This is a genomic window from Phenylobacterium sp. RIFCSPHIGHO2_01_FULL_69_31, from assembly GCF_001824475.1.
In the GTDB taxonomy this organism is placed as follows: Bacteria; Pseudomonadota; Alphaproteobacteria; order Caulobacterales; family Caulobacteraceae; genus Phenylobacterium.
This window is the reverse complement of the sequence record NZ_MHXN01000013.1, coordinates 1-53,716: the sequence shown is the minus strand read 5'-3', so window position 1 is coordinate 53,716 and position 53,716 is coordinate 1. Positions and strand designations below refer to the sequence as shown.

At 69.6% G+C, this 53,716-nt stretch carries 63 protein-coding genes and 1 tRNA gene (1 of these 64 cut by a window edge); 21 read left to right on the top strand and 43 right to left on the bottom strand.

Going from position 1 to position 53,716, the window contains the following annotated elements; genetic code table 11:
• The 3 genes from A2790_RS08765 to A2790_RS08755 all read right to left on the bottom strand — a co-directional run.
• Positions 1-221, bottom strand: partial view of a DUF2948 family protein gene (locus tag A2790_RS08765; RefSeq protein WP_363080642.1) — the 5' portion only. 151 nt of this gene lie to the left of the window's left edge; the window shows 221 of its 372 coding nt (coding positions 1-221); the start codon lies at positions 219-221; its stop codon lies off the left edge, out of view.
• Positions 222-279: 58 nt separating this feature from the next.
• Positions 280-1,572 (bottom strand): UDP-N-acetylglucosamine 1-carboxyvinyltransferase, encoded by a 1,293-nt coding sequence (murA, locus tag A2790_RS08760; protein ID WP_293390082.1) that lies wholly within the window; start codon positions 1,570-1,572, stop codon positions 280-282.
• 89 nt (positions 1,573-1,661) lie between these two features.
• Complete coding sequence (locus A2790_RS08755; RefSeq protein ID WP_293390079.1) at positions 1,662-1,871, bottom strand: hypothetical protein; 210 nt, start codon at positions 1,869-1,871, stop codon at positions 1,662-1,664.
• A 34-nt stretch (positions 1,872-1,905) separates the two neighbouring features.
• Here A2790_RS08755 and A2790_RS08750 point away from each other — a divergent pair.
• A tRNA-Thr gene (locus tag A2790_RS08750) sits at positions 1,906-1,980 on the top strand.
• Between the two features lie 163 nt (positions 1,981-2,143).
• Entirely contained in the window at positions 2,144-2,725 is a 582-nt protein-coding gene (locus A2790_RS08745; protein WP_293390076.1) for a DUF2239 family protein, read from the top strand.
• Here A2790_RS08745 and A2790_RS08740 read toward each other — a convergent pair.
• Genes A2790_RS08740 through A2790_RS08715 form a run of 6 tightly spaced genes read right to left on the bottom strand, consistent with a single transcriptional unit; the run spans position 2,722 to position 6,466 of the window.
• Positions 2,722-2,940, bottom strand: a complete 219-nt coding sequence (locus A2790_RS08740; RefSeq protein WP_293390073.1) for a hypothetical protein — start codon at positions 2,938-2,940, stop codon at positions 2,722-2,724. The two genes, A2790_RS08745 and A2790_RS08740, sit on opposite strands and share 4 nt — an antisense overlap.
• Positions 2,937-3,386 (bottom strand): D-Ala-D-Ala carboxypeptidase family metallohydrolase, encoded by a 450-nt coding sequence (locus A2790_RS08735; protein ID WP_293390070.1) that lies wholly within the window; start codon positions 3,384-3,386, stop codon positions 2,937-2,939. The genes A2790_RS08740 and A2790_RS08735 overlap by 4 nt, the downstream gene beginning before the upstream one ends.
• A 28-nt stretch (positions 3,387-3,414) precedes the next feature.
• Positions 3,415-3,690, bottom strand: coding sequence for a hypothetical protein (locus A2790_RS08730; RefSeq protein WP_293390067.1), 276 nt, complete (start codon positions 3,688-3,690; stop codon positions 3,415-3,417).
• Positions 3,690-4,571: a hypothetical protein gene (locus tag A2790_RS08725; RefSeq protein WP_293390065.1), complete on the bottom strand. Its 882-nt coding sequence runs from the start codon at positions 4,569-4,571 to the stop codon at positions 3,690-3,692. The genes A2790_RS08730 and A2790_RS08725 overlap by 1 nt, the downstream gene beginning before the upstream one ends.
• Complete coding sequence (locus A2790_RS08720) at positions 4,572-4,937, bottom strand: hypothetical protein (protein WP_293390063.1); 366 nt, start codon at positions 4,935-4,937, stop codon at positions 4,572-4,574.
• Positions 4,934-6,466 carry a hypothetical protein gene (locus A2790_RS08715; protein ID WP_293390060.1) on the bottom strand — a complete coding sequence of 511 codons (1,533 nt, stop codon included), beginning with the start codon at positions 6,464-6,466 and terminating at the stop codon, positions 4,934-4,936. Before A2790_RS08715 ends, A2790_RS08720 begins: the two co-directional genes overlap by 4 nt.
• Before the next feature lie 137 nt (positions 6,467-6,603).
• On the opposite strand from A2790_RS08715, the gene A2790_RS08710 reads away from it, so the two are divergent.
• Entirely contained in the window at positions 6,604-7,389 is a 786-nt protein-coding gene (locus tag A2790_RS08710) for an FkbM family methyltransferase (protein ID WP_293390057.1), read from the top strand.
• Positions 7,390-7,553: 164 nt separating this feature from the next.
• A complete protein-coding gene (locus tag A2790_RS08705; RefSeq protein ID WP_293390054.1) occupies positions 7,554-7,880 on the top strand; it encodes a hypothetical protein in 327 nt (108 codons plus the stop codon).
• Between the two features lie 233 nt (positions 7,881-8,113).
• Here A2790_RS08705 and A2790_RS08700 read toward each other — a convergent pair whose 3' ends face one another.
• The 7 genes from A2790_RS08700 to A2790_RS08670 form a co-directional block, all read right to left on the bottom strand.
• Positions 8,114-8,530: a hypothetical protein gene (locus A2790_RS08700; RefSeq protein WP_293390052.1), complete on the bottom strand. Its 417-nt coding sequence runs from the start codon at positions 8,528-8,530 to the stop codon at positions 8,114-8,116.
• 9 nt (positions 8,531-8,539) lie between these two features.
• On the bottom strand, positions 8,540-9,130 hold the full coding sequence (locus tag A2790_RS08695; RefSeq protein WP_293390049.1) for a hypothetical protein: 591 nt from the start codon (positions 9,128-9,130) through the stop codon (positions 8,540-8,542).
• Positions 9,130-9,378: a hypothetical protein gene (locus A2790_RS08690; protein WP_293390045.1), complete on the bottom strand. Its 249-nt coding sequence runs from the start codon at positions 9,376-9,378 to the stop codon at positions 9,130-9,132. The genes A2790_RS08695 and A2790_RS08690 overlap by 1 nt, the downstream gene beginning before the upstream one ends.
• Positions 9,375-10,001 carry a hypothetical protein gene (locus A2790_RS08685; protein WP_293390043.1) on the bottom strand — a complete coding sequence of 209 codons (627 nt, stop codon included), beginning with the start codon at positions 9,999-10,001 and terminating at the stop codon, positions 9,375-9,377. The genes A2790_RS08690 and A2790_RS08685 overlap by 4 nt, the downstream gene beginning before the upstream one ends.
• 263 nt (positions 10,002-10,264) lie before the next feature.
• The gene (locus A2790_RS08680; RefSeq protein WP_293390040.1) at positions 10,265-10,522 is read right to left on the bottom strand and encodes a hypothetical protein; all 258 of its coding nucleotides are present in this window, start codon (positions 10,520-10,522) and stop codon (positions 10,265-10,267) included.
• Complete coding sequence (locus A2790_RS08675) at positions 10,519-10,932, bottom strand: hypothetical protein (RefSeq protein WP_293390037.1); 414 nt, start codon at positions 10,930-10,932, stop codon at positions 10,519-10,521. The genes A2790_RS08680 and A2790_RS08675 overlap by 4 nt, the downstream gene beginning before the upstream one ends.
• Positions 10,933-11,371: 439 nt before the next feature.
• Complete coding sequence (locus A2790_RS08670) at positions 11,372-12,535, bottom strand: P22 phage major capsid protein family protein (protein WP_293390034.1); 1,164 nt, start codon at positions 12,533-12,535, stop codon at positions 11,372-11,374.
• Between the two features lie 259 nt (positions 12,536-12,794).
• On the opposite strand from A2790_RS08670, the gene A2790_RS08665 reads away from it, so the two are divergent.
• Positions 12,795-13,172 (top strand): hypothetical protein, encoded by a 378-nt coding sequence (locus A2790_RS08665; protein WP_293390032.1) that lies wholly within the window; start codon positions 12,795-12,797, stop codon positions 13,170-13,172.
• Here A2790_RS08665 and A2790_RS08660 read toward each other — a convergent pair.
• The 12 genes from A2790_RS08660 to A2790_RS08605 form a co-directional block, all read right to left on the bottom strand.
• Positions 13,169-13,837 (bottom strand): hypothetical protein, encoded by a 669-nt coding sequence (locus tag A2790_RS08660; protein WP_293390030.1) that lies wholly within the window; start codon positions 13,835-13,837, stop codon positions 13,169-13,171. The two genes, A2790_RS08665 and A2790_RS08660, sit on opposite strands and share 4 nt — an antisense overlap.
• Positions 13,837-14,649: a hypothetical protein gene (locus tag A2790_RS08655; protein WP_293390028.1), complete on the bottom strand. Its 813-nt coding sequence runs from the start codon at positions 14,647-14,649 to the stop codon at positions 13,837-13,839. The genes A2790_RS08660 and A2790_RS08655 overlap by 1 nt, the downstream gene beginning before the upstream one ends.
• 175 nt (positions 14,650-14,824) lie before the next feature.
• On the bottom strand, positions 14,825-15,118 hold the full coding sequence (locus A2790_RS08650) for a hypothetical protein (protein ID WP_293390025.1): 294 nt from the start codon (positions 15,116-15,118) through the stop codon (positions 14,825-14,827).
• 46 nt (positions 15,119-15,164) lie between these two features.
• Entirely contained in the window at positions 15,165-15,503 is a 339-nt protein-coding gene (locus tag A2790_RS08645; RefSeq protein ID WP_293390023.1) for a hypothetical protein, read from the bottom strand.
• An 82-nt stretch (positions 15,504-15,585) separates the two neighbouring features.
• On the bottom strand, positions 15,586-17,472 hold the full coding sequence (locus tag A2790_RS08640) for a portal protein (protein WP_293390020.1): 1,887 nt from the start codon (positions 17,470-17,472) through the stop codon (positions 15,586-15,588).
• Between the two features lie 208 nt (positions 17,473-17,680).
• Complete coding sequence (locus A2790_RS08635; RefSeq protein WP_293390017.1) at positions 17,681-18,106, bottom strand: OsmC family protein; 426 nt, start codon at positions 18,104-18,106, stop codon at positions 17,681-17,683.
• Positions 18,107-18,198: 92 nt separating this feature from the next.
• Positions 18,199-18,609 (bottom strand): BlaI/MecI/CopY family transcriptional regulator, encoded by a 411-nt coding sequence (locus A2790_RS08630; RefSeq protein WP_293390014.1) that lies wholly within the window; start codon positions 18,607-18,609, stop codon positions 18,199-18,201.
• Between the two features lie 7 nt (positions 18,610-18,616).
• Entirely contained in the window at positions 18,617-19,123 is a 507-nt protein-coding gene (locus A2790_RS08625; RefSeq protein ID WP_293390011.1) for a hypothetical protein, read from the bottom strand.
• 97 nt (positions 19,124-19,220) lie between these two features.
• A complete protein-coding gene (locus tag A2790_RS08620) occupies positions 19,221-19,478 on the bottom strand; it encodes a GlsB/YeaQ/YmgE family stress response membrane protein (RefSeq protein WP_293390009.1) in 258 nt (85 codons plus the stop codon).
• 59 nt (positions 19,479-19,537) lie between these two features.
• Entirely contained in the window at positions 19,538-19,660 is a 123-nt protein-coding gene (locus tag A2790_RS08615) for a hypothetical protein (protein ID WP_293390006.1), read from the bottom strand.
• An 87-nt stretch (positions 19,661-19,747) separates the two neighbouring features.
• Positions 19,748-21,139, bottom strand: a complete 1,392-nt coding sequence (locus A2790_RS08610; RefSeq protein WP_293390003.1) for a hypothetical protein — start codon at positions 21,137-21,139, stop codon at positions 19,748-19,750.
• Entirely contained in the window at positions 21,136-21,651 is a 516-nt protein-coding gene (locus tag A2790_RS08605; protein WP_293390000.1) for a hypothetical protein, read from the bottom strand. Before A2790_RS08605 ends, A2790_RS08610 begins: the two co-directional genes overlap by 4 nt.
• A gap of 163 nt (positions 21,652-21,814) precedes the next feature.
• On the opposite strand from A2790_RS08605, the gene A2790_RS08600 reads away from it, so the two are divergent.
• Positions 21,815-22,000 carry a hypothetical protein gene (locus A2790_RS08600; RefSeq protein ID WP_293389997.1) on the top strand — a complete coding sequence of 62 codons (186 nt, stop codon included), beginning with the start codon at positions 21,815-21,817 and terminating at the stop codon, positions 21,998-22,000.
• Here A2790_RS08600 and A2790_RS08595 read toward each other — a convergent pair.
• Positions 21,997-22,368, bottom strand: coding sequence for a response regulator (locus A2790_RS08595; RefSeq protein ID WP_293389995.1), 372 nt, complete (start codon positions 22,366-22,368; stop codon positions 21,997-21,999). The two genes, A2790_RS08600 and A2790_RS08595, sit on opposite strands and share 4 nt — an antisense overlap.
• A 176-nt stretch (positions 22,369-22,544) precedes the next feature.
• On the opposite strand from A2790_RS08595, the gene A2790_RS08590 reads away from it, so the two are divergent.
• Positions 22,545-23,117, top strand: a complete 573-nt coding sequence (locus A2790_RS08590) for a histidine phosphatase family protein (RefSeq protein WP_293389992.1) — start codon at positions 22,545-22,547, stop codon at positions 23,115-23,117.
• A 13-nt stretch (positions 23,118-23,130) separates the two neighbouring features.
• Here the strand turns inward: A2790_RS08590 and A2790_RS08585 are convergent, their stop codons facing one another.
• A complete protein-coding gene (locus A2790_RS08585; protein WP_293389989.1) occupies positions 23,131-25,092 on the bottom strand; it encodes an ATP-binding protein in 1,962 nt (653 codons plus the stop codon).
• A gap of 302 nt (positions 25,093-25,394) precedes the next feature.
• On the opposite strand from A2790_RS08585, the gene A2790_RS08580 reads away from it, so the two are divergent.
• A complete protein-coding gene (locus A2790_RS08580) occupies positions 25,395-27,524 on the top strand; it encodes an ATP-binding protein (protein ID WP_293389986.1) in 2,130 nt (709 codons plus the stop codon).
• Between the two features lie 33 nt (positions 27,525-27,557).
• On the opposite strand, the gene A2790_RS08575 is transcribed toward A2790_RS08580, so the two are convergent.
• The gene (locus tag A2790_RS08575; protein ID WP_293389983.1) at positions 27,558-28,985 is read right to left on the bottom strand and encodes a serine hydrolase; all 1,428 of its coding nucleotides are present in this window, start codon (positions 28,983-28,985) and stop codon (positions 27,558-27,560) included.
• 99 nt (positions 28,986-29,084) lie between these two features.
• The gene (locus A2790_RS08570) at positions 29,085-30,116 is read right to left on the bottom strand and encodes an alpha/beta hydrolase (protein WP_293389980.1); all 1,032 of its coding nucleotides are present in this window, start codon (positions 30,114-30,116) and stop codon (positions 29,085-29,087) included.
• A gap of 245 nt (positions 30,117-30,361) precedes the next feature.
• On the opposite strand from A2790_RS08570, the gene A2790_RS08565 reads away from it, so the two are divergent.
• The gene (locus A2790_RS08565; RefSeq protein ID WP_293389977.1) at positions 30,362-30,865 is read left to right on the top strand and encodes an N-acetyltransferase; all 504 of its coding nucleotides are present in this window, start codon (positions 30,362-30,364) and stop codon (positions 30,863-30,865) included.
• A gap of 189 nt (positions 30,866-31,054) precedes the next feature.
• Here the strand turns inward: A2790_RS08565 and A2790_RS08560 are convergent, their stop codons facing one another.
• The 4 genes from A2790_RS08560 to A2790_RS08545 form a co-directional block, all read right to left on the bottom strand.
• Positions 31,055-32,518: a tetratricopeptide repeat protein gene (locus tag A2790_RS08560; protein ID WP_293389974.1), complete on the bottom strand. Its 1,464-nt coding sequence runs from the start codon at positions 32,516-32,518 to the stop codon at positions 31,055-31,057.
• A gap of 126 nt (positions 32,519-32,644) precedes the next feature.
• Positions 32,645-33,244, bottom strand: coding sequence for a hypothetical protein (locus A2790_RS08555; RefSeq protein ID WP_293389971.1), 600 nt, complete (start codon positions 33,242-33,244; stop codon positions 32,645-32,647).
• Entirely contained in the window at positions 33,241-33,438 is a 198-nt protein-coding gene (locus A2790_RS08550) for a hypothetical protein (RefSeq protein WP_293389968.1), read from the bottom strand. The genes A2790_RS08555 and A2790_RS08550 overlap by 4 nt, the downstream gene beginning before the upstream one ends.
• Positions 33,435-33,689, bottom strand: a complete 255-nt coding sequence (locus A2790_RS08545; RefSeq protein WP_293389965.1) for a hypothetical protein — start codon at positions 33,687-33,689, stop codon at positions 33,435-33,437. The genes A2790_RS08550 and A2790_RS08545 overlap by 4 nt, the downstream gene beginning before the upstream one ends.
• Before the next feature lie 28 nt (positions 33,690-33,717).
• On the opposite strand from A2790_RS08545, the gene A2790_RS08540 reads away from it, so the two are divergent.
• Positions 33,718-34,401: a peptidase S24 gene (locus A2790_RS08540; RefSeq protein WP_293389962.1), complete on the top strand. Its 684-nt coding sequence runs from the start codon at positions 33,718-33,720 to the stop codon at positions 34,399-34,401.
• 47 nt (positions 34,402-34,448) lie between these two features.
• Complete coding sequence (locus A2790_RS08535; RefSeq protein WP_293389959.1) at positions 34,449-34,997, top strand: SOS response-associated peptidase family protein; 549 nt, start codon at positions 34,449-34,451, stop codon at positions 34,995-34,997.
• A 12-nt stretch (positions 34,998-35,009) separates the two neighbouring features.
• Here A2790_RS08535 and A2790_RS08530 read toward each other — a convergent pair whose 3' ends face one another.
• The 3 genes from A2790_RS08530 to A2790_RS08520 form a co-directional block, all read right to left on the bottom strand.
• Positions 35,010-35,216, bottom strand: a complete 207-nt coding sequence (locus A2790_RS08530) for a DUF3126 family protein (RefSeq protein ID WP_068876285.1) — start codon at positions 35,214-35,216, stop codon at positions 35,010-35,012.
• Positions 35,217-35,278: 62 nt separating this feature from the next.
• A complete protein-coding gene (cysE, locus tag A2790_RS08525) occupies positions 35,279-36,109 on the bottom strand; it encodes a serine O-acetyltransferase (RefSeq protein WP_293389956.1) in 831 nt (276 codons plus the stop codon).
• Between the two features lie 28 nt (positions 36,110-36,137).
• Positions 36,138-36,752: an NUDIX hydrolase gene (locus A2790_RS08520; protein ID WP_293389953.1), complete on the bottom strand. Its 615-nt coding sequence runs from the start codon at positions 36,750-36,752 to the stop codon at positions 36,138-36,140.
• Between the two features lie 84 nt (positions 36,753-36,836).
• Here A2790_RS08520 and A2790_RS08515 point away from each other — a divergent pair, with 84 nt between their 5' ends.
• On the top strand, positions 36,837-37,448 hold the full coding sequence (locus tag A2790_RS08515) for a nitroreductase (RefSeq protein ID WP_293389950.1): 612 nt from the start codon (positions 36,837-36,839) through the stop codon (positions 37,446-37,448).
• Positions 37,449-37,774: 326 nt separating this feature from the next.
• On the opposite strand, the gene queF is transcribed toward A2790_RS08515, so the two are convergent.
• The gene (queF, locus tag A2790_RS08510) at positions 37,775-38,230 is read right to left on the bottom strand and encodes a preQ(1) synthase (RefSeq protein WP_293389947.1); all 456 of its coding nucleotides are present in this window, start codon (positions 38,228-38,230) and stop codon (positions 37,775-37,777) included.
• 53 nt (positions 38,231-38,283) lie between these two features.
• Here queF and A2790_RS08505 point away from each other — a divergent pair, with 53 nt between their 5' ends.
• From A2790_RS08505 to A2790_RS08495, 3 genes are all read left to right on the top strand, one after another.
• Complete coding sequence (locus A2790_RS08505; protein WP_293389944.1) at positions 38,284-39,084, top strand: SDR family NAD(P)-dependent oxidoreductase; 801 nt, start codon at positions 38,284-38,286, stop codon at positions 39,082-39,084.
• 185 nt (positions 39,085-39,269) lie between these two features.
• Positions 39,270-39,968, top strand: coding sequence for a TorF family putative porin (locus A2790_RS08500; protein WP_293389941.1), 699 nt, complete (start codon positions 39,270-39,272; stop codon positions 39,966-39,968).
• 234 nt (positions 39,969-40,202) lie between these two features.
• Positions 40,203-42,131: a nucleoside-diphosphate sugar epimerase/dehydratase gene (locus tag A2790_RS08495; protein WP_293389938.1), complete on the top strand. Its 1,929-nt coding sequence runs from the start codon at positions 40,203-40,205 to the stop codon at positions 42,129-42,131.
• Positions 42,132-42,138: 7 nt separating this feature from the next.
• Here the strand turns inward: A2790_RS08495 and A2790_RS08490 are convergent, their stop codons facing one another.
• Together A2790_RS08490 and A2790_RS08485 are read right to left on the bottom strand one after the other, a co-directional pair.
• The gene (locus A2790_RS08490) at positions 42,139-42,516 is read right to left on the bottom strand and encodes a hypothetical protein (protein WP_293389936.1); all 378 of its coding nucleotides are present in this window, start codon (positions 42,514-42,516) and stop codon (positions 42,139-42,141) included.
• 668 nt (positions 42,517-43,184) lie between these two features.
• The gene (locus A2790_RS08485; protein ID WP_293389933.1) at positions 43,185-45,050 is read right to left on the bottom strand and encodes a phosphoenolpyruvate carboxykinase (GTP); all 1,866 of its coding nucleotides are present in this window, start codon (positions 45,048-45,050) and stop codon (positions 43,185-43,187) included.
• A 502-nt stretch (positions 45,051-45,552) separates the two neighbouring features.
• On the opposite strand from A2790_RS08485, the gene A2790_RS08480 reads away from it, so the two are divergent.
• From A2790_RS08480 to A2790_RS08465, 4 genes are all read left to right on the top strand, one after another.
• Positions 45,553-46,104, top strand: coding sequence for an RNA polymerase sigma factor (locus tag A2790_RS08480; protein WP_293389930.1), 552 nt, complete (start codon positions 45,553-45,555; stop codon positions 46,102-46,104).
• 97 nt (positions 46,105-46,201) lie between these two features.
• Positions 46,202-47,188: a FecR domain-containing protein gene (locus A2790_RS08475; protein ID WP_293389927.1), complete on the top strand. Its 987-nt coding sequence runs from the start codon at positions 46,202-46,204 to the stop codon at positions 47,186-47,188.
• Positions 47,189-47,218: 30 nt separating this feature from the next.
• Positions 47,219-49,696 carry a TonB-dependent receptor gene (locus A2790_RS08470; protein WP_293389924.1) on the top strand — a complete coding sequence of 826 codons (2,478 nt, stop codon included), beginning with the start codon at positions 47,219-47,221 and terminating at the stop codon, positions 49,694-49,696.
• 86 nt (positions 49,697-49,782) lie between these two features.
• Positions 49,783-50,598, top strand: a complete 816-nt coding sequence (locus A2790_RS08465) for a glycosyltransferase (protein ID WP_293389921.1) — start codon at positions 49,783-49,785, stop codon at positions 50,596-50,598.
• Positions 50,599-51,035: 437 nt separating this feature from the next.
• Here A2790_RS08465 and A2790_RS08460 read toward each other — a convergent pair whose 3' ends face one another.
• Positions 51,036-51,665: a PEPxxWA-CTERM sorting domain-containing protein gene (locus A2790_RS08460; protein ID WP_293389919.1), complete on the bottom strand. Its 630-nt coding sequence runs from the start codon at positions 51,663-51,665 to the stop codon at positions 51,036-51,038.
• Between the two features lie 338 nt (positions 51,666-52,003).
• On the opposite strand from A2790_RS08460, the gene A2790_RS08455 reads away from it, so the two are divergent.
• Both A2790_RS08455 and A2790_RS08450 read left to right on the top strand, forming a co-directional pair.
• The gene (locus A2790_RS08455) at positions 52,004-53,260 is read left to right on the top strand and encodes a PQQ-binding-like beta-propeller repeat protein (protein WP_293389915.1); all 1,257 of its coding nucleotides are present in this window, start codon (positions 52,004-52,006) and stop codon (positions 53,258-53,260) included.
• Complete coding sequence (locus A2790_RS08450) at positions 53,257-53,448, top strand: hypothetical protein (RefSeq protein WP_293389912.1); 192 nt, start codon at positions 53,257-53,259, stop codon at positions 53,446-53,448. The genes A2790_RS08455 and A2790_RS08450 overlap by 4 nt, the downstream gene beginning before the upstream one ends.
• Positions 53,449-53,716 lie beyond the last annotated feature (268 nt).

Below are 53,716 nucleotides of genomic sequence, written 5' to 3'. Positions count from 1 at the left end.
CCTATCGCCAGCAGTTCTACGACCGCATCGCGGCGGTCCCGGCGAATCTTGCGGGCCTGAAGCGCCAGCACGCCCCCCACCTGCAGGGCCGAACGCACGCGTTGCCGGCTCCCGGCTTCCCAACGGAAGCGGTTGAAGGCGATGGTCAGCCGCCGGGCCTTGGCCTCGTAGGAGATGTCGCCGACCTTTGCGATGGCGTCCTGCAGGGCGGCAGAGATCACGGGCAGATCGTCTTGGTCCTGCGCCAACAGTCGGAGGGGGCTTGGGTCGGCCATCGGCCTATTCCGTCTCCTCGCCGCCTTCGCCCTTCAGACGCCGGATCTGCGCGCCGCACGCGCTCAGCTTCTCTTCCAGGCGCTCGAACCCGCGGTCCAGGTGGTAGACGCGGTTGACCACGGTCTCGCCGTGCGCCGCGAGGCCCGCGATGACCAGGCTCACAGAGGCCCGAAGGTCCGTCGCCATCACCTGGGCGCCTTCCAGGCGCTCCACGCCGCGCACTCGCGCCTCGCCGCCGTGGACCGAGATGTCCGCGCCCAACCGGCCCAGTTCGGGCACGTGCATGAACCGGTTCTCGAAAATCGTCTCGCGGATGATGCTCTCGCCGTCGGCCAGGGTCATCAGGGCCATGAACTGCGCCTGCAGATCGGTGGCGAAGCCGGGATAGGGATCGGTCGTCACTTCCACCGGCCTCAGCCGGCCGCCGTTGCGCTTCACGGTCAGGCCGTCGTTATGCGGCGTCACCTCGACGCCGGCCTCGACCATCTTGTCGATCAGCGCCTGGATGAAATCGCTGCGGGTCCGGGTGAGCCGCACCTCGCCCCCGGCCATGGCCGCCGCCAGGGCATATGTGCCCGTCTCGATGCGGTCCGGCAGCACGGCATGGGTCGCACCGCTCAGGCGGGCGACGCCCTGGATCTGGATGGTGGGCGTGCCCGCGCCCGTCACCCGCGCGCCCATCTTGTTGAGGCAATCGGCCAGATCGGTGATCTCGGGCTCGCAGGCCGAGTTCTCCATCACCGTATCGCCCTGCGCCAGCACGGCGGCCAGCAGCGTGTGCTCGGTCGCGCCGACCGAGACGAAGGGGAACACGACCTCGCCCCCGGTCAGGCCCCGTGGCGCCTGGGCGTACACATAGCCCTCGTGCAGGTCGATCTTGGCGCCCAAGGCTTCCAGGGCCTTCAAGTGCAGGTCCACGGGGCGGGCGCCGATCGTGCATCCCCCCGGCAGCGACACCTTGGCCTGCCCGGTGCGCGCCAGCAGCGGTCCCAGCACATTGAACGAGGCGCGCATCTGCCGGACCAGGTCGTAGGGCGCGAAGCCGCTCACGATCTCGCGGGTCGTCAGCAGGGTTTCGGCCCCGTCGGGACCCTCCGATTCGACGACCTCCGTGCCCAGGCGCTGCAGCAGCCGCCCCAGGAATCGCGTGTCGGCGAGCCGCGGCATGTTGGTCAGCCGCAGCGGCTCCTCGGTGAGGAGGCTCGCCGCCATCAGCTTGATGGCCGAGTTCTTGGCGCCGCTGATGGGGATTTCCCCCTGCAGCCGCGCGCCGCCGGTGATGGCGATGCGATCCAATCGATATCCTTCGAAACGGGCCCGGGCCGCTTTCCTCTGCGGCGCCTCCGGCGGGTATCTAGCCTGCCGGGCCGGAACCCGCCAAGTCGTCAATCAGTCGTGGACTTGTCAGCGTTCTGCGCAGGTTGGCTCGCGGTGGGAACCTTGCGACGGCGCAGGTTGGCCCGCAGCGCTTGCGCAAGCTTCGCCTCCCGCGGATCTTGCGCGCGCTTCTTGCCCTTGTCGTCCTCGGCCATGCCAGGGAGGTGCGGCGAGGCGTCTCGCTCGTCAAGCGCCCGCCGTTCGATTTGGGGCTTCACGCCGCGCCCGGCTCCCGCTATAGCGCCCGCCTTCGCCGCCGTAGCTCAGTGGTAGAGCGCATCCTTGGTAAGGCTGAGGTCGGCAGTTCAATCCTGCCCGGCGGCACCATCGTTTCCCTAGGGCCCTCACGGCCTTAGGGAAACGTCCACTTCCTCCAACCTTCAGATGCCCGAGCCCTCAGCGGCGCGCGCGGAGTCGTCGCGCGGCATCGTCATGCGCGGCCGTTCCCCGGCGCCCCGACTTTCATCCGGGTTATATTGACCCAACGGGGATGGCCATTTACGCCATGCGCCGAATGGAACACGCGGCGACCTTCACAGCGTTCATCGGTCAGACGCTCGCCGCGGCTGGATCCATCGAGACGGTCGCCGGAATCCTAGCGAGCAACGCCGCGGTCGATTCGCCGCCCCAGATATTCGAGGACGCCACGGGGCGCCCGGTCGAGCTCGACCTGCGATATGGTCCCGCCGCAGCGGTCGCCGAGTATCGCACGAGAGTTGCGGGCCCTTCGACCCGGCCAGGCCGCGGCCGCCCGAAGCTGGGGGTGGTGGCCCGCGAAGTGACGCTCCTCCCGCGCCATTGGGAGTGGCTGGCCGGTCAGCCCGGCGGCGCATCGGCCACGCTCCGCCGACTGGTAGAGGAGGCGCGGCGCGCCGACACCGGCCCCGACCGGATTCGTTTGGCGCGCGAGGCGGCCTATCGCGTGATGTCGGCGCTGGCGGGCGACCTGCCCGGCTTCGAGGAGGCGAGCAGAGCCCTCTTCGCCGGCGACCTTGAGGCGCTGGAGGCCCGGGCCGCCGGCTGGCCCTCCGACATCCGGTCTTTTGTCCTTCGACTCGCGAACGGCGGCTAGGTCGCCGGCGGCTGGGCCTTGCAGTCGATGTTGAAGGTGAAGCTGGCGCCGAGGCCCAGGCCGCCCTGGTAGTGCCGGTCGCACTTCTCGATGTGCTCGCCCAGGGCCTTGAGCGTCTCATTGTGGCTGTTGGGGCCCGGCGCGCCGGTGATCGCGGACAAGGGACTGCAGGCGCCCGCGCTCAGGGCGGCCGCAGCCAACACGATGCGTTTCATTGAACTTCTCCCTTATGGGTCTGCAGGCCGAGGACGTATCCGCCCCCCGGCCGCTTGGTGAGCACCTGCCGACGCATGCGCGGATCGAACGAGATGTGGATCCAGGTCCCCTCCTCGATCAGTTGGTCGAAGGCCAGGCTCGAAGCCGCCAGCACACGGCACACCGCCTTGGGCCTGCCGAAGCCGTAGCAGTTGAAATCGACGGCATGGCCGGTGAGGTGCGCCGACCTCCGCGCACCGCCCACCGCCCGGTTCAGGGCCGGGCAGCGATAGCCGCTGGAGACCGTGATCACCCGATCGCCCAGCAGCTTCCGGACCTCTTCCATCTGCACAGCCGTGGTCCGTAGCGTTTCCACCACATCAGGCGGCGGACGATTGTCGATGCGGCGATGCTGCGTGGCCACGAGTTCTTCCAGCGCGAAGTGCGCTGTGAGCCTTGTCGTCATGTGATGTCGTCCTGAGAGGTGTTGTGGCTCAGCCGCGGCGGGCGGGCGTCGTCGCGACGTCGATGGCGGCGGGCCGCGCCGCCTCCAGTTGCTCGAGCCTGACCGCATTGGCGCTCCAGAGCTGGGCCAGGGCCCAGGCCAGTAGGGCCGCGGCCACGCCCCAGGCTCGGCTCTTGAGCCCCTCCACGGCCTTCAAGGTCGAGGCGACGCTCGCCTTGATCTCCGCCAGCCGCTCCTCACAGCGCGACTCGTGGTCCTCGATCCGCTGTTCCAGGGCGGCGAGCCGTTCCGACGGGCTGGCCATCACGCACCGAGTGTTGGGTGACTGACGCCGGCGTTGACCGTCGTGCCCGTTGTCTTGCTGGTTCCCTGACTGCTCTCGCTGCCGGTCTTCTGCTCTCCGGTGAACAGCCCGATCGGCAACCCGCTGAGCATCGCGACCAGTTGCTGCGTGCTGCTGATCGGCGCCTGCCGCTGCTGCTGGTCGATGTCGCGCAGGCTTGCGCCCAGGCCGGCCTGGGCCGCCACGTTGGCGCGCTGGTTCTCATCGGCCTGGAAGCCGAAGCCGACCTTCTGCGCCCGATCCTGCAGGGCCGTCTGGGCGTTGGCGATCCGCGCCTGCGTCGCACGGTCCGCATCGCCGGCCGCGGCGCCGAGCGCGGTCTCGAACGCTTTGGACCGCAGGCCCGACAGCGTCGAGGCCCGGCCCCGGGCCAGTTCGCCCTCTGTCATGCTCTGCGTCAGCGCCGCGCCCGAGCCGCCGAACGCGCCCGAACCCGCCAGGTCCAAGGCCTGCTGCGCGCGCACCTGACCCGCATTGGCGTCGAAGTCAGCGGCCGATGCGTCGACCACGTCCTTGAGATAAGGATCCAGGTACTTGCCCATGAAATCATAGGCCTTTCCCCCCGACGCAAACGGCGTGGCCGCGTCGAGGTGCGGCGAGAGCCAGCTCGGACTGCCCTGGCTGTTCAGGCTGCCCGCACCGGCCGCAGCCTGGGTCTGCAATCCATGTGCGGGCGCCACCCCACTGTTCGGGTCCAGGCCCACCAGGCCGCCCACCCGGCCCGCCACGTCCTGGGCGAGCGAGGCGCCCCATTGGGGCACGATTGGAGTGGTCGTTGAACTCGAGTTGGTATTCGACGTCGTCTTGGTCTTCGATTTCGATCCGCCGATCTTCAGGCTCATCTAGAGCTCCTTTGCGATGATGCGCGCCAGCGGCGCATAGCCTTCGGGCGCCAGCGCCCGCTCCCACCCGGGGCGTCCGACGATCAGCACGCGCCGGCACCCCTGCCCTCGCGCCCAGCGTTCCGCCGCCGGCCGCAGCACGTTCACCAGTTCCGATAGGTCCCCGCCGGCCAGCCAGATCAGCAGGCGCCGCTCGCGAGGCTCGTCCTCCAGCAAGGTCACCATGGCCGCGCGGTCCCCGGCCCAAAGCTGAGCCTCGGCCTGCGAGACCATCTCCTCCACGTCGGCCAGGTCATGACTTCGGCCCGCGTGGTCCAGCGCCGCCGCCAGCCAGGGCGCGCAGCGCGCCCACGCCTCTGGACTCAAAGCTGTCCCGCCTGGACCACGTCGAAGGTCGGTGAGCCGATACGGCACCCGGTCGGCGCGCTCTCGCCGGCGAACCTCACGCGGAACAGCCGCCCGCTCGTGAGCAGGTCGGCCTTCGCCTCCCCCGGCGCCATCGGCACGGTCGCGATCGCCTCCTCCGCCGCCTGGGGATGAAGCCGGCCGGCCACCGTGACGGTCACCGGCCCGGCCTGGTCCTTGAAGTCGGGCCAGACGCCCCGCACCAGCAGGGTCGCCTCGGGATCCAGGTACGTGTCCGCCGTCTCGATGAACCAGGGGAAGCTCGCCCCGTCCGCCGAGCGTCCGCGCTCATGCAGGAGCACGGCGCCGTCGAACGTCACGCCGATGGGATAGGTCGACGGCCCGGCATCCACGAACGCCGTCCGCGCCATCACCCCGCGGTGCCAGGCCCCCGCGTCCGGCCCGCTGACGGCCACCGCCAGATAGCGGCTGTTCTCATAGCCTTCCCGCCGATCCGGATAATCGAACCGCACCTCGGAGAACTCGGCGTTCGACGAGGCGACCACCTTGTCGCCTTGGCTCGCGGCCAGCTCCTCGGCGAAGTCGCGGCGGATGGGGCACGGGATGGGCTCAGGCTGGCCGCCCAGCGCATAGCGATAGAACTGCCGGTCAGGGCTCGCCCAGAACGCCGTTTGTCCCACCACCACCGCCGCGTTCGGCCCGATCAGGCCGCAGTTGCGCCCCACCCGCTCGAACCGCCACGGCTGGTTCAGCGCGCCCACGAAGGTCCCCAGGAACAGCGCATCGCCCGTCCAGACCAGCAGGTACGGCCCGCACATCCGCCCGGCCACGATCCGGCCGCCGCCCGTGAGGATGTACTCCCGCGCGGTCGAGCCGCTGGCGCTCGTGCTCCACTGGGTATTGTTCCGGATCGAAGAGTGGCGGATGCAGAGCGGATTGAAGGTCCCCGAGACCTCCTCATTGCAGCCCAGCGCGAAGACCTGGTAGCCGCCGTTCAGCGGCGCCACCAGCATGTAGGTCACCTGCGCCGGGGCGTTCGCCAGCGCTTGCGCCGGCTGGGCCGTGTCGTTCGTCCAGGCGAAGATCGTCTGGTTCCGGGGACTGGCCAGCAGGTGCTCGCCCCAGGCACCGAACGACCAGGTCAGGGGAAAGTAGTCGGTCTCCGAGGCCAGCCCGTAGCCGCCGGTCCCGTATGCGCCCGTCCCGTACCCGGCCGAGCCGGCCCCATCGATGGCCCCCGGCGTGAAGCCCGAGGCCGGCGTGACGTCGAACAGCGACCCGCCGCGCCAGAGCTGCAGCTTCGCATGGGTGCCGAACGCGATGTCGAGCACCCCCTTGTTGTCGGTCCAGGGAAACACCGCCCGGCAGACGCCGGTGAGCGGCTCGCCCACCAGTCGCTCCCACCCGCCGATGGTCTCCGCCCGGCCCAGCCGGAACCGAACATTCGACCCGTCCGCCCACCGCCCCGCGGCCGCAAACGTCGTGTCATCACCGGTCAACCCCGGCGGCAGCTCGAGGGGAATCTTCATGAGGTTCTCGTGGGTTGGGAGACTGAATTCTCCGGCTCGTTGCAGCCGGACCGTGGGCGCGGTCAGCGGTAGGCTGGGACGCGGTGAGAACTTGTCGGGCAATTTTCCTGAGCGTCTCGCGGTGCTAGGTGCAGCGCATGGAATTTATCGAGACGATCAATGCCTCAGGCTTGATGTTGCGCATCCCGCGAGCCGATACCGGCGTGGGGCAGATGCTCCGCGAGACGGGTGCCTTCGCACCCGTAGAGCAGGAGTTCATCCAGACAGTCTGCGACGGTGACCTCCTAGACGTTGGTGCAAACGTCGGAGCTCTGTGCTTGCCTTTCGCCCTGCAAAAGCGAAGCAGTAAAGTTGTTGCCATTGAAGCCCATCCAGGCCTTTTCTCGCTCCTTTCCCGAAATGCCGCGGACAACGCATTGGACAATGTGAAGTCCTTGAATGCGGTAGCAGGTGAAACCTCGGGTCGCGTGAATATTCCGGTGACAGATCTGACGTCAGAAGGAAATCATGGTGCCTCATCTCTCTACGAGAAGGGACTACCCACCTCACCTGTACCTATGGTGCGGATTGATGACGTTGCGCCAGAGCGCTGCCGGTTCGCAAAAGTCGACGTGGAAGGTTTCGAGGATCGTGTCTTGAGGGGCGCCACCACCCTATTGCACGACGTTCGCCCAAACTGGCTCGTCGAAGTGTCTAGGCAAAGACCCAATACAACGAGCTTAGTTTGCAGCACTCTGAAAGGTGCGGGATATAGACTGTTCTGGTTCTTTTCGCCATGGCGATGCCCTGTCGCACCTGGAGCTACTGGAGACACCGCGATCTTTGCTTGCGACGGCCCCGCACCGTGGGACATGCGCCCGGTAGATGGCATCTGGCCGACGACCATCGATGACTACCCGTACCTCTCCCGTTTCACTGCCTAGGAGACAGCCAACAAAGTAATCAGTACGCGACCGACGGCACCTGATGCGGATCCACCAGATCCTGCGAATGCAACGGCGCCGCTACCTCCCCCCGGGATACCGGGTCCTGGGGCTGTGTTGCTATTTCCACTGTTGCCACCAGAACCTCCGGTGAAGTCCGCGTGATGATCACTGAAGCCAGCCGCGCCACCGCCTCCGCCGAAACTTCCAGATCCGAGTCCACCGAGGCCGCCCGCGCCACCCAAGTGACCCGTACCGCCGTTCGAGCTTCCACCACCACCGTCACCTCCACGGCGGTTCACGTCTCCACCGAACGCGTTTCCTCCAAAACCGCCGAGGTTGCTTACACCACCCCTGCCTCCGCCGGCGACCATACGGCGACCGCCCGGCAAAGTGACGATGGTGTCCCCCCCATCATTGCCGTTTGCGAGATCCCCGACGCCCGAACCGCCATTGCCAATCGTCCAGGCGATTTGATCCCCGGCGTTTAGACGAATTCGCCCCTGAACTGCACCTGCCCCACCGCCCGCGCCAGTGTGCGAAGATCCGACGGCACCAGAACCGCCGCCACCCCAGGCATACACAATCGCGACGCAGGCCTTGGACACGGTCAGCGATCCGTTGGCGCTTGTTACCAACGGCGCCCTAACAAGCCTGGCGGTCGCGCCTGCGAAGGATTTTCGGCCGCTCATCCCCTGGCCCACGAAACCACGAAGCGACGGCATCAATAGGCTCCGCCCTTGGCGACAAAGGTCACGCCATTAGGAAGAGCGGCACCAACTGCGACAGCCAGGCCAACACCGGCCTTCAGAGGCAGCGGGTTGTCTTCCGAATACCCGAAGTCGACCTTCTGGTTCGCCACGGAGGCCGAGGGCGTGCCCACGGCGATGAGGGCGCTGTCGATCAGCGTGTAGGTCGTGCCGACCTTCTTGTAGAGCTGGCAGTTGATCGGGTTGGTGGTGACCGCCGCGCGGGCGATGGCCGCCACGCTGGTCAGCCGCACGCCGTTCAGGTTGGTGGCGTCGTCGATCAGGGTCTGGACATTGGTCGGCGCCTGGAAGGCGACCTCGGCCAGGGTGGCGACGGCGGTCTCGAACACCGGCGTCTGCGGCGTCACGATGCTATTGGGCGTTACAGCCATGGGTCTCTCCTAGAGGGCTACGGCAAAGGCCAGCGCCAGGCCTTTGACGGCCTGCGCGTAGTCGGTGAGGTCGGCGGTCGAGAGGGCCTGCCAGCTCGCGGTAGAGCCGTCGGTGCGCACGAACTTGCCGGCGTTGCCGGCCTGGGCGGGCAGGTTGCCGGCGTTGTAGGACCAGGCCACGCCCGACACCCAGTCCTTGATCGAGACGCCCCCATACCCGGGCGTCTTGACCGCGCTGCCGTCGCACGACGCCCAGACGATGTCGCCCGGATCGACCGTGACCGCCGCGCCGGCGCCCGTCGTCAGGGTCACGGCCCCGGCGCAGGCGTTCCAGACCAGATAGGTCTTGCTCACCGCCGGCAGCGTCACCGTGAAGGGCCCGGCCCCGCCGGTGAACTTGATCGTCGCCGCGCGCGCCTCATCGTCGGCGCCGTTCAGCGTCGAGAGCGTGGCCGGGCCGGTAAGCGGCTTGGTCAGCCAGCCGGCGACGGCCTGATCGGCGTGGCGGAGCGCGACGTTCAGCCGGTCGCCCCAGGTGTTGATGTTCTCGCCCGTGAACTGCTGTTCCAGGCGCAGGGATGATGTCCAGGAAGAAGGCATCAGGCGATCACGGCTCCCGTGTCTTGGCGGATCCAGTGGGTCCCGTCCGAGTGGGCGAGGATGTTGAGGTCGGCGACGAGCACGAGGGTCCGGGGATGGTCCGCCGCCGGGGGCAGGCCCGCCGCGTCCACAGCGAACAGCGCGGTGGGCGCGCCTGGCTGGGTCAGCGTGCTCAGGGCGTCGTGGAAGGATTTCAGGATCGCGCGCACCCCCTCCGGCGCGCCCGGCCCCACCGGCGACAGGCTCATGCGCGCCGCTCGCAGACCAGGTCGCGCAGTTCGGTCTTCAGCAGGCCGGCGGCGCGGCTGCGGGCGTCCTTGGCGTTCAGCTCGGCGATGGCCCGCCCGAGCTTGGTCTCGTAGGTCCCCGCCAGCTCCGGATCGCGCAGGAAGGGGCCCGCCTCGCTCAGCGTCGCGAAGAGATAGACGTCCGGCGCCTCGGCCAGCAGGCTGTTGCTGGGCGCGGCGTCCGACAGGGCGAAGGCCCGCAGCATCCGCAGGACCAGCGCATAGGCCTGGTCGCAGGGCCGATCGAGTTTCAGGTTCGCCCCGTCCACCGTCCAGGCGCCCGGCTCGCCACGCAGCGACGAGGCGCCCATCAGGCTGGCTTCGACGAAAGGCAGTTCGATCCGCTCGCCCGCCCTCTCGATCCAGAGCCGCAGGGGCTCGGTGAAGCCGGCAGGCAGCGGCAGGGTCCGGGCGCCGGCCGTCGTGGACATCGCCACTTCCACCTCGGCCAGCCGCGCGCGCAGCACGCGGTTCAGCCGCGCCTCCGCCAGGGTGATGAACTCCGGAATGCGCGCGGTCAGGTCCGCCCGCACAAGCCAGTTCGCCGCCGCAGCCTGAAGCTGGGCGTAGGTCCCGATCGCCATGTGTGAAGTCCCGAAAATGAAAAGGCCGCCCGGCGGGGCGGCCTCATGGAGTGTGTCGTCCGGAGCGGCGGCCCCTACGGCTGTTCCCCGTAGCGGACGCCCAGCTTCTGTCGCCCCTCGACGACGAATGTCGTCACGGAAGCGCCATATCCGTTGCTGACGTAGATCCCGGCCGGGGTGCAGGCGACGCAGGCGCCGGACGCGTCTAGGACGCGGACCCAAAAGGAGTTATCTCCGCTGCTCTGCCGCACGCGCAGGTCGTCTCACGCCTCCCGGCAGTTCTGGGTGACCGCCCCGCGCTCGTTGGCCAGGATCACCCGCGCTCCGCCATGACGGCTGACGTCCGCGCCCGCGGACACCAGCGCCACATTGAAAGCCGGGGCTTTGAGGTCCGGCACCGCGAGCTTGAGCGCAGCCCAGATCGCGAGCGGCGTCGCCACCGGCAGGGCCGCGCCGGCCACAAGACCCCAACCGAAGGCGCCCAGCCTCCGGCGCGGGCTGCCCCTATGATCCACGCTCATCGGCCGCCACCGCGCCGCTGCAGCGCCAGCGCCGCCGAACCGTCGGGCTTCGCTTGCCAGCGCGCATCTTGCCCGCAGGCTACGCACCGGCCCTCGCCGTCCAGAAGCTGCGCCTTCGCGCCTGGATTGGCAGGCACGACCATAAGATCGTCGCACACGCCGCGGCATCCCAGGCGCAGATCCAGACCGGCGCCCGCAATCGTCAGGACCTCGCCGCCGATGCGGCTCGCATCCCGTCCGTCCACGGTCAGGCTCTTTGCCTGAAGCGAGGCGTCCGGGTTCAGACGGCGGTCGACGGCGTCCCACCCCGAGGACAGAGCAAGAATCGCCACGCCCACGGCTAGCAGCCCCAAAAACCCGACGGCAGCGCCCCAGATGAAGCGCCCGACCCCCGCTATCGGCCCCGCCATCGCCTCATCGTCTCCCGCGCCTTGCCGCCTTAGTCATATATAGAACATAATAGGAACTCAAGAAGCTCGCGCCTAGGCCTACCGGCGCTTTGACCTCGCACCCTCCGGTCCGGCCTGTCGATAGGCCGGATTCCCCGCTGCAGGCGTTCCGAGCCGGGTTTGGAGGTTCGCGGGATTGACCGGCCGCCCTTCAGCCGCAGCACGCCGCCCTTCTGCATTATTCCTAATGTCCATGAGCGCTTCCGCGGCCGGCTGGCCATGCCACTCGCGGGATCGAGCAAGGTTTTGAAGCCACCCCGGCGCCCCTCCAACAGCTGTCTGCTCGCGCGTGACGTAAAGGGGGCGTCACTGATCGCCACATCCTTCTCCTTAGGGTCTGGGAGGTTGCATCCGCACAGCCCGGGCGGCCGCGGAGCCGCCCGGGCCGGCGCTCCCGGCCCTAGACGGCGGCCAGGCGGCAGGCGAGCTGCGGCCGGACGGTCTTGAAGCCGTAGAGGACGTCCAGTCGGCACGGGAACTTGTCCGTGTTGATGTCGTACTGGCGCACGATCCGCATCGAGATCCCGTCGAAGACCTCACGGCTCGCGAAGTCGACGCCGCGCGGCATCACCAGGTCGGCGGTGGCGAAGGCGAAGGCGCCCTTCTGGTAGGCCATGGAGAGGCCGTAGGGCGTGTTGGCCGTGCCCGCGAGGGTCACCGCCGCGCCGTTCGCTGGCGAGGCCGAGACATTCTGTCCGGCGCCGCTGGTCACGATGGCCGGCGAGATCGGATACGACGTCGCGGTCCCCCCCGTCCCCACCACGAACTGCTGCAGCGTGCCGGTCGCCTGCTTTGTCTCGGGGTGCACCCGGAACACGCCCGCGATGGTGATCACGTCACCCGCAGTCGGCGCGCCCGTGCCGCCGGAGACGGTCAGCGTCCCGCCGCTCTGCCCGGCGCCGTTCACCACCACCGCGCCCGTGGTCGGGCCGCGCACGTGGGCCGGCCACAACGTGTTCTCCATGAAGTCGAACCCGGCGGTGCGGCCCATGAAGCCTTCGCGGTTCTGCTTGGAGATGGTGGTCTTGTCGTTGAATAGGCCCTTCAGCTCGCCCACCAGGTCGACGTTGTCCTGGGTGTTCAGGTTGCAGGTCCGCGCGTTCAGCGGGGCCAGGTTGTCCACCAGCGCCTTGCGCGCCAGCATCACCTTGGCGAAGTTCGTCGCGCCGCCCACCTGGCTCCAGACGTCCTTGTACATGGTCATGGCGTCCGCCTCGATATTGGCGGCCAGCACGCTCATGGCGGGCTCCAGGATCCGTTCCGAGAAGTCGTCCAGGTTCATCGTCAAGTCCACCGACGTGAAATTCAGGTCCACGCCCTTCTGCGTGGCCACCTTCAGGTCGACCGACGTTTCGCTGGTGTCCTGCGCCGCCAGGGTGGCGGTCGAGCGGACGGTGTACTGGTTGGGCAGGCGGATCTTCAGGGTGTCGCCCACCTTGGCGCCCTGCCGGGCGAAGCTCTCGTCATAGTCGCGCGTGATCGTGCCCACGAAGTTCAGCTTCTGGTGCAGCACGCGCAGCGCCTCCCGCGTCACGGCGGTGGCGGTCAGGATCGTGTTCGGCATGGTTGTCCTCTGAATAGGTTGAGTTGGCAGCCGCGCAGGCCGGACCCGAGGCGCAAAGGCGCGCGTGCTCGGTCGGCGCCGGTCACGCCGGCGGCGGCTGCAGGATGTCGGTCGACGCCGGATTTGCTCGCGCCCGGACACGGGTCGTCGCTCGGGGCGAGGTTCGTCGTCGGTGGAGCGTTCAGGTCCCGAGGCCGGCGGTTGCCACTGCGCGGACCGCAGCCTAGGATGGAACAAAGCAAAAACGATGGAGCCGGTCTTGTCCCGCTACGTCTATCCGGGGTTGATCTACCTCGCCGCCGCGGTGGTCCTCTTCCTGCGCGGCGACGGGCCCCTCACGGTGTGGCCGCCCAGCGCCCCTTTCCTGTCCGGAGCGCTGTTGGTCATAGCCTCCATCTGGTGGAGCATTCTGGCTGCTTCTGACGCGCGCCCGGCACGGGGGCGTCTGCTTGTCGCCGCGCTTCCGATGGTGGCCCCGGTCGCCATGGGGGCCATGGGCGTTGCAAGGGACGACAACGCCTGGATCGGTATCGCCGCCATGTGGTGGCTCTACGGAATTCCCGTCGCCGCGAGCCTTGTCGCCATGCTGGTCGTTGGCGGCCGCCGCACGCCCGCTTCGGATGAGACGTCGGCCTAGCGGAACAGCAGGTCCAGTGGATGGCCGAACGGCGGCAGGGGCGGCGGTATGACAGGCTCGGCCCGCAGCCGCGTTCCCGCGCCCGGCGTCAGGGCGTCGCCCGGGCGGCGGCGCACGATCGGTTCGGCGACGTCGGCCGCGTAGCTGTTCGAGTTTCTCGACCAAGCCACGTAGCGCCGCGGCTCCCGCTCCAGCTCCGCCGCCAGGGCCCGCGCCGGCGCAGCGGCCTCGTGCGCCGTCGCGCCCGGCACGAAGCCGCGACCCACGACACGCCCGCCCCGCGCATAGTCGGCGCTCGCCGCCGCCGGGGTCACGCGGGCGTCGATGCGTGATTTTCCCAGGAGGACGCCTGCGCCGCTCGACGGTCCTGCGCGGGCGATCAACTGGTCGTTCCCGTCGTCGTACTCCACGTACATGTGTTCATGCGGCCCCGGCACGCCGGGAATGTCATAGGCCCGCACGGTCACACGGGCGCCGGCGCTGGGCCTTCTGGCGACGGGCGTGACCCGCTCCCGCGCCGTCGGCAGGCCCAGCGGATTGAGCGGGTCGCCGGTTGCAGGCCCCGGCGCGAAGGGATTGGGAAACAGAACGCTCCCGTTCGGCGGAGCCTTCCGCGGCACGTCCGCCGGAACGGACGATAGCCTGCCCTGAGGTTTCACGCCCATCAGCGCCCCCGCGCCATCTGGTCGTTGCGCCGGCGCATCCATTCCTTGGCGCCCAGTTCGTCGCGCAGGCCCCCGCCGCCGGCGCCGCCGCCCGACACGGTGACGGCCGGGCGAACCGCCAGGGCCTGGGCTCCGGCCTGCGCCTCGCCGGCCTGGTCGGCCCGCCAGGCCTTGTGCAGCAGCTTCCACAGCCGCGGGTCGGCCATCTGGGCCAGCTCCTCCAGGGTGACGCCGAACGCCTGGCCGTACTCCACCAGCTTGGCCGCCACCTCGGGCGACCAGCCGTCGATCTCCTCGCGCAGCCGCGCGCCGGTGGCCGCCATCTCCTCGGCGGCCGCCCGCGCCGCCCGCAGCTGGTCGCGCTCGTCGGCATGGGCCACGGCATAGGCCAGTTGCTCCCGCGCCTCCGCCATCGCCTGGAACCGGCCCCAGAGGTCCTGCGCCGCCTCGGGCGCCTCGGCGGCATAGGCTTCCCAGTCCACGCCTTCGAACTCGGCCAGCTGGTCGTCCAGCGCCGCCAGGCGGATGCGGTCGCGGCTCGCGCCGCGGAAGGCGCTCGCCTCCTGCCCGAAGGCCTCCCGCTCCGCCTCCAGCGCCCGGCGATGCTCCGCCAGCTCCTGGGTCTTGCGGGTGTAGTCGGCCTGGCGAAGGATCGCCCCCTTCAGCGCCGCCGGCACGGTATAGACCGCCCCGTCCAGCTCCACCTCGATGGTCTCGGGCTCGCCGCCGACCGCCAGGTCGCCGTCCGGGCCGAGGTCTTCCGCGCGCACGAGGTCGCCCTCGCCCGCCATGATGGCGTCGTCGTTTTCCATGGATGTCCTTTGTGGATTTGCCCGTGCGGGCGGGGTTGTCAGTCGGCGCGAGGCGTCGATCGCCGGAGCGCAATCGGCCGAACCGGAAGCCGGCTCGGCGCATAGATCGCTATCAGATCAAAGAGATGGAGCCTCCTTGCCCCGTTCAAATGAGTCCTTTTGAACGGGGAAGGCTCTAGCGACGAAGCCGATCGCGCAGGAAGGTGATCGTGAAATGCGCCGCCACCGCGAACACCGCCCAGCAGCCCGCGGCAAGCGCCGCCGCGGCGAGCAACCCGCCCATCGTAGCGCCTCCGCTGAGCCCCGCATGGGCGGAGACCTCCACCAGCGTAACGAGACCGATAGCGATGCCCGCGCCGATCGCCACGGCGCCGCTCGCCCTCGGACTCCAGCGACTGCTGGCGACAAGCTGGATCGCCACCGAGAGTACGATGATCGCAATCAGGAGGATCAGCAGGAGGTCGTCCATACTGAGCCCCGTCATCGCGTTTTGGCCGCCGCGTTCAAAGCGTATGTCATCGATCGGCGCCGGCTGCCGCGCCCGCCTGGTAGCGCGCAATCTCCACGCGACGTCGCCAGAGGCCTAGAAGGAGGGCCATGGCGGATATGGGCGCCCAAAGTCCCAGGATGACAGCCCAGCTGCCGACCATGTGCCAGCGATAGGATGTCAGAACCTCGGTGAAGGGCGGGTTTGCCAGGGCGACCACAGCCCAGAGCGCCGCCAGCCCGACCACCGGCGACACGATCACGCCAAGCCGACGCCACAGGCCGTGGAGCAGGGCGGCCATGTCGACTGGAAAGGCACACGCCGCCGTCGCCAGCACGCCGATGGTCAACAGCAGAGACCAGTGCATATCTGTACTCTAGCGCCTGGCCTGCAAGTGACCCGGCGCGCTCACTCCATCAGAACAAAAAAAGAACGTCAAGGTTGCAACTTCAGCGCTGCATCGCCTTCATCCGGTTGGTCTCGGCCTCGAAGGCGTCGATCTCCAGCTTGCGCGCCTCGTGCGCCCGGTCCTGCTTCAGGGCCGCGATCTCGGCCTTGGCCGCATTCAGCGCCTGGACCAGCTGACCCAGCTGCGCCTTGGCCTGCTCCACCTCCGGCGGCGCGCCCTTCACCTGCGCCGGCAACAGCGCGGCCATCCGCTGGGCGATCTCGTCCGCGCCCGGCCAGTCCAGGTTCCGCGCCAGCAGGTCGCCGATCAGTGGCGCCGCGGCCGGATAGGCCCGGATCAGCTCGATCATCTGGTTGGCCGCCTCCTCGCGGCGGGAGGTGAAGCTGGGCCCCGACCGCACCGTCAGGTCGTACTTGCCGGCGCCCAGGTCGTAGATCCGGCCGATAGCCTTCAGTTGCTCGGCGCCCTGCCCGCCCCCGCCAGCACCACCCGGCGCCACGCCCACCGACCGGGCCGCCCCGTCCGGCCCCAGCACGCGCACCACGCGTGCGGTCGCATAGACCTTGGGGATCAGGTCCAGGAGGATCCGTCCGGCGTGCCGGATCGAGCGGCTCAGATTGTCGATGTAGTGGAAGGTCGAGACATCGCCCTCCCTTTGCCGGGCCATGATCGCCCGGCCCGACGTCTCGTTCGACCGCGCCCCCAGGCTGGCGTCGAAGAGGCCCGTGATCGACTTCATGTCGTCGGCGGCGTTCATCGCCTCCTGCAGCGCCCCGGCCGGCACCCCGGCGAATCCCTGCCGCATGGGCGGTTCGGGCCCGTCGTACTCGATGTAGGCGTGGCTCTGGACGTTGGCCGTCGCCCATTTCGCCGAGTCCGTCTCGAACGCGCCCTTGCGGCCGATGAACGGCGCCTTGGGCGCCAGCGCCACCAGTTCGGTCGAGGTGGTGCGCCAGTAGTTGAACATCCGCTGGGGGTCCTTGGCGTCCCGCACCAGGCTGCGCAGCCGCCGGCGGCCATCGACCATCAGCTCCTCGCCATAGACCGGCACGATGGGGATGAACCGCCCGGCCCAGTCCACGGTCTCCAGCACCTCGGCGCCCGTCAGGATCCGCTGGGTCACGCGGTGGCTCGCCGTTTGCCGCGGCCGGCCGACGGGCTTCACGCCCAGCGCGTCGAACATCGCCTTCTGCGCCTTGTAGAGGCCCTCCTCGATCGCCTGGCCGTCCGAGAGCGCCAGGATGGTCCGGGTCGTGCGCTCGCGGCGCCAGTACTCGGCGATCATCACGCGGTCGCCGTCCAGCCAGGGCCCGCCCAGCCGTCCATAGTCGTCGCCGTCCCAGTCGACGGCCTCGGCGCCCTTCCACCACGCCTCGAACGCGGCCCTGGGCAGGGTGTCCACCACAAAGGCGGTGTTCCAGTCGCTACTGTCGGCCGCCGCGCTTTCCGGGTCGCCGTAGATCGAGAACGGGTTCGCCACCCGCTCGATGGCGATGTCCTGGTCGAAGCCGTCGTCGCCGGCATAGCGCGTGTTGATCCGGAAATAGCCGACCCCCGACGTCACCGCGAAGTCGAGCGCGGTGTCGTAGGCCACCTCGGCGTCCGAGCTCTGCTCGATATGGCGGATCAGGCCGTTGAACACCTCCGCCGTCTCCGGATCGGACGCCCCGTCTACGGGATGCACCGAGATCGCCGGCTTGTTCTGCCGCGCGTCGTTGACCACTTGGCGGATGAAAGTCGGCAGCCGGTTGATCGTCAGGCAGGGGCGGCCCTCAAGCTCCCGCTCCCGCCGCACCCGCTCCGGCCATTGCTCGCCCAGCCGGGCGAACCGCAGGTCGTCCAGCGCCTCGCGCCGGTTCTCGGCCTCGGCGTCGGCCGCCAGCTGGAACGCCGCACGGGCCTCTTCAAGGATATCTCGATCGGACAAAGGCTTAGGCCCCATAGGTTAAGGCCCGCGCCGGTCGACCCGGGCGGGTGAAGGCGGCCCTCGCGGACCACGGCGATCAGGTTGTGGAGAAAGGCCGCCCCGCCCTCACCGCGCGGCGCGGCGCGGCCCTCAAGGCGCAGTAATCAACCCTGACAGAACTCTCTCAAATTCGCGCGCAAATGTCAAGAACAAAACGCGAACGCTCAGGTCAGTCCTCGAGCAGCGCGTCCAGGGTGATCTCCGCGTTCAGGACGCGGGAGACCGGGCAGGTCTTCTCCGCCGCCTCCGCCACCTCGCGGAACTTGGCCTCCGACAGGCCCGGGACCTTGGCGCGCAGGGTCAGCGCCGAGCGGGTGATCTTGAACCCCGCCCCGTCCTGGTCCAGCGAAACGGCCGCCTCGGTTGACAGCTCCTGCGGCGTGAACCCCTCCCGCTGCAACGCGAAGGCCAGCGCCATGGTGAAGCAGCCGGCGTGAGCCGCGGCGATCAGCTCCTCGGGATTGGTCCCCGGCTCATCCTCGAAGCGGGTCTTGAAGCTGTAGGGCGTGTCGCTCAGCACCCCGGACGCCGAGCTCAGGGCGCCGGCGCCATCGCGCCCGGTCCCGCGCCAGACTGCGTTTGCCTTGCGGATCATCGGCTTCTCCTTCGGGGGTGGAATTCCACCCTGCGGCGCCGCGCCGCCGCCGTCGAGGGCCGTAGCCTCCACGCGCCCCTCGGGCGACGAGTTCAGTCCTCCTCGTCTGCGTCCAGTTCGGCCACCAGCCTGCGCAGGCGCGCCAGATCCTCCGGGGCCAGCGCCCGTTCCCGGGCGAAGTGCGCCACCAGCGGCGCAAGCTGGCCGCCGAAGAGCCGGTCCAGCAGGACCTGGCTTTCGGTGGTCATCCACGCCTCGCGGCTGAGCAGCGGCGCATAGACCACAGTCGCGCCCCGTCGCTCGGACTTCAGGGCCCCCTTGCGGATCAGCCGGTGGATGAGGGTGCGGACGGTGGCCTCGCCCCAGCCGTTGGCCGCGCCGGGGCCGGCCAGGATCTCCTCCACCCCGGCGCCCCCGCCGCCGCCCTCCGCGCCGTCCCAGACGGCGGCCATGACCTGGCTCTCAGCCTCCGAGATGCGCCGGTCAGCGACGGGCTTCGCCACCGCCGCCTCAGGCCGCCGCGCGGCGAATGCGGCCTTCCAGGTGCCGCTCGCAGATCACCGCCACGGTGGTCGCCAGCAGCCCCAACATGATCGCCAGCGTCGCTTCCGCCAGCCCCGGCGCTACAACGGTCAGGCCGGGCGCCGGCCGCACGTTCGAGATCCCGATGAAGCTGGCGAACATCACATAGGCGGCTGCGAGGCAGCCCATTGGCACTCCGGCGGAGCGGACGATCCGCAGCCGCCCCAACGCGCCCGCCAAGGCCTTCGCGTCAGCCTTGCCGACCTTGCCCAGGCTCACGCCCCATACCGCGACCGAGGCCGCCGCCGCCGCCAGCAGCAGCAGCATCACCAGCTTCATCTCGACCGAGGCGTCGGCAAATACCCCGGCCACGGTCAGTCGCTCAGAGGCCGGGACCACGGTGTAGGCCGGTTGCGTCTGCGCCCACGCCGCGCCGGCCGCCATGGCCGTGGCGACGCCGCCTGCCGCACCGGTCCGGAATTTCGTTCTTCCCATGGTCCGCATCGCGGCCTCCCGTTCGTTATTACACACGTAGCAATCGAAGCTTACATCTGTAACAACGACTGTCAACGGCCGCGATGGGACCGAAGGGTCAGGCGCTCCGGCGGCGGAACATGCCGACGATGAAGAGCAGCAGGATCGCGCCCGCCGTGGCCACCAGCAGGCTCGGGATGATCCCCTCGCCGGTGCCGATGCCCAGGGCCGTTGCAATAAAGCTGCCCAGGAACGCGCCGACGACACCCACGATCAGGTTCATCACCAGGCCGTGGTTGCGCCGCATGACCTTTTCCGCGATCCAGCCGGCCAGGATGCCGATCAGGATGGCGCCGATAATTCCTACTCCACTCATGGCTTTCTCCTCCGTTCGCCTGCGACGGCAATGCGGAGCGGGGCCGTTCGGTTGCAGGATCAGTAGTAGCGTGGGCCCGAGGCCATGAGCCGCCAGTACCAGACGGCGACGATCAGGGCGCCGACGCTCTCGAACGGCCGGGCTTCCATCAGGTCGATCAGCTGGCGCGCGAAGTCTGGCATCCGCGGCCTCCTGCCGCCTAACCGTCCCCCGACCATTTCACGTTTAAGATCAACACCCTTAACGTCGCTTAAGGAAGCAGGATTAACTTAGCCCATCCACGAGAGCGCGCCCGGCGATGCCCGCGCGTTCGGGCGCGCCGCCGCCTCCGGCCCGCCCCGCCGGTTCAGCGCGAACTCCCCGAACGCGTCCGCGCCATGGCTGGCCTGGTCGTGCAGCGGGCCGGCATAGCTGCGCGTCGCCCGGTTCCAGCGTTTGCGGTAGTTGCGCAGCCGCTCCAGCCCGCCCGCACAGCGCTCGGCGTCGAACCAGCACATGGGGATCAACAGCCGCGCGGCGTTCACCCGCTCCTCCGGATCGGTGGGCGCGCCCACGCTGATCCGGGACAGACCCATCGAGCCCAGGGTGTCGTAGCGCGAGCGCCCCGTCCCCAGCTCGCGCACCATCACGTCGTGCGGCAGGTGGTGCGCGCCCCACAGGTACGGCTTCCCGCCGATCGCCTGCCGGACCACCGCCTCCAGCCCCTCCCCGCTGGTCTCGAAATAGTCGATCACCCGCACCTCCCGCCCGGCCTGCTGGAAGAACCAGACCGCCGTATAGTCGTCGATCCCAAGGTCCCAGGCGGTGTCCACCCGCAGCGACGGGTCCACCGGCACGCGGCCGACCCGTCCCGCCCGTTCGGCCTCGGCCAAGAGGCTCGCGTAATAGGTCCCGGGCGCCGCGGCGTCGAAGTCCACCAGGTACTCGGAGGCGAACCGCGCCTCGCCTTCCTCCACCGACCCCAACTCGGCGATCAGCTCGCGCCGCTCCCGCTCCAGCTGTTCGGGCGTGAACACGTCCGTCTCCGTCGCCGGCGACTTCAGGCAGAACCACGCCGGATCATCCCGTCGGCTCTCGAACGCCCGCGCCGCGTGGTTGCGCCCGCGCGGCGTCCACAGGAACAGCGCCCAGCCGTCGTTTTCCAGCAGCATCGGCCGGATGTGCGCCCAGGCCTCAGGGGTCGCCAGCGCCCACTCCGACATCACCACGCCCGCCGCGGACGAACCCACCAGGCTGTTGTAGTTGTCCGAGCCCATCACCTGCCAGGTGGCGCCGTTCGCCAGCTCCACCAGCATCTCCGCCTCGCGGAAGACCGGGTGCAGGGCGGCCGGAAACGCCTCCTCGATCCGCCGCCGGCCGGTGTGCGGGTTCACCGCGTCCCAGATCGCCTTGCGCCCCTGCGCCGTCTCCGGCAGCAGGTGCCAGTAGGTGCCGGGCCGGTTCGACGCCGACCAGGCCGCCCAGTGCAGCGCCACCTCGTCCTTCCCCCACCGCCGATGCGCCACCACGTCCGCCCGCTTGGCGCCCTCCATCAGCGCTTCCCAAAGCTCCACCTGGTGCGGCCTCGGCTCCCAGTCGAACGGCAGCGCATTGCCGCCGGCCTCCACCGACGCCAGGGCCGCCATCGCCGCCTCGGCCTTGACCTTCAGCGCCGCCCTCACGCCTCGCCCTCCGGCTTGATCTCGCGGACGAAAGCCTTGCCGTCCGGCCCGGTCAGCTTCTCGAACCGGCGCGCGCGGAACACGATCTCCACCCGCTCCGGCATTTGCCGCGCCTCCTTCTCCGCCTTGCCGCCCCAGGCCTTGGGCGCGATCAGCGCGGCGCGGCGCATCAGGGTCGCGACCAGCAGCCGGGCCTGCGGGGCCGTCTCCTTGGTCGCCGCCCGCGCCACCGACAGCGCCTCGTCCGCGCAGGCGTCCGCCCCCTGCAGCCGGGCGCGCGCCACGGCCTCGGCAAACGCCGGGTCCTTGTCCTGCCAGGCGTATAGCGTGGTGTAGGAGGGCATGCCCTCGAAGGTGCAGATGGTGGCCCACGGCTCACCCTTCGCCAGCCGCTCGCAGATTTCCGCCGCGATCTGCGCGCCGTAGCGCACTTGCGGGGCCTTCGCCCTCGCCGGCGGCTTCTTGCGCGGACGCTTCGTGACCTCGGCGGCCGGCCGTGGCTTTTCGACCATGGCTAAGCTCCTTGTTTGTGTTGAACTTTCCAGCCCGGCGCGCCGCCACAAAGTGGTCGCGATCTCGGCTCTCCGTCGTCGCGTCCGCCCTGCGGCGCGAGTCGTATCGTCGGACATGCGTCGCCCTGGCCGCCGGCCGGGGCTACCTTGGGGAGCGAACTCGATGTCGTCCGAGGATCACTATCGCAGCCAGGCCGAAGCCCTGCTTCGTCTCGCCGCCGCCGCCGACAACATGCGCGACCGCGGCCGCCTCATCGACGAGGCCATGCACTGGCACAACCGCGCCATCGAGGCCCGGGAAGGCGCCGACGGCTCCCTTGCGGATGGCGCGGAAGAGCTGCGCTTCTAGGCGTCGCCCTTGCCGCGGAGCGCGGCGGCGCAGGCCTTCGCGAACGCCTTCGGGCTGATCGGCTTTTCCACCACCGCCACCCCTTCGCCCTTCAGCATGTCCACATTGCCGGTCACGTAGAAGTACGGGATCTCGCCCAGCCGCTCCGTGATCGCCCTGACCGCTTCGATCCCGGTCCCTTCCAGGATGCGGACGTCGGCGGTGATCAGGTCGGGGCGATGCCGGCTGGCCTGCTCCACCGCATCGGTCGGCGTGGCGGCGATGTCGAAGCTTCGATACCCGAGACCGCGCAGGAGGTCCTCGACCTCGAGCGCGATGATCATTTCATCCTCGATGATCAGGGCATGCGGCGCTGACGGGTCCGGCATCACAGGAACATGGCTCCGACGGTGCGCGAGACCAAGCCCGCACACCCCCAATGAGTCGTCCCCCGACCACCCCATGGGATCGGCGAATGGTGAAGAAGGCTTGAACAAGCGCGGCCTTGAGAGCCGCTCGCAGCTCTGCCCTTCAGTCCGGCCGCCGGACCGCCTAGCTTGCCCTCATGGCCGTGCTGTTCATCTCCCACCCCGAAGTCGAGATCGATCCCGAAGTTCCTGTGGCGCGCTGGCGGCTGTCCGACCGCGGCGTGGCGCGGATGCGCGCCTTCGTCGCCTCGCCGACGGTGGCCAATGTGAGCGAGGTCTGGGCCAGCACGGAAACCAAGGCGATCGAGGCCGCCGGCCTGCTGGCCGCGCGCTTCGGCCTGCCCGTCCATGTCGATTCCCGCCTTGGCGAAAATGACCGCACGGCCACCGGCTTCCTGCCCCCCGCCGAGTTCGAGGCCGTGGCCGACGCCTTCTTCGCCAACCCGGATGAGAGCGTGCGGGGGTGGGAAACGGCCGCCGCCGCCCAGGCCCGCGTGCGCGCCGCCGTCGCGTCCATTCTCGCCGACCGCCGCGGCGCGGGCGACCTCGCCATCGTGGCCCACGGCGCGGTGGGCACGCTCCTCTACTGCGCGCTCCAGGGCGTCCCGATCTCCCGCAAGTTCGACCAGCCCTTCCAGGGCCACGTCTGGTCCTTCAACGCCGAGACCCTCGCGCCGACCCACGGCTGGACGCCCATCGCGCCCCGTTGAGCGGCGGCGCCGCCTAGGATCCGCAGCGGTCCAGACCGGTCTGCGACTCGGCCGGGGTCTCAAGAACCTGTTGCATGCAGCCGAAGAGGTCCGCGATCCGGATCGGTTTCGACACGAAGGCGTCCATCCCAGCGGCCATGTACTCGCGGACCTGGTGGGCCATGGCGTTCGCCGTCAGCGCGACGATCGGAATGCGCGGCGCCCCCGTCTGGGCCTCCAACCTCCGGATCGCTCGCGTGGCGGACGGCCCGTCCAGCTCCGGCATCTCCACGTCCATGAGGATCAGGTCCCAGCGCTCCTGAGTATAGGCGGCCACGGCTTCGACCCCGTTCGCCACCACCACCGGCTCTATGCCGATCTGCTGCAGCAGGGTCCGCAGCACGGTCTGGTTCACTGCATTGTCCTCGGCCGCCAGCACCCGCAGTCCGGCCTCCGGAGCAGCTGCGGCCACCTCCGTCGCCCTGGTGGCCGTCGCCACCTCGGCGCCCAGATAGGGTAGGTCCACCTCCACTCGGAAGGTGCTGCCCTCGCCTGGCGTGCTACGGGCGCCGATCTCTCCGCCCATCAGTTGGACCAGCTCCCGGCAGATCGCCAGACCCAGGCCGGTGCCGCCATATCGCCGCGTGGTCGAGGCATCGGCCTGCTCGAACTTGCTGAACAGGCGGGGCAGCCGGTCGGCCGGGATGCCGATGCCGCTGTCCGCAACCTCCAGGACAAGCCGCCCGGCCTCGCGCATGGCGCGCAGCCGCACCCCGCCCTGATCCGTGAACTTCAGCGCATTCGAGGCCAGGTTGTTCAGCACCTGCCGAAGGCGCGCGGCGTCGCCCCGATAGATCCCTGCCGTCGCGGGCGCGATCTCCACCTCGAAGGCGACGGCCTTGCTGGCCGCGACCCCGCTGAACGTGGCGCGGACTTCCTCCATCAGGCCGGCCAGCGAGAACTCCGCGTCTTCCAGCTCAAGCTTCCCCGCCTCGATCTTCGAGAGGTCCAGCACGTCGTTGAGGATCGCGAGCAGCGCCTCCCCTGACTGCCGCACAGTCTCCAGCCGGCCCCTCTGCCGCTTGGACAGGCGGTCGTTGGCCATGGCCTGCGCCATGCCCAGCACCCCATTTAGCGGCGTGCGGATCTCGTGGCTCATTGTCGCCAGGAAGCGGCTCTTGGCCACGTTGGCGGCCTCGGCCTCCTCCTTGGCCTGTCGCAGCGCGGTCTCCGCCTGCTTTCGGCCCGTGATGTTCTGCATCGCGCCGATCAGCCGGATTGGCTCACCGGCGTCGCTGCGCACCAGCCGCGTCGTACAGGCCGCCCAGACCTCCTTCCCGTCCTGGCGGTTGATCCGGTACTCGGGCCGGAACGGCAGGTCCTCGATCATCGCACGCTCCCACTCGACCGCGATCTGCGCGCGGTCCTCGGGATGGATGGTCAGGTTGGTGTCCCGGGCGATCTCGTCGGGGTCCAGCGACCCGTCGAAGAACGACTCCGCCGCGCCCGCGGTCATCATGGCGCCGGAACGGTAGTCCATTTCCCACACATGCACGTCGGCCAGTTCCACGGCCATCTGCAGTCGCTGCTCGGATTCCTCCACCCGGCTCATCGCCTGCACCATGTCGGTGATGTCCATCGACACCGAGATCGTTCCGCCCACCTCGCCGTCGGCGTCGCGCCACGGCGTCACCTCGGTGCGCCACCACTCCCCGCCATCCCCGCCGCGCGGAGAGTTGAACATGGGGTCCAGGACCGTCTCGCCCGCGAGGCACCGGTCGTAGCTCTCGCGGAACTGCGGGAAATAGTCCGGGCTGATCTCGTACAACGAGCGCCCCAGCACGTCGGCCTCAGCGCGGCTCATCTCCCGCAGCCACTTCACGCTGGCGGCCAGGACCTTCATCTCGCGGTCCGTGACCACGATGGCCGCAGGCACCGCACGCAGCAGCACGTCCAGGATGCTGGCCTGTCCGTCCCGTCCTTGCGCGACGAGCATCGCGACGCCCTGCAACCCTCGATACGGCATTGGCTTCCTTCGTCTTCCGCCCCGGATCTTTTGGCAGAAGTCCTAAAAATTCCATGTCGACCCACCGCACGCATCAGTTGAACTGTTAGTATTCCCGGACGAATATTACGCTCTCGGCCGCGCCCCCGTGACGCACGCGCCTCTCGGTGGCGTCGACTACTGAACATAGCTCGCGGGCACTGGTGTTCATGCCCCAGAATGAGCATGTGACAGGATGTCACGCCCGGGATCGCTTAAGCTTCTGTTCGACGAAGGTTGGCAAAGACCTTCGGGTGTACGAGGACCGATCCCGCGCGAACCGTTATCGCCGCCGCAGCGTGCTGGCGCTTGCGGTTCTGCTCGGCGTCCTGATCGTCGGCGGCGCGGCCGGCCTGATCGCCTTCGCCTGGCGCGCGGTCGACGCCGAGGTCGCCGGTCGGGAGACCCAGCTCGTCCGCCGCGCCGTGACCCGCACCGACGCCCGGCTGGGTCGCGAGACCACCTCGGCGGCGGAGTGGGACGACGCCTTCGACCGGACCGCCCGGCGCGACCTGCGATGGATCGACCTCTACCTCGCCGGCTACTATCGATCCTCCTTCGACCATGACGTGACCCTGGTCTTCGACCCGACCGGCGCGCTCTTCTACGGCGCCCGGGCAGGCGCCCGCGTCCGCGTCGGCGAGCTATCCGAACTGGCGCGCGCCGCTGCGCCCCTGGTCCACGCGGTCCAGGCCGAAGAGCTGCGCCGGCGCGCCCGGCTCGACTACGCGCGTCCTTTGGACGTGAGCAGCCTGTCCTGGCGGACGGCCGCGGTGGAGGCGGGCGGCCAGGTGTATCTCCTCACCGCCGCCAGCCTCCTGCCCTCCAGCCGCCTTCTGAGGGGCCAGCAGCCGGTCCAGGTGGTCCTGTCGGGCCGCGCCGTCGACGCGCGGTTCCTGCAGGAGTTCGAGCAGGACCTCGGCCTCTCGGCGGCGCGGCTGAAACGCGGCGCATTCACCGGCCGCGTCGGCGAGGCGCCCCTGCTCGATGACCGCGGCGCCCCCGTCGCCGCCATCGCCTGGGACCCCGCCCGCCCCGGCATCCAGGTGGTCAAGCGCCGGCTCGAACCCATCGCCGCCGCCCTCCTGGCCATGGCCGCCGTCTGCGCGCTCCTCTGGGTGCGGATCCGGGGCCTTCTCCTGGGGATCGCGGCCAAGGACCGCGAACTGGAGGACAGTCTCGCCGATCTGGTGGCCGCCCGCGACGCGGCCCAGGCCGCCAGCGTCGCCAAGAGCCAGTTCATCGCCAATGTCAGCCACGAGATCCGCACCCCGCTGAACGGCGTGCTCGGCATGGCCCAGGCGATGGAGAGCGACGAGCTTTCGCCCCGCCAGCGGGCGCGGCTGGGGATCGTGCGCGAGTCGGGCGAGTCCCTGCTGGCCATCCTCAACGACGTGCTCGACCTGGCCAAGATCGAGGCCGGCCGGCTCGAGCTCGAAATGACCGAGTTCGACCTCGGCGACCTCGCCAAGGGCGCCCACGCCGCGTTCACCGCCCTCGCCGACCGCAAGGGGCTCGACTTCACCCTCACCGTCTCCGACGAGGCGCGGGGCCGCTACCGCTCCGACTCCACGCGCGTGCGCCAGATCCTCTACAACCTCATCTCCAACGCCCTGAAGTTCACCGAACAGGGCAGCGTCCGGGTCGAGGTCGCCCGCGCCCGCGATGGTCTGCGCTTCGACGTCGCGGACACCGGCGTCGGCATGACCGACGAGGTCCGGCGAAAGGTCTTCGACAGTTTCCAGCAGGCCGACGCCTCCACCACCCGCCGCTTCGGAGGCACCGGCCTGGGCCTCGCCATATGCCGCGAGCTGACCCAGCGTCTGGGCGGCCGGATCGACGTCACCAGCACGCCGGGCCGGGGCTCGGTCTTCACGGTCCTGATCCCCGCCACCCGGCTGGGCGATGCGGCGCCCCCGCGCCCGGCCCCGCCGGCGCCAGAGGGCCTCCCGGCGCCGTCGGCCGCGCCAGGCGGCGTCCGCGTCCTGGCGGCCGAGGACAACCCGATCAACCAGCTCGTGCTCAAGACCCTGCTGCACCAGGTCGGGCTCGACCCCACGGTCGTCGGCGACGGCGCCCAGGCCCTGGACGCCTGGCGCTCGGCCGACTGGGACGTGATCCTCATGGACGTCCAGATGCCGATCCTGGATGGGCCGGACGCGACCCGCCAGATCCGGCTGGAGGAGGCTCGCCTCGGCCGCCCGCGCGTCCCCATCGTCGCCCTGACCGCCAACGCCATGTCCCACCAGGTGAACGCCTACCTCGCCGCCGGCATGGATGCCTGCGTCTCCAAGCCCATCGACCTGGCCCAACTGCTGGACGTCATCTCCGACGTCCTCGGCGACCCCGCCCACCGACCCGACGCCGAGACCGCGTCCGCATAGGCCCGCCCTCGCTCGGGGGGGGCCGACCAGCTCCTAGGGGACCCTGCGATACACGAACCGCTCGCCGTCCTGATGCAGGACCAAGGTGGGCGACGGCGCCGGCCCGGACCCAGGGAACTCGAACAGAATGTCCCCGCCGTACTTGGAGAAGAACCGCGTCGGCGATTGCGGGACGATGAGAAGCTGGCTGGCCCCGGCCGTCACGATCAGCCCCGTCTCCCCGCGGCTGATCTGAATGCGGTCGTCCGCGGCGTACTCGTAGGTTCCGAGCACGCGTTCCAGGGCGGCCGGGGGCACGGCGACCTCGCGTCGCCGGGGCGTCACCTTCAGGTCGACGTCCTGTTGCGGATCCAGCACCCGTCGGCCGATGTCGTCGAGGCCCGCCCCGCTCGCCGCGTCCGCGATGGCGACGACGCCGATGCGCCGCGCGGGGTTGAAGCCCATGAACGCCCGGGCGCCGTCACCGCTGCCGTGGCTCCAGTAGTACGTCTCGCCGTGGATCGTCGTTCGCCGCCAGCCCAGCGCCATGCGGGCGTTCGCATCGTCGCCGGGCCGATCGACCTCCATCATCAGCCGCGCCGCCGCGGGCAGTTCGCCCGGCCCCACGCCCGTGAGGAAAAGCTCCAGCAGCCGCAGGAGATCGTTCGGGGTCGAGCGGAGCCCGCCGGCGGGAGCCAGGACGCCGTCGTCCGACGGGCCGATGGGCTTGAGGTCGAGGTCGTGCCCCTGGGCGCGCCGTCCCGCCGCCTCCGGGGGCTCGCCGAACTGCGTGTCGACGAGGCCCAGCGGACCGGTGACGCGGCGGCGCAGCAGGTCGGGGAAAGGCTCCCGAGCCTTCAGCGCCAGGCCCTGGCCCAGCAGGGCGACACCAAGGTTTGAATAGCGGAATTGGGAGCCCGGCGCCTGGCCGAGCGTGTGGGTCGGCAGGTCCGCGTAGAGCTGCGCGAAGGAATAGCCAGCGTACTTGTTGGGCCGGTCTGGCGCGCCCTCGATGTTGCCCGGCCGAAGCGGCAGGCCGGAGGTGTGCGTCGCCAGATCCGCCAGCGTGATGGCCGCGCCGTCGAACGCCGGGACCGTCACGCCCGGCGGCACGTATCCCGCAAGCGGGCCCTCCAGCCGCGCTTCGCCGCGAACGACGAAGTCGGCGAGCAGCAGGGCCGTGAAGACCTTCGAAAGCGAGGCGATCTCGAACACGGAATCGCCGCCCAGCCGCCGCGCCCGCTGCCGGTCGGTGGGCCCATAGGCGATCAGGCTCCGCCCGGTCGGCCGCACGATCGCGACCACGCCGCCCGTCGCCAGCTTCTGCCGTTCGATCCGAAAGCGAAGCCATCTCTCGACGTCGGCGTCGCTCGCCGGCGCCACGACCGGCGAAGCCGGCTTGACCACGTCCGCGAGCGCCGGCGCCTGCATCGCGGCCACCCACGCGAGCAGCGCAGCCAACAGGAACGTGAGAAGACGCATCATCGGTCCATGCCCCAAATCGGTCCGGCGCCTTGAACGGCCGCCACCCATTGATGTCCGCGTGCACGCATGCCGTCAAAAGCCGCTCTGACCAGCGGACTACCGACCGCTCCGCTGGACGCTCGCGACCACGTCTTCGATCGCGGCGACGACGGCGTCGGGCTTGCTGTACTGCATGGCGTGGTCCGCGCCCTCCACTTCGACCAGCCGCCCTCCCGACGAGAGGCCGACGATCTCCTGGTGCGCCGCCAGCCAGACTTTTTGCAGATCCTGGCGCAGCTCGGGCGCGTCCGCCTCTGCTCGCTCCGTCGCCGTGAGCACGACGAGCGGCATGGCCCCGTAAGGACGCTGCTCGGCGGCGATCTGATCGGCGTTCGCCGTACTCATGCTCTCGGCTTCGGAGATGCCCGTGCGGGCGAAGACCGGATCGAGGTACATGCGGGCCAAAGCTTCGTTCAGCGCCTCCGGATAGCCTGGGATCTTCGGCGGCGGTCCTCCACAAGCCTTGAACATGTCCTCCCGCGGCTTGGCAGCCGCAATGGTTTGCATGCATCCGTCGGACTTGGCCTTGCCCTCGCCGATGAGGGCGCCGACCGCCGGCGAGACCAGCGCAGCGCGACGCTGGGCGTGGTCCAGCGCCGGATCCACAAGCACCAAGGCCGCCGTGCTCGCCGGTTCCCGGCTGGCGAACAGCCGCATCGTCTGCCCGGTCAGCGAATGCCCGACGAGCACGTAGGGCGGCGCAAGATCGGCAGCCCTGAGCAACTGTTGCAGGTCAGCGACGATGTGCTGCGCATCGCGCGGAAACGGTCCGGGGTCGCTGAACGCATAGCCGGCGCGGTCGTACGAGCAGACGCGGGTCGTCCTGGCGATCGCTGGCTGCACCTTGGCCCAGGTCAGCGTGCTTTCGCCCAGGCCGCCGTCCAGGATCACGGTCGGCCGCCCTTCGCCCACGCAGTACAGGTTGAGCCGCCGTCCGTCCGGCAAGGCCACCAGCGTCTGCGGACGGGCATACGCCAGCAATGCATCCGCGGAGGGTGACGCCTGCGCCCTCGGCGGCTCGGCTTGCCCCAGGTTTGCGAACCCGGCCGCCAGTACGGCCGCGCTCACGGAGATGATGCGCCGCGGCATGCTCTCGCCTCCACCGACCTGCGCGCATTACGCATGTAAATCCTGGCGAGATGCAAGCCCGGACCTCACCGGAGCTTGTTTGCGTCCTGCACCCGAAGCGCGCTACCAAGGAGCATGCTAGAGACTGCGGAAACCTGCTGAGCGTCTCGATCTGACGAGACACCCACCAACAGCTGCGACGGCCGCGCTGATCGCGGCCGGTTTGGTCGGCTGCGCCCCCCGGTCCCCTCTACAGGCTCAACAGCATGCAACTCCGCCTTCGACGGGAGCGTCCGGAAGACGCGACCACGATCTACGCCCTCACCGAGGCCGCGTTCGCGGGCTTGCCGTTCAGCGATGGCGTCGAACCCAGGGTCATCGATGCGTTGCGAGCGGCAGGCGCCCTGACCCTTTCCCTCGTTGCGACCGATGCGAACGAGATCGCCGGCCATGTCGCCTTCTCGCCGGTCGCGATCAACGGCCGGCCGAGCGACTGGTACGGGCTCGGACCTGTAGCTGTCTGGCCGCATCGACAGCGGAACGGAATAGGACAGGCCCTGATCCGGGAGGGATTGTGGCGTCTCCAGTCGATGGGCGCCGGCGGTTGCGTCCTCCTGGGAGCCCCCGCTTACTACGCTCGCTTCGGCTTTGAGCGCGATCCACGGCTTCACCACGCCGGCGGACCCGCCTGGGCCTTCCAATGCCTGACCTTGAACGGGCCGCGCCCCGTCGGCGAGGTGAGCTTCCACCCCGCTTTCGATGCGCCATAGGACGAGGACCCGCGGCCACAGACCGGCGCCCCAGTAGCGCCTCGGAGCATCGGCAACCGGACTCGAGGCGCAGTAATCAACCCTGACAGAACTCTCTCAAATTCGCGCGCGGATGTCAAGAACAAACAGCGAACAAGACGACGGTCGCCGTCCGGCCCCGCGAAGGATACGATTTGGAGGAGGCGGGTTCTAAGGCCCCGACGTCCGCGCGGACTTCGCCAGCCGCGGGTCCAACCGGAGGGCCGCCTCGTCGTCGGCGCGCGCGCGGCGCATGTCCTGCGACGCGGCATAGGCGATGCTGCGATGGTGCAAGGCAAGGGCGTCGTTCGGCTCCAGCGCGATGGCCTGGGTGAGATCGGCGATGGCGGCCTCGCCGCGGCCCCGCTTCAGCTCCGAGATGCCGCGCCCGCGCCAGGCCGCCGCATCCTTCGGGTCGAGCGCGAGCGCCGCGCTGTAGTCCGCCACGGCCGCCACGTGGTCGCCCTTCGCCTGATGGAGGCCGGCCCGCTGGCGGAAGGCGACCTCACGCGTCGGATCGAGGGCGATCACCCGGTCGTAGTCGGCCATCGCCAGCGAACCCTTGCCCTTGGCCTTCAGGGCCTGGGCGCGGTTGAGCAGGGCGTCGACATGGTGCGGGTCGATGGCGATGGCGTGTCCCAGGTCGTCGACCGCCCGGTCCCAGTCGGCCTGCTGCATATAGGCCGCGGCCCGGTTGTTGTAGGCGTCCCGGAACATGGGATTCAGCGCGATGGCGCGGGTGAAGTCGGCGATGGCGAGCGCACGCGCGCCCTCGGCCAGGTAGGCGTCGCCGCGCACCTTGATCAGCTCCGCGTCCGTCGGATTGAGATCGATGGCCCGGCCGAACTCGGCGATGGCCTGATCGCCGCGCCCCAGGGCCTGCAGCGCGGTTCCCCGCGCCCGGTGGCCGCCGGCCACACCGGGATCGAGGCGCAGCGCCTCCGCCGCGTCGGCCTCGGCACGCGCGGCGTTCCCCGCCTTCTGGTGGGCGAGGCCCCGATTGCGCCAGGCCACGGCGTCGGCCGGGTCCAGGGAAATGGCGGTCGAGAAGTCCGCGATCGCGGCCTCGACGTCGCCGGCGTTGCTGCGCAGCACGCCGCGGGTGACGAAGACAGCCCCATCCTGCGGCGAAAGCCGCGCGGCGGCGTCGAGGTCAGCCAGGGCGGCCGCGTTGTCGCCGCGCCGCATGGCCACCCCCGCGCGGTTCAGATAGGCCGAGGCCACGGTCGGATCCGCGGCGATGGCGGCCGCGTAGTCGGCGGCCGCGCGGCCGTCGTCCCCCTTCGCCGCATGGGCCATCCCGCGATTGACGTAGGTGCGCGCCACCACGCCCTCGGTCCGGGCGGCGGCGGGGCCCAGCTCCAGGGCCGCGTCGTAGTCGGCGATGGCCCGGTCCCACGCGCCGCGCTGCTGATGGACGAAGCCGCGGTTGCGCAGCGCCACGGCGCGCTCGACGGGCGTCCGGCTCGGCCCCTCGATGATGCGGGTACACGCCCGCACCATTTCCTCCGGCTCGCCGGAGGCGCAGGCGATGGCGTTGCGGTCGATGACGGGCCGCCCCTGGTCCTGCGCTCTGGCCCCGCCTTGCGCCGCCAGAGCCAGTCCCAGCGCGAGCCAGACAGTGTTCCGCATCATTCCCGTCACCCCATGATCGCGACCGATGCGATGCCTTCGGTTACGACCTCCAAGGCCATCACGCTATACACGTGCACGGGCATAACACGCTTCCGCGTTGCGCCCGCACGCTGCGCGGCCGCCCCCTCACCTCGCCTCGCCGCCCGCCGCCAGGATGTCCAGGGCCACCTTCAGCACCGCCTCCAGCCGCCCGGCGTCCCGGTCGCCGCCGGCGGCCTCGCGCGGGGTGCGTTCCTCGCCGCAGACCAGGTCGCACGCCGCGACCAGGTCGGGCTGGCGCCACAGCCGCCGGCGGAAGTCGGCCAGCCGGCGGCGCGCCAGTTCGGTCTCCTCCCCGTGCGCCAGGACGTCCTGGATCGACGGGGGGACGAACTCGCCGCGCACCCGCGGGTCCAGGGTGGACGGGATCGCCTTCTCCAGCTTCACCCGCCGATAGACCCGGCCATAGAGCTCGCCCGCCGCCTTGGCCGAGGGATCGATCCGCCCCTTGGCCGCCAGCCAGTCCAGCCCGCTCTGCCGCCGGTAGGGTTGCGCCCGGGCGCCGGGCGCGGGTCCTGCCACCGCCTGGCCGCGGGCGCGGGACAGGGCCACCGTCTCGGCGACGCCGGCGGCCACCGCCGCCGCCTCGCCCCGCGCCTTCGCCTGCCGCTCCAGGCGCAGCAGCCGGTCGCGCGCCGCCCGCTGGGCCTTCAGGGCCGGATCGCGGGAGGTTTTCGGCCCGCTCATGGCGTCACCCCCCGCGCCACCACCGCGTCGGCCAGGCGATAGACCGCCTCTGACGCCTCGGCTTCTCCTTCGATGACCACCAGGCCCGCGGCCGTGTGCGCCAGGAGTTCGCGCAGGAAGCGGCCGCGCTCGGCCGCGCGGCGGCGGCTGAGCGCTCCCGCCACCAGGGCCGCAGCGTCCGGAGCCCCGCTCATCGCCGGACCCCCGGCGCCGTCAGCGCCGGATAGCCCCCGGCCGCCACGACCGCGGCCACATGCGCCTCGTGCCGGGCGAACCGCGGTCGCATCCGGTCCAGCATCTTGCCGGGCCGGGCGACCCTGAAGACGTTTTCGAGCATGCCGGCCTGCCGCGGCGTGAGCGCCAGCTCCGCCTGGGCGCGGGATTGGGAGGCCCCGCCGTACCGGAGCGCGGCGTAGGTCGATGGGATGTGGGATGAGGTTTCCATGATCGAAATGTAGGAAACATACGGTGGATTGCGCAACCTTTGTCTGCAGGTTATCTACACCACCATGGACGGTCGCGCACAACGGCTCCGGCAGGCCCGCCTGGACAGAGGCTACGACACCGCTGCGTCAGCTGCGGACGCACATGGGTGGAGCCGCAACACCTATGCCTCGAACGAGAACGGCAACGCCCCCTTCTCCTATCGGCGCGCCAAGGAATACGCCGCCGCCTTCGGGGTCAGCGCCGAGTGGCTCTACGACGCCACGGGGCCGGCCCGGCCGGGTGGGGGCGATGCGACCGAAGTCCCGGTGGTCGGGCGCGTGGGGGCCAACCCCGACGGCACGGTGCTGTTCGCCCTCGGCCAGGACCCGGCCGAACTGGCGCCGATCCCCCCGGGTGGGACCGACCGAGCCCGCGCGCTGCGGGTGGTCGGCCACTCCATGCGCGGCCTCGCCGACGACGGGGCCCTGATCTATTTCGAGGACCAGCGCACCGCGCCCACGCCCGACATGCTGGGCCAGGTGGTGATCGTCGAGACCGACACCGACGAGGTTCTGGTCAAGCGGCTGCTGCGCGGCTCGCGCCCCGGCCTCTACGACTTGGAGAGTGTGGCCGGCCCCATGCGCCGCGACGCCCGCCTGCGCTGGGCGGCCCACATCACCGCCATCATCCCGCCGTTCCAGGCCCGCCGGATCATCCGCGGTGCGGCTTGACTGTATGATTTAGACGTCGATCCCCGACCACCAGATCTGTAGATTACATGTGCAACGAATTCGCCCAGGAGCGATCCCTCGACGAGCTGCTCAGGCAGTTCGCCCAGCTCGAGCTGCCGCTGACCTTTGAGGGCGGCGCGCCCAACATGGAGCCCCGGGCCTCGGTCCGGCCCACGGACCCGGCCTACATCGTCACCGGCCACGAGGGGACGGCGCGCCTTGCCCAGATGCGCTGGGGGTTTCCCGGCCCTCGGGGGCCGGTGATCAACTTCCGCTCGGACGGACGCAGCTTTCCAAAGGGCCGGTGCCTGGTCCCCATCGACGCCTTCTTCGAGTTCACGGGTCCGAAGGCCCCGAAGTCGAAGTGGCGCTTCACGGCGAGCGACGATGCGGTGCTGGGCGTCGCCGGCCTGATCCGCGACGATCGCTTCACCCTGCTCACCTGCCCGCCCGGGCCGGACATCGCGCCGTACCACGACCGTCAGATCGCCATCCTGCCCCACGCGCAGTGGGCCGCCTGGCTGGACGTCAGCCAGCCGCAACCGGCCATCGCGCCTGCGCCTGCGGGCACGCTGAAGGTGGTCCAGATTCGCTAAGGCTGACGCCTGTTAGGGCAGATCCTCGGCCAGGATCGACATGTTGAAGACGTACGAGCCGTCGCCGTCCTCGTCCTCGAACACCACGCCGATGAACTCCTCGCCGATATAGACCTCGGCGGAGTCCTTCTGCTTCGGGCGCGGCACGAGCGTGATGCGCGCGTTCGCGAAAGTCCCCCGGAGGTGGCCTTCGACCTTGCGGATAGCTCTCTCGTCCACGCCAAAACGCTCCGTGCAAATCGTTGCGCGGAACCTAGCCGGTCCGACGCCCGGGCGAAACCTCAGATGACGTAGTCGTACACAGCATCGGCCAGGGTGTGGTCCATGCTCTTGGCCGGCTCCTCGCAGGTCGGGCAGTTGACCAGCCGCGCCGGCACCCCGGCCGCGGTGCAGCCCGACGGCACCGGCTTCAGCACCACCGAGCCCGACGCGATCTTGGCGTAGTCGCCGATGGTGATGTTGCCCAGCACCTTGGCGCCCGCGCCCAGCAGCACGCCGCGGCCGATCTTCGGATGCCGGTCGCCCTGCTCGGCGCCGGTCCCGCCCAGGGTCACGCCCTGGAGCATCGACACATCGTCGCCGATCACCGCCGTCTCCCCGATCACGATGCCGGTGCCGTGGTCGACGAAGACGCCGCGGCCGATCCGGGTCGCCGGGTTGATGTCCACCTGGAACAGCTCGCTCGACCGGCTCTGCAGATAGAACGCCAGCGTCTCGCGGCCCTCGTTGTAGAGCCAGTGCGCCACCCGGTGCGTCTGCAGGGCCAGGAACCCCTTGAAGAACAGGAACGGCTGGACATAGCCCTTGCAGGCCGGATCCCGCTCGAACACCGCCTTCAGGTCGGCCTCGGCGATCTCCACGATGGAGGGATCGGCCTCATAGGCCTCCTCGACCGTGTCGCGCAGGCTCATGGCCCGCAGCTCCTGGTCGCCCAGCTTGCGGGCCAGCTGATAGCTCAGCGCATCGCCCAGGCTGTCGTGGTTCAGGATCACGGCCGCCAGCAGGCTGGCCAGCGCGGCCTCGTTCTTTGCGGCGGCATAGGCCTCGTTGCGCAGTGCGGCCCACACGGGCGGCGGCGTGGCGGGGTTCACCACCTCCAGGCGCTGACTCATGGTCTCCTCCCGACCCATAGGCTTCTCCCTAGCCTAACATGGCGCGCGCAAGCGCAGGCGCCAAAAGCCCTTCCCGAGCCATATGGTAAGCCTTCAGCAGCATCGCCACCGTCAGCATATCCTTGATCTCGCCGGCCATCGCGACGTCCAACGCCTCGCGGAACGGAACGCGCGCGACCTCCAGGGCCTCGGTGTCGTCCATCTCCTGCCCGGCCCGGGCCCGCGACAGCCCCAGCGCGAGGTAGCCGAACATCAGTTCGTCGGTGACCGAGTTCGACAGCTGCGTGCGCATCACCTCGTGCCACTCGGCGGCTTGCAGGCCCGTCTCCTCGGCCAGTTCGCGCTTGGCGCTTTCCAGCGGGTCCTCGTCGACCGGGCCGCCGCCTTCCGGCAGCTCCCAGCTGTAGTCCGCCGCCGGAAAGCGGTTCTGGCCCACCAGCACCGTGGAGCCGTCGTCGTAGAGCGGCAGGATGGCGATCGCATAGTTCTTGAAGCCGACCAGCCCGTAGCGGGCCGGCGCCCCGGTCGGCGCGGTGGCCGCGTACTCCGTCACTGAGATCCAGGGATTGTCGTAGACCACCGCGCCCGGGCCCCGCACCCAGGGCTTGCCGTGCGATCTCAGCCAGGCCGGCTTCGCCATCATGTTCCTCCCCTCGCCTTGCGGATCGCAGCGGCGGCCCCATAAAGAGGATCCCACCTACCGGGACTCCAGACACCGGACCAGCCGTTGACCTCAGCCTTGCCGCCCGCCCCCGAGTTCGGGGCGGCGCTTCCCTTCGAAGCCGCCCCCGATGTTCTGCGCTTCCTGGCGCTTCGCCGCTCGACGCCGGCGGTGACGCTGGCCGAGCCTGCGCCCAACGGCAGTCAGTTGGCCGATCTTCTACGGATCGCCGCTCGCGCGCCCGACCACGGCAAACTCGCGCCGTGGCGTTTCGTGATCCTGGAGGGCGCGGACAAGGCGGCCTTCGCCGCCAGGCTGGACGCCCTCGCCCAGTCCCGCGGCGATGCGACCCTCGCGGCCAAGCTCGCAAAGCTGAAGATCCCGCCGATGGCCGTGGCTGTGATCTCGTCACCCCGCCCCGGCGCAATCCCGGAGTGGGAACAGATCCTGTCGGCCGGGGTCGTCTGCACCAACCTGCTCTACGCAGCGCTCGCCATGGGCTTCGGCGCAAACTGGATCACGGACTGGTACAGCTACGACGCGGACGCGACGGCTGTTCTGGGCGTGAGAGAAGGCGAGCGGGTGGCCGGCTTCGTGCTGATCGGCACGGCCCGGGAAGCGCCGCTGGAGCGAGAGCGCCCAGACCTCGATCCCCTCGTCCGTCGCTGGACGCCCTAGAGGCGCCGCCCTTCAGAATCCGACCGCCAGAAACACGGCGGCCGGACGACGCGCCGCGCCGCCCGGCCTGAGGTGACACGCCCGAGGAGAGTATGGGCGCGTTACGTATAGGCCTCCTGGCGACTTTTGGGAAGCCCGAATAGGCGCGCGAATAGGTTCGGATGGCCACTTCGCCTGGCGCGAGAGTAGGCCCTCCGGCGATCTCGATAGTGAAGCTCCGGGAACGATGCAGCTATACGTCGCGGCGCATCGATCTATGCTGCGATGGGGCGAGTATTCACAAGACGTACATCCACGTGGCAACTCAAGGCGGGCCACCGATACGTTCAGCCACGCCCTCGATATGGCGCGACGCCTTGATCGGGCAACCACAGTCCTTCGGGCGCCGGGCCGCTTTGCCAGAACACGTCGATGGGAATGCCGCCTCGCGGATACCAGTACCCGCCGATCCTGAGCCACTGGGGCGTCAGGAGATCGATCAGGCGCTTGCCCACCGCCACCGTGCAGTCCTCGTGAAAAGCGCCATGGTTGCGGAACGAGCCCAGATACAGCTTGAGCGACTTGGATTCCACGAGCCAGTCGCGGGGGACGTAGTCGATCACCAGGTGCGCGAAATCCGGCTGACCGGTGACCGGGCACAATGATGTGAACTCGGGCGCCGTGAAGCGCACCAGATAGGCCGTGCCGGGGTGCGGGTTCGGCACGCGTTCAAGGACCGCCGTCTCCGGGCTGTCGAAGCCCCGGGTCTCGCGGCCCAGCTGCGTGAGGTGGGTCTCTTCCATGGCGGGCGCTTTACCGGCTACTAGCACCCCAAACAACATCGGGAGGCGCGGCGATGGCCAAGGGCGACTATCAGGACTTCGTGGTGGTGGTGACCGGCGCCTCTACCGGGCTCGGGCGCGCGGTGGCGGTCGAGGTCGCCTCGCGCGGCGCAAAGGCGGTGGTGATCAACTACGCCCGCAACCGCGACGACGCCGAGGAGACCGCGCGCCAGTGCCAGGCCCATGGCGCGGAGACCATGCTCGTCCAGGGCGACGTCGCCAACGACGACGATTGCCGCCGCATCGCCGCGGCCGCGGAGCCCTACGGGCGCATCGACGCCCTCTTCAACAACGCGGGCACCACCAAGTTCAACGGCCATGCCAACCTCGACGGCGTCTCCGGCCAGGACTTCCTCGACCTCTATGCCGTGAATGTCGTGGGTCCCTACCAGATGGTCCGGGCTTGCCGGGCGCTGCTGGAGGCGGCGCCCCGCCCCGGCGCGGTGGTCATGACGGCGTCGATCGCCGGGGTCACCGGCATCGGATCCTCCGTCCCCTACGCCGCCTCCAAGGGCGCGCTCAACACCATGACCCTGTCGCTGGCCCGCGCGCTGGCGCCGAAGATCCGCGTGAACGCGGTCTGCCCCGGGTTCATCGACACCCCGTGGTTCGGCAAGGGGATGGGCGAAGCCGCCGCCGAGAAGGTGCGCGCCAACGCGGCGGCCAGCACCCCGCTCAAGGTGGCGTCCACAGCAGAGGACATCGCCGCCTCGGCCGTGTTCCTGGCCTCGCCCCATTCGCGCCACGTGACCGGCGAGACGCTGCTCGTGGACGCCGGATCGCACCTCGGATTCGCCGCACTGGTGGCGCGCTAAAAACGCTGCCGCAAGGTCAGCTTGCCCGCTTTCCGGGCAATCCGGGATGCGGGCGCCCAATCTATCGTCAGCCATCCCGAGGCTGCGCTGTCGCGTGTTCGTCACGTTGTGATCTGCACGCCGCCCCGACGACCATGGTTACGCCCGTCGGCTCCGGCCGGACGGACGTAAGAGGGGATAAGAGAATGAGAACGCTGAAAATTGCGCTGGCGGCCGCTGTTGGCTCGCTGGCGCTCGCTGGCGCCGCGCAGGCGCAGGACAGTGGCCCGAGCTTCGCTTTCAATGTCGGCGCGAACACCGACTACGTGTTCCGCGGCTTCAGCCAGTCCGACGAAGATCCGTCCGTGTTCGGCGGCGTCGACGCCACCATGGGTATCGGCTACGCCGGCGCGTGGGTCTCGACCGTCGACTTCAACAACGGCACGGACGCCGAATTCGACCTGTACGCCGGCATCAAGCCGACCGCCGGCCCGATCACCTTCGACATCGGCGTGATCTACTACGGCTATATCGACCAGCCGTCCGGCTCGAACCAGGACTATTGGGAAGGCAAGGTCGCCGCCTCCGTCCCGGCCGGCCCGGCGACCCTGGGCGCCGCCGTCTATTACTCGCCCGAGTTCTTCGGCAAGACCGGCGATGCCTGGTACTACGAGGCGAACGCCGCCGTCGCCGTGCCCGACACGAAGTTCACCTTCAGCGGCGCCATCGGCCGCCAGGAAGTGGACACCGGCATCGACTACACGACCTGGAACGTCGGCGGCGGTTACGCCCTGACCGACAACATCAGCCTCGACCTCCGCTACTTCGACACCAACGTGTCCAAGAACCTGTCCGGCGGTCTCGCCGACGCGCGCGTGGTCGGCGGCATCAAGTTCGCGTGGTAGTCGCAACCAAAGCTTAGCTTTATCGGTTGTACGGAAGCCGTCGCGGACCTCGCGGCGGCTTTTCCGTTGCACAGGGGGCGCCCTGTTCTTAAGTTCGGCCGCGCTCGCCGGACGCCTGTCATGAGCTAGTCGGGCGCCGACCGCGGAAAAACTCCGCTATGTCCAAGTTTTACTGACCGCCCGCGCGACCGGGCCTATGATTTGGGAATCGCTATCGTGAGTGGAGTGCGGCGCATGGAGCGGATGGCCGTCCGGGCCCAGACCGTGATCTTCGACGCCCTGCTCGCGGCCCTGGCCTTCGCCATCGCGTTCTTCGTCGCCCCCACCCAGCCCGAGCTGGGGTTCGGCCAGGCCGGCGCCCTCAGCTTCTTCCAGCTGGCCGCGCTCTACGCCGCCATCGCGGCGGCTTTCAGCCTGATGTTCCGCCGCGAGCTGTCGCCCTGGCGCTACGTCTCGATCCCCGACGCCCTGGTGCTCGCCCGCAGCGCGCTGCTGACGGTCGGCGTGTTCCTCCTGGCGGTCTTCGTCCTGGACCGCGCCGAGGGCCTGCCCCGCTCCACCCTGGTCATGGCGCCCCTGTTCCAGATGGTCAGCGCCATGGGCGTGCGGATCATGCGCCGCGCGCTGCACGAGCACGCGCTCGAGAGCTTCTCGCCGCTCAAGACCATCACCGACCGGATGACCCAGTCGCCGTCGCTGCTCCTGATCGGCCCGCCGTCGCTGGCCGACACCTACCTGCGCGACGTCGCCCGCAGCCACGACCGCACCTATACGCCCGTGGGCATCATCGGCACCGACCGCCGCGACGTGGGCGCCCAGGTGCGCGGCGTCTGCATCCTCGAGGCCATCGATCGCCTGGACGAGGCCCTGGCCGACCTGCGCCGCTGGAACCGCTACCCTCGCGCCATCCTCTTCCTTGAGGAGCCGGGCAAGCTGAAGGGCCTCACCGCCGACGTCCTGGGCCGCCTGAAGACCGACGGCATCCGGCTCCTGCGCCTGCCCTCCATCGTCGAGCTTTCGCAGCACGACGGCCTGACCCTGCTGCCGATGCGCGACATCAACATCGAGGAGCTGCTGGCCCGCGAGCCCATCGAACTGGACCGCAGAGCCATCGGCGGCCTGATCAAGGGTCGGCGGGTCCTGATCACCGGCGCCGGCGGCTCCATCGGGTCCGAGCTCTGCCGCCAGGTCGCCGCCTTCAACTGCGCGCACCTGACCGTCCTCGACTTCTCCGAGACCGCGCTGTTCGAGATCGAGCGCGAGATGCGGGAGACCTTCCCGCACATCTCGGTCAAGGCCGTGCTGTGCGACGTGCGTGACGGCCGCCGCACCAGCGCCGTCCTCGGCCGGGAGATGCCGGACCTGGTCTTCCACGCCGCGGCGCTGAAGCACGTCTCCATGGTCGAGCGCCATCCGATGGAGGGCATCCTCACCAACGTGATCGGCACCTGGAACGTGGCCGAGGCCTCCAAGGCCTGCGGCGCCCGCCAGATGGTGCTGATCTCCACCGACAAGGCCGTGGACCCCACCAACGCCATGGGCGCCACCAAGCGCCTGGCCGAGGCCGTTATCCAGGCCCAGCAGAGCACCGTCGAGGGCACCCGGTTCTCGGCCGTGCGCTTCGGCAACGTCCTGGGCTCGTCCGGCTCGGTGGTGCCGATCTTCAAGTCGCAGATCGAGCGCGGCGGGCCGGTGACGGTCACCCACCCCGACATGACGCGCTTCTTCATGACCATCCCCGAGGCGGCCCAGCTCGTGCTGCACGCCACGGCCGCCTGCCATGAAGACGACCGCCGCGACTCGCGCCTGTTCCTGCTGGAGATGGGCGAGCCGGTCAGCATCCTCGACCTCGCCCGCCAGATGATCGCCCTGTCCGGCCGCCGGGACATCGAGATCGAGATCACCGGCCTGCGCCCCGGCGAAAAGCTGACCGAGGCGCTGCTGGACGAGACCGAGCACGCCCTGCCCGCCGCGCCCAAGGTGATGGAGGTGATCTCCAGTTCGGCCGTCCGCGTCACCCCCGGCCACATCGAGGCCCTGGCGGCGGTGGTGGACGCCGGCGACGTGGAGGCTGTCCGCGCCACCCTGTTCGACCTGGTGGCCCAGGTCCGTGGCGAAAAGCCGGCCGCTCAACCCAGCCTGCGCGTGATCACGGGCGGCTAGAACCGCCTCAACCGCATGCCTTGCTCGATGGCGCCACCGGCCAGCCCTTGGGCTGTACGGAGGGATCCCTCACGTACAGGCGCCAGTCCGAGCCGATCGCGAGGGGGGTCTGCCCCCCCATGCTGCCGTCGATCGTGGCTTCCGGCACGACTGGAAAGGTCCAGCGGCACCCGCCGCCCTCGACCACCATGTGGTTTCGGAACATGTAGCCCGCCGGAAGGTCTGCGTCTTCACGAGGGCGGAGCTTATAGGCCTTGTCCGGCCCGACTTCGCCGGGAACGCTCGCGAGGAAACGGACTTTGACCTCGCCGGCGGTCTCATTCTTCAGCGAAACCATGGGCATCGGATCGCAGGCGCAAAGGGTCAGCCCGGTCGCCAGCAACACGCCGGAGCTCAGGAGTCTCATCGCGCACCTGATCGAGGTCGACGTCTTGGCCAAGGTCTTGCCGGCTGCATCTGAGGTCCGCGCTCGTTCCAATTTCGCGGTCCGTGCCAGTCACGGTCGAAAATCGAGGCCGTCAGCCCGCCCAGCACGTTCGACGGCAAATACGCAGGTCCCAGCTGACGCCCCTGTAGGACATGCTGACGCTCATGCTCCCACACCGGATGCCCCTCACTGACCTCCTTGTTCCGCCACGTCCTTCTTCCAGCCGGAGAATAGGGATCGTCTCCATAAGTGACCTCGCCGAGCGTGATGGCTCCCTGGTAGGCCAGTGGATTGTTGAAGAACTCTGTCCTTCCGCCTCGCGTCGAAATGCGTGGCTGCGGAACCCGTCGGTCCACGGCATGGGCCATGACCCCGAGAGCATGACCTACGCTGCCATAAGCCAAACCGGCCGCTGTGTTCGGCGCGTTGAACAGTTGCCCTACGACCTCCCCGACACTGACGCCGCCGATCTTCCCGTCCCGCTTCGCCATCCGCCCACCTCTGTCTGCCAGCGTCACAGGCTGAGAGGCAGAGGCCTCCAAGTTAAGAACAAAACCGGAACATGAGCAAGCCGCACGACAAAGGCCGCGGCTCGCCGCGGCCTTTTCGTTGCGCTCGGGAGGCTTCTATTCGGCCGCCACGATCCGTTCGTCGGCCGCCTCGGTGGCCGCGGCCGCCTTCAGGCGTTCGACCAGCGCCGCGTACTCGTCCCAAAGCGCCTTGGGCATGTGATCGCCGAACCGCTCGTAGAAGGCCGGGATCAGGGCCGCTTCCTGCGTCCAGATGGCCGGATCGACGGTGAGGAGCAGGTCCAGCTGCGCGTCGGTCAGGCTGAGGCCCGACAGGTCCAGGCTGGCCTTGGTCGGCACGCGGCCGATGGGCGTGTCCACCGCATCGGCCTTGCCGTCCAGCCGCTCGGCGATCCACTTCAGCACCCGGCTGTTCTCGCCATAGCCCGGCCAGACGAACTTGCCGCGCTCGTCCTTGCGGAACCAGTTCACGAAGAAGATCCGCGGCAGCTTGGAAGCGTCCGCCGCCTCACCCGTTTTCACCCAGTGGTTGAAATAATCGCCCATGTTGTAGCCGCAGAAGGGCAGCATGGCGAAGGGGTCGCGCCGCAGCTCGCCGATGGCGTTCTCGGCCGCCGCGGTGCCCTCGGAGGCCACGTTGGAGGCCATGAACACGCCGTGGCGCCAGTTGCGGGCTTCGGTCACCAGCGGCACCGCCGAGGCCCTGCGGCCACCGAACAGGATCGCCGAGATCGGCACGCCCGCCGGGTCTTCCCATTCGGGTGCCGCCACCGGGCACTGCGAGGCCGGCACCGTGAAGCGCGCGTTCGGGTGCGCGGCGGGCTCGGCGCACTCCGGGGTCCAGTCGCGGCCCTTCCAGTCGATGAGGTGCGCCGGCGCTTCGGGCGTCAGGCCTTCCCACCACACGTCGCCGTCGTCGGTCAGCGCCACGTTGGTGAAGATCGAATTGCCCCAGAGGGCGTCGATGGCGTTGCGGTTGGTCTCGATGCCCGTCCCCGGCGCCACGCCGAAGAACCCAGCCTCGGGGTTGATGGCGTAGAGGCGGCCGTCCTCGCCGAACCGCATCCAGCAGATGTCGTCGCCGATCGTCTCGGCCTTCCAGCCCGCCAGCGTCGGCTGCAGCATGGCCATGTTGGTCTTGCCGCAGGCGCTGGGGAAGGCGGCGGCCACGTACTTCACCGCCCCCTCCGGAGAGGTAAGCTTCAGGATCAGCATGTGCTCGGCGAACCAGCCCTCGTCGCGGGCCATGACCGAGGCGATCCGCAGGGCGAAGCACTTCTTGCCCAGGAGGGCGTTGCCGCCATAGCCCGAGCCGTACGACCAGATCTCGCGCGTCTCAGGAAAATGGACGATGTATTTGATTTCGTTGCAGGGCCAGGCCACGTCCTTGACCCCGTCCACCAGCGGCATGCCTACCGAGTGGACCGCGGGCACGAAGAAGCCGTCCTCGCCCAGCATGTCCAGGGCGCCCTTCCCCATGCGGGTCATGATCTTCATCGACACGGCCACATAGGCGCTGTCGGTGATCTCCACGCCGATCTGGCTGATCTTCGAGCCCAGCGGGCCCATGCAGAACGGCACCACATACATCGTGCGGCCGCGCATCACGCCCTTGAACAGGTCCTTCAGGTCCGCGCGCATCTCGGCGGGGTCCAGCCAGTTGTTGGTCGGGCCGGCGTCCTCGGGCTTCTCGGAGCAGATGAAGGTACGGCTCTCGACACGCGCCACGTCCCGCGGGTCCGAGGCAGCATAGAACGAGTTCGGGCGCTTTTCGGGGTTCAGCGGCTTCAGCGTGCCGGCGGCCACCAGCTCGCCCGTCAGGCGGGTCCATTCGGCGTCCGACCCGTCGCACCAGACGACGCGGTCAGGCTGGGCCAGGTCGGCGATGTCACGCACCCACTGCACCAGTTTGGCGTGTTTCGTCGGCGCGGGCTCAAGCCCCGGCACGGTCTTCAGGCTCATAGACAACGACTCCTTGGGCCCATTACGGCACAGCTGACTGTCCCGAATTGCTCTCTCGCTGAGAGCAATCTCATAGAATGAGAAGCTGCGTCTGCATACCTTGGGCCAGTCCGAACGCGTTCCACAACGCGTGATCGTACTGATCTGGCTCAGAGTTTCGACATCTTGCCTGTGGAAATGCCGGTCTGGCCGCAGCGCTCGCCTGGGCGGCGATTCGCCGGCGGTGACCTTGGGGGGAGAACGTGCGGGCCGCTCCCCCGCGACCCGCACGCCATGACGTCACCCCCAAGACGGCGGCCGCGAGGCGCCGTCAACCATATGACGTCCATGCCTAGACGCCGCCGATCGGCCTTCCCCCCCGCTCCCGCTGCAGCAAAGTTGGCGCGGCCCTCAGAATGCGGCATGTCTCTGCCTGAGGTTCCACTGCCGGCGCGACCATGCATCAGCCCCGCCACAGTTTGACGGCCCGGCCCGGCCCGCCGGAAGACGGGCGGCTGTCTGCGTGAGCTTCGTGCCGGACCCCAAGGGCCCGCCCGCGCGGCCCACTGATCCCCTGCTCGAGATCTACCTGGAGCGACGGGCCAACCTCGTCCGCTTCTTCGCCGCCCGGACCGGCTCGCGCGCGATCGCGGAGGACCTGGCCCAGGAACTCTATGTGAAGCTGGCCACCCGCGATCCTTCGGTGACGGCCGAGAACCCCGTCGCCCTGATCTATCGCGTCGCCACCAACGTCATGCTCGACCGCGCCCGCGGCGAGGCGCGCGCCGGCGCCCGCGAGGCGGCCTGGCGGCGGGTGGCCCACGCCTCGATCGGGGGCGAGGACGTCGCCGAGGACGTGCCCGCCGACGAGGCGGTCGCCTCGCGCCAGCGCCTGCGCCAGCTCGTGGACGCCGTGGCCGAGCTGCCACCGCAGATGCAGCGCGCCTTCCGCACCCACAAGCTGGAGGGCCGCAGCCATGCGGAAACGGCCCGGATCATGGGGATATCGGTCAAGTCCGTGGAGAAGCACATCTCGGCCGCGCTCAAGGCGCTAACAGAGAAGCTTGGCCGATGAACTACCATAAATTGCATTCCTCGACGGGGGGGCGAAGCCGGCCGGCGGCGTCTATCCCTGCGACGGGCCGCCGCACGCGGCGGCTCTGGAAGGGACGATGATCAACGCTCGGCGACATGGCGACGATGCGCGGCGCGAGGACGCCGCCGCATGGGTCGTGCGGCTCGAAGCCGGCGACCTCGGCGAGGCCGAGGCGGCGACGTTTGACGCCTGGCTGTCGGCCGCCCCCGCGAACGCGGCCGCCTTCGATGCCGCCCTCGCCGTCTCGCACGCCTACGCCGCCGCGGCGGACGAGGTGGCGCTCGCCCTCTCGCAACGCCGCACGGCCCCTGTCCGGCCGACGAACCGCCGGGCCCTGGTGGGCTTCGGCGTCATGGCCGCCGCCGCCGCGCTGGCGGTCGTCGTCGCCCCGGAGATCTCGGGCCCGCAGACTGAGACCTACGCCACCGCCAAGGGCGAGCGGCGGACGGTCGAGCTTGCGGATGGCTCCATCGTCGACCTCAACGGCGGCGCGCGGATGTCGGTCAGCCTCGGCCGGGACGGCCGGCGCGTGACGCTGGCCGAAGGCCAGGCCGTCTTCGACGTCGCCCACGACGCCCGCCGTCCGTTCACGGTGGCGGCCGGCGACCGGACGATCCGGGTCGTCGGCACCCAGTTCGATGTCCGGCGTCTCGGCGGCAAGGTCTCGGTCACCGTGGCGCGCGGCGCGGTCGAGGTGCGGCCCGCGGGCGGCGCGTCCGGCAAGGCCTATCGCCTGCATCCCGGTCAGCGGCTCGACCACGTCGAGGGAGCCGCGGCCACGCGCGTGGCCGCCGCCGAACCGGCGGAGGTCCTGGGCTGGCGCTCCGGCCGGCTGGTCTACCGCCAGCAGCCCTTGAGCGAAGTCATCGCCGACCTCAACCAGCAGTTTGTCACGCCCATCCGGGTGGAAGACGCCGAGCTCGCAGCCACGCCCATCTCCGGCGTGCTGGTCCTCGACGATCAGGATGCGGTAATCCGCCGCCTGGCCTTGCTGGTTCCCATAAGCGCGGTACGTTCCGACGCGGGCGTGGTCCTGCGGCGCGATGTTGCGTCCGACCGCTGATGAGGGCGTGGAGCCATACCGAGGCGCAGTTTGCCTCTGCAGACGTTGCTCGGCGGCGTCGCCCTGGCCTGCGTGGCGGGCGGCGCTGAGGCCGCCGACGCGCGCCTGCGCTTCGCGATTCCCCCCCGCGCCTACGCCGACGCCCTGATCGACCTCGGCCTCCAGGCCAACATCTCGATCCTGGGCACCGCCAGTTGCGGGCCGGACGGCCGGGTCGCGCTCTCGGGCCGGTACACCGTCCGCGAGGCGCTGGACCGCCTCCTGGCCGAGGCGCCCTGCCGCTACAGCATCATCGACGCGCGGACCGTGCGCATCCTGGCCGGGGCGCGCCCGGCGCCGGATGAGCCGCCCGGCCGCGACGCGCCCCGCGCGCCGGCGCTGGTGTCGGAGGTCGTCGTCACCGCCAGCAAGCGCCCCGTGGCGCTCGAACAGCTCCCGGCCGGGGTCAGCGCGATCACCCGCGACCAGATCGGCGCCACCCGCGCGGTCGACGTCGGGCAGACCACCGGCCAGCTCGCCGGGGTGCTCACCACCAACCTTGGGCCCGGTCGCGACAAGCTGCTGATCCGCGGCCTCTCCGACGGCGCCTTCACCGGCCGCGCCCGCTCGACCGTCTCGACCTATCTCGACGACGCTCCCATCAACTACAACGCCCCGGACCCCGACCTCCGCCTGGTCGACATCGACCGCGTCGAGGTCGTGCGCGGTCCCCAGGGGGCGCTCTACGGCTCCGGCTCCCTGGCCGGAATCTACCGCATCGTCACCAGCAAGCCCGACCTGGAGCGCGCGGCTTTCGGCGCCTCGGCCGGCATCGCCTGGACCAAGGGCGGCGATCCCAGCCACGAGGTCGACGGCTACGCCAGCCTGCCGCTGATCCAGGACCGCATCGCCGTCCGCATCGCCGCCTATCGCGACACGCAGGGCGGCTACCTCGACGACGTGAAGCTGCGGATCGCCAATGTCGACCAGACCCGGCGCGACGGCGGCCGCATCGCCGTGCGGGTCCGCATCGACGACCACTGGCGGCTCGACGCCCTGGCGGCCACCCAGCACCTGCGCTCCAACGACACCCAGTACGTCACCACCCGCACCGGCTCGGCCACCGGCGCCCTCGGCATCGCGCTCGAGGACCCGACCACCGACTGGCCCGGCGCCCCTGCCCAGCGCGCCAACCGGGTGCGCGAGGCGCACAACAACGACTTCTCCTACGTGGGCGCGACCCTGCAGGGCGAGTTTCCGTGGGGCGCCCTGACGTCCTCGACCAGCTACGTCCACCACGTCTTCTCGAGCCAGTTCGACGCCTTCGCGGCGGTCGATCCCTCGATCCCCACCGCCCCGCTCGGCGGCATCGCCGACCCGACGGATCTCGGCGTCTTCACCGAGGCCACACGGTCGAACCTGCTGGTCCAGGATCTGGTGATCCGCTCATCCGGCGTCGGCGCGTTCAACTGGATCTTCGGCCTCTATGCCGCGCGCACCCTGGAACGCTACCCCTCGACCCTGGGCGTCCTCTCCACCGGCCCCGTTGTGATGACCGCCTACACCGAGAACCGGAAGGACCGGCAGCGCGAGTACGCCGTCTATGGCGAGGGCTCCTACGATTTCGGCGGCGGCTGGAGCGCCACCCTGGGGGGCCGCCTTTTCGAGACCCGGGTCCACACCACCGCCACCCTGGACGTCGTCCACCCGTACCAGCCGCGGTCCTTCGACCAGGCCCGCATCTTCAACGGCTTCTCGCCCAAGCTCTCCGTCCAGCGCCAGTTCGCGAACGGGGACCTCATGTACGCCCTGGTCACCGAGGGCTACCGGCCCGGCGGGTTCAACTCCAGCGGCTTCTTCCCGATCCGGGCAAGCCGCGCGACCTTCACCGCCGACCGGCTGCGCAACTACGAGGTGGGCGTGAAGGTCCGCCGGATGGACAACCGGCTGGGCGTGCGGGCGGCCGCCTACTACGACGACTGGAGCCACATCCAGAGCGACCGCTACCGCACCTCCGGCCTCTCCTACACGGCCAATGTCGCGGACGCCCGCATCGCGGGTCTCGAGGCCGAGGTCGTCTACGACTGGCCCTTCGGCCTCTCCCTCCAGCTCAACGGCCTGCTCTCCGACTCGCGGGTCAAGAACCCGAACCCCGACTTCGACGCGCCGATCACCGACGACCTCCCGGGCGTTCCGAAGCTGTCGGGGGGCATGCTGGCGGCCTACGAACGCCCCCTTCCCGGCGACTTCACCCTGCGCCTGGTGGCCGAGGCCAACTACGTCGGCCGCTCGACGCTCACGTTCGACGCCAGCCAGCAGCAGCGGATGGGGCACTATCTCCGGGCCCAGCTCTCGGCGGAGTTGGCCACCGACCGCTGGCGGCTGATGGCCTACGTCAGCAATCCGTTCGACGACGACGGCGACACCTTCGCCTACGGCAACCCGTTCAGCTTCAGCCAGCAAGGGGTCCGCCAGGCCACGCCCCAACGCCCCCGCACGGTCGGTCTTAGGCTCGGCGCCGCTTTCTGAACGAATAGTAAAGCTTCGGCTGGGGGGCTGCGCCCGCGGGCGGCGTCTTATCTCACAACGGGGTTGTCGGGATGGGAGCGTTCGGGGTGGTCAGGCTGTCTGCGCTCGTTTGCGTGCAGAACCAGGATGCGCAGCTTTCGGAATGCCTGCGCAAACTGTCCTTCTGCGATGAGATCGTGGTGGTCGCCGACCGCTGCACCGACCGGTCGCAGGAGATCGCGCGCCGCCACGGCGCCATCGTCATCGACGGCATCTTCCCGCTGGAGGGCCAGCGCAAGGCCGCCGGCGTCGAAGCCTGCTCCGGCGACTGGATCCTGGAAATCGACCCGGACGAGCTGGTCGACGCGGCCCTCGCCTGGGAGATCCGCGCGGTGCTGCAGATGCGCCCGGCCGGCGACTGGTACGACCTGCCCATCGACAACTATGTGGGCGAGACCCTGGTCCGCGACGGCTGGGCCGGCGCGCTCAGCGCCCGCGCCGAGCCGCGGCTCTACAAGCGCGGCCTGAAGGCGTGGGAGCCCCGCCGCCTGAACGCCACCGCCGCCATGGCCGGCCGCCCCGGCGGCGCCCTGAAGGGCGCCATCCGCCGCTCGCTGGGCCGCGACGTCGGCGGCCTGATGGAGCGCGTGGCCCGCCTCACCGCCCTCGCCGCCGAAGACCTGGCCGACACCGGCCGCCCGGGCCCCGGCGTCTGGACGGCTCTCACCACCTTCCTCCGCGCCTACGTCGGACGCGGCGGCTGGCGCGAGGGCCACCTGGGCCTGGTCGTGGCCCTCCTCTCGGCCAGCCTGCCCCTGCTCTCGCGGGCCCGCGCCGCCGACGTCCTGGCCGCCCGCAAAGCCGCCACCCACGAGCCCGCCCGCGTCGCCGGCCTCCGCGGCGTCGTCGGCCTCGCGCGCTGAGGGCGTAGCGACCGGCCGACCCGCCGTCAGCGCGATTGTCGCGTCATGGCGGATCTGCCCGTGCGCGAGGCGCGCGTCCGGAGTTCCGGGGGAGAGGCGCCGAGGCGAAGTCGGCCGAGCCAATCGCTCGTCGGAAGTTGACTCGGAGGCGAAGCTCGTAGGGTCCGCTGTAGGCGCCCTGACTGCCTGTGGGCCGATCAGCTCGCACGCAGTCTTCGCAAGCTCGCTCGGCGCAGCGTCGATTTCAGATCGTCAGCACCAGCGGGCGATTCGTTGGCCGGGGCCGCTTTTGGGTCCGACGGCGCCGGCGCGGCCAGGCCCCCGCCCGCAGGCGACATGAAATTGAGGTCGAAGGCATGGCCGTGGGCGTCGCCCAGGATGACAAGTCGGCGAGCGCCACGTCCCAGGCAGCACCGTCATCCCTCGCCGAGCCGCTCTTAAGCCGAGGCGGTCGCGCGTCGCCGAATCGCCGCCCCCACCAGGCCGAAGCCGCCGATCAGCATGAGCCAAGTGGCCGGCTCCGGCACGCCCGCAATCCGCCCATCCAATTCAAACACCAAGCGACCTTCGCCGGGGGTGACCATGAACGACGACGAGGGTCCGAACTCGCTCAGCGGGTCATCGAATTGGGTCGCGTAGTAGTAGGATCCAAGGGTGAAACCGGCCGCGAGTTCGACGGTGTCAGCAGGACCGGCGCCGCCGATCCACGCCGCGTTCCCGATCGCCGGCCCGGGCGGGCCGTCCAGGACGAGAAAGTAAGAGCCGGCGGCGAAACTGAGACCGCTGGCAAGCTCTGTGCGGGGCTGGCCGTTGAAGTCAAAATTCAACCCCAGGCTCGGCGCCGTATAGACACCAGAGGCCACGACGTCGGCCGGGGTCGCCGTCGGCCCGAGCTTCGTTGTGATCCACCAGTTCCCACTCGCGCCCGACACGGCGCCTAGGAGCGCACGGACGGTTACGTCGGTGGTCGCAACGGTCTGGGTCCACCCGACGGCCGCGTTCGCCTGGGTGTCGGACAGGGAGCCAAACGACGCGGCGTCGAAGGTGTTGTCCGTGAATCCGATCAATGGGGCGCCTGCGGCCGGAAGTCCAAAGGACAGGATTGCGGCGGCGAGTGGCCAGACTGGTAGACGCATGACAGTCGTCTCCTGCGGATAGCGCGATCGAAGCCTTAGCCCGCTGGAGGCGCACGGCTTGGTGTGGACGCCCCTCAGGAAGTCTTCAGGACTTTGACCAAACCGACCAGCAATCCGAAGGCGCGGCAATAGTACGAACATCCCATGCAACCCGCGGGCGACTCGCGTCTCAATCCAGCCCGGCGGTCCCATTGGATCTTGGAATGCGCAACGTCCGCAGGGGTGTCTCTATGATGTGCAGACTGTTGGGGTGCGCGGCAGCGGCAGTTATGGCGTTTGGGGCTGCGACCGCGCCGTTCGCGCAGACCGAAACACGCCCCAACGTCCGGGATGGCGCGAACGCTATCGTGCCCCTGCGCGCGAGGCCGATCGAAAAGCTCACGATCAATCCCGGCTTCCGCGATTGGGGTCCTGCGACGCTGACGGAAACGACACTCTTCGCGGGCAACGCCACCAACAAGGGCGGCCTCTTCGCCATCGACCTCGCCAGCGGCAGGTTGAAGTGGTCAGCCCGGCCCGCGGGTACGCGAAGTGGCGCCCCGTTCGTGGCCACCGCGCCCGCGGTGTTCGGGGAAGCCGTCATCGCCCCGATGGGCAACACGCTGGTGGCGTTATCGGCGGCAACCGGCAAGGAACTGTGGCGGGGCCCCAACACAGAGCTCGGGGCGGCGGCGGCGGCGGGCGGCGGGCTGGCCTTTGTGCTCGGTGAGGATGGCTTTTTCCGTGCGCTCGACGCCGCGACTGGGCGCGAGAGGTGGAAGGTCGAATTCGCCCAGTTCAAGGCCTGCAAGTCGCGGCCCGTCGTGCGCAACGGTGTGGTCTATGTCAGTCGCGGCGTGCGCATCGCCGAAGCGACCCCAAACGCACCGGCGCGCCACATGCGCTACCTGGTCGCCCTCGACGCCAGCACCGGTCAGGAGCGGTGGCGCTATGCTCACGCGCCGACCCGGATCTCGACCGGCGCCTGCTTGGGTCAGCCCATCGTCACGGCCGACACCCTCTTTGGCTTCGACGACGACGAATCCACCCTCTATGCGATCAACCTCGCGAACGGCCGCGACCGTTGGCCGCCGCTGGTCGTGCAGCGCTCGGTCGAAGGTCGCCAACGCCCCATCGCCGTAGGCGGACTCGTGGATGCGGGTCCTGTGCTGATCGGCGTTTCGAAGACTGTCCTGATCGCCTTCGACAAGGCCACCGGCCGCACGGCGTGGGAAATCCCGGGCCAGTATAGCGACACCGCTCCCTCCACCGCCGTGGCGGGACGGGTTCTCTATTTCCAGGGTCATCCCGGCGCGGCCCCAGCCGCGGAGGTGCAGGACCGGATCGTCTACGTCGGCGGCAAGCCCGTAACGCCGGCGCCCGTCCTGCCGGGCGGCCGATTGAATGCGCTGGACCTCGAAACCCGCGCGCTGCTCTGGTCGTTCTCGCGCCCCACTGCCGAGCCCAACTGGAACTTCGGTCACGTCGCTCCCGTCGATGGCGGTCTCTGGGTCGACTCCTACCAAGCCCTCGTCAAGCTGCAGTGATACTGCTGGTTACCGCACCCGTCGTCAGCGGCTTCGGCACACGGCTCATCGAGCGAACGTTCGCCGCTCAAAACGGCGGCCGCTCGCAGATCGACCACGCGCCCGACGGCCTCAGGCGCATCGTCGAGCTCCGGCTCTCTCAACCTGACGAGACTGCGATCCTCGACCTCAGCAATGCGAGATCGTGAAGCGCTCGGCCTATCAGGTCTGTCGCATGCGGTGGCGGACCCAGAGGCCCGGTTCAGGCCAAGACGAAGTCTCACATTACAGTGCGCAGCCTGTCTAAGCACCAGGCTGGGAAACGGACTCTGGCGCGCGACGAATGTCCGGTTCGTGGAGCAGTCCCAATGTCCGCTCCTGATGCCGTGGACGGCTCCCCATCCCCCGCCGCACCGTGAGGTCGGCAGAGATGGAGGAGCGCCATGGAAGAGGTCGTCACGGTGGGCTTGGATATCG

What these genes read in the sequence shown, in the direction of transcription:
- A2790_RS08745 (WP_293390076.1), top strand. Translation starts at nt 2,144, where the DNA reads ATGGCCATTTACGCCATGCGCCGAATGGAACACGCGGCGACCTTCACA.
- A2790_RS08740 (WP_293390073.1), bottom strand. Translation starts at nt 2,940, where the DNA reads ATGAAACGCATCGTGTTGGCTGCGGCCGCCCTGAGCGCGGGCGCCTGC.
- A2790_RS08735 (WP_293390070.1), bottom strand. Translation starts at nt 3,386, where the DNA reads ATGACGACAAGGCTCACAGCGCACTTCGCGCTGGAAGAACTCGTGGCC.
- A2790_RS08730 (WP_293390067.1), bottom strand. Translation starts at nt 3,690, where the DNA reads ATGGCCAGCCCGTCGGAACGGCTCGCCGCCCTGGAACAGCGGATCGAG.
- A2790_RS08725 (WP_293390065.1), bottom strand. Translation starts at nt 4,571, where the DNA reads ATGAGCCTGAAGATCGGCGGATCGAAATCGAAGACCAAGACGACGTCG.
- A2790_RS08715 (WP_293390060.1), bottom strand. Translation starts at nt 6,466, where the DNA reads ATGAAGATTCCCCTCGAGCTGCCGCCGGGGTTGACCGGTGATGACACG.
- A2790_RS08710 (WP_293390057.1), top strand. Translation starts at nt 6,604, where the DNA reads ATGGAATTTATCGAGACGATCAATGCCTCAGGCTTGATGTTGCGCATC.
- A2790_RS08705 (WP_293390054.1), top strand. Translation starts at nt 7,554, where the DNA reads ATGATCACTGAAGCCAGCCGCGCCACCGCCTCCGCCGAAACTTCCAGA.
- A2790_RS08700 (WP_293390052.1), bottom strand. Translation starts at nt 8,530, where the DNA reads ATGGCTGTAACGCCCAATAGCATCGTGACGCCGCAGACGCCGGTGTTC.
- A2790_RS08695 (WP_293390049.1), bottom strand. Translation starts at nt 9,130, where the DNA reads ATGCCTTCTTCCTGGACATCATCCCTGCGCCTGGAACAGCAGTTCACG.
- A2790_RS08690 (WP_293390045.1), bottom strand. Translation starts at nt 9,378, where the DNA reads ATGAGCCTGTCGCCGGTGGGGCCGGGCGCGCCGGAGGGGGTGCGCGCG.
- A2790_RS08685 (WP_293390043.1), bottom strand. Translation starts at nt 10,001, where the DNA reads ATGGCGATCGGGACCTACGCCCAGCTTCAGGCTGCGGCGGCGAACTGG.
- A2790_RS08680 (WP_293390040.1), bottom strand. Translation starts at nt 10,522, where the DNA reads ATGAGCGTGGATCATAGGGGCAGCCCGCGCCGGAGGCTGGGCGCCTTC.
- A2790_RS08675 (WP_293390037.1), bottom strand. Translation starts at nt 10,932, where the DNA reads ATGGCGGGGCCGATAGCGGGGGTCGGGCGCTTCATCTGGGGCGCTGCC.
- A2790_RS08670 (WP_293390034.1), bottom strand. Translation starts at nt 12,535, where the DNA reads ATGCCGAACACGATCCTGACCGCCACCGCCGTGACGCGGGAGGCGCTG.
- A2790_RS08660 (WP_293390030.1), bottom strand. Translation starts at nt 13,837, where the DNA reads ATGGGCGTGAAACCTCAGGGCAGGCTATCGTCCGTTCCGGCGGACGTG.
- A2790_RS08655 (WP_293390028.1), bottom strand. Translation starts at nt 14,649, where the DNA reads ATGGAAAACGACGACGCCATCATGGCGGGCGAGGGCGACCTCGTGCGC.
- A2790_RS08650 (WP_293390025.1), bottom strand. Translation starts at nt 15,118, where the DNA reads ATGGACGACCTCCTGCTGATCCTCCTGATTGCGATCATCGTACTCTCG.
- A2790_RS08645 (WP_293390023.1), bottom strand. Translation starts at nt 15,503, where the DNA reads ATGCACTGGTCTCTGCTGTTGACCATCGGCGTGCTGGCGACGGCGGCG.
- A2790_RS08635 (WP_293390017.1), bottom strand. Translation starts at nt 18,106, where the DNA reads ATGATCCGCAAGGCAAACGCAGTCTGGCGCGGGACCGGGCGCGATGGC.
- A2790_RS08625 (WP_293390011.1), bottom strand. Translation starts at nt 19,123, where the DNA reads ATGGGAAGAACGAAATTCCGGACCGGTGCGGCAGGCGGCGTCGCCACG.
- A2790_RS08620 (WP_293390009.1), bottom strand. Translation starts at nt 19,478, where the DNA reads ATGAGTGGAGTAGGAATTATCGGCGCCATCCTGATCGGCATCCTGGCC.
- A2790_RS08615 (WP_293390006.1), bottom strand. Translation starts at nt 19,660, where the DNA reads ATGCCAGACTTCGCGCGCCAGCTGATCGACCTGATGGAAGCCCGGCCG.
- A2790_RS08605 (WP_293390000.1), bottom strand. Translation starts at nt 21,651, where the DNA reads ATGGTCGAAAAGCCACGGCCGGCCGCCGAGGTCACGAAGCGTCCGCGC.
- A2790_RS08600 (WP_293389997.1), top strand. Translation starts at nt 21,815, where the DNA reads ATGTCGTCCGAGGATCACTATCGCAGCCAGGCCGAAGCCCTGCTTCGT.
- A2790_RS08595 (WP_293389995.1), bottom strand. Translation starts at nt 22,368, where the DNA reads ATGCCGGACCCGTCAGCGCCGCATGCCCTGATCATCGAGGATGAAATG.
- A2790_RS08590 (WP_293389992.1), top strand. Translation starts at nt 22,545, where the DNA reads ATGGCCGTGCTGTTCATCTCCCACCCCGAAGTCGAGATCGATCCCGAA.
- A2790_RS08585 (WP_293389989.1), bottom strand. Translation starts at nt 25,092, where the DNA reads ATGCTCGTCGCGCAAGGACGGGACGGACAGGCCAGCATCCTGGACGTG.
- A2790_RS08575 (WP_293389983.1), bottom strand. Translation starts at nt 28,985, where the DNA reads ATGCGTCTTCTCACGTTCCTGTTGGCTGCGCTGCTCGCGTGGGTGGCC.
- A2790_RS08570 (WP_293389980.1), bottom strand. Translation starts at nt 30,116, where the DNA reads ATGCCGCGGCGCATCATCTCCGTGAGCGCGGCCGTACTGGCGGCCGGG.
- A2790_RS08565 (WP_293389977.1), top strand. Translation starts at nt 30,362, where the DNA reads ATGCAACTCCGCCTTCGACGGGAGCGTCCGGAAGACGCGACCACGATC.
- A2790_RS08560 (WP_293389974.1), bottom strand. Translation starts at nt 32,518, where the DNA reads ATGATGCGGAACACTGTCTGGCTCGCGCTGGGACTGGCTCTGGCGGCG.
- A2790_RS08555 (WP_293389971.1), bottom strand. Translation starts at nt 33,244, where the DNA reads ATGAGCGGGCCGAAAACCTCCCGCGATCCGGCCCTGAAGGCCCAGCGG.
- A2790_RS08550 (WP_293389968.1), bottom strand. Translation starts at nt 33,438, where the DNA reads ATGAGCGGGGCTCCGGACGCTGCGGCCCTGGTGGCGGGAGCGCTCAGC.
- A2790_RS08545 (WP_293389965.1), bottom strand. Translation starts at nt 33,689, where the DNA reads ATGGAAACCTCATCCCACATCCCATCGACCTACGCCGCGCTCCGGTAC.
- A2790_RS08535 (WP_293389959.1), top strand. Translation starts at nt 34,449, where the DNA reads ATGTGCAACGAATTCGCCCAGGAGCGATCCCTCGACGAGCTGCTCAGG.
- cysE (WP_293389956.1), bottom strand. Translation starts at nt 36,109, where the DNA reads ATGAGTCAGCGCCTGGAGGTGGTGAACCCCGCCACGCCGCCGCCCGTG.
- A2790_RS08520 (WP_293389953.1), bottom strand. Translation starts at nt 36,752, where the DNA reads ATGATGGCGAAGCCGGCCTGGCTGAGATCGCACGGCAAGCCCTGGGTG.
- queF (WP_293389947.1), bottom strand. Translation starts at nt 38,230, where the DNA reads ATGGAAGAGACCCACCTCACGCAGCTGGGCCGCGAGACCCGGGGCTTC.
- A2790_RS08505 (WP_293389944.1), top strand. Translation starts at nt 38,284, where the DNA reads ATGGCCAAGGGCGACTATCAGGACTTCGTGGTGGTGGTGACCGGCGCC.
- A2790_RS08500 (WP_293389941.1), top strand. Translation starts at nt 39,270, where the DNA reads ATGAGAACGCTGAAAATTGCGCTGGCGGCCGCTGTTGGCTCGCTGGCG.
- A2790_RS08495 (WP_293389938.1), top strand. Translation starts at nt 40,203, where the DNA reads ATGGAGCGGATGGCCGTCCGGGCCCAGACCGTGATCTTCGACGCCCTG.
- A2790_RS08485 (WP_293389933.1), bottom strand. Translation starts at nt 45,050, where the DNA reads ATGAGCCTGAAGACCGTGCCGGGGCTTGAGCCCGCGCCGACGAAACAC.
- A2790_RS08475 (WP_293389927.1), top strand. Translation starts at nt 46,202, where the DNA reads ATGATCAACGCTCGGCGACATGGCGACGATGCGCGGCGCGAGGACGCC.
- A2790_RS08455 (WP_293389915.1), top strand. Translation starts at nt 52,004, where the DNA reads ATGGCGTTTGGGGCTGCGACCGCGCCGTTCGCGCAGACCGAAACACGC.